Below are 57,671 nucleotides of genomic sequence, written 5' to 3'. Positions count from 1 at the left end.
AGCAAGGTCAGGATGCGGCGGCGCGAGCTGCCGTCGTCGTCCGCCGACGGCGCGGCGTCCGGGTCGTAAGGATAGTCGCCGCTGAACCAGTCGAAGCCGGCGATCTCGCATGTGGAAAAGTCGCGCGCGCGGTCGACCCCATGCGCCAGGTGCGGTCCGAACAGGGCCACCAGGCGGCCCGGTGGCAGCGCCGTGGCGCGATCGGCGCGCTCGGCGCGGCAGTCGCGCGCCACGGCGCGCAGCGCCGCTGGCGCCTTCGTGCCTTCGGGGACGTTGCCGTCGAGCCAGATGCGGTAGCCGCAGGCGTGCAGCTCGGCCAGTTGGCGCGCGGCGCTGCCGGCGTTCAGCGCGGCGGCCGCGATCACCAGGCCGACGCGATTGGCCGGCAGCAGGGCCAGCACCGGCACCGTCAGGGCGGCCGGGCTGTCCAGGTGCAGCAGGCAGTCGAGGGGTGCGATCGCGTCCAGGAGCTCGGAGCCGGCGAACATCACTTGCAGGCGTTGCGGCAGGTCGGCGCCCGGCGGCAGCCGCAAGCTGAGCGCCACCCACTCGTTCTGCGCATTGGCGACAGGGTCGATTGCTACCAGCGGATATTGTCCCTGCTCGGCCATAGGATGTTTCTCAGTAATATTCAGTCAATCTTATTGCACCGAATACTTTAAAGCAACAGCAATGTTTCCCAGTGGATACCGAGATGTCACTCTCAGTTGCTACCGGCGCGCTGCACCGCGAAACGGATCAGCTCGGCCTGGCCTTCGATGCCCAGTTTGCGCTTGATGTTCAGGCGGTGGGTCTCGACCGTGCGCACCGACAGATCGAGGTCGCGCGCGATCTGCTTGTTCGACTGGCCGGCGGCGATATGCTTGAGCACTTCCTGTTCGCGCGCGGTCAGCTGGTCGCTCGGCGCGGCCGGATTGGCCAGCTGGCGCGCCAGCGCGGCGCTGTAGTAGATGCCGCCTCCCATCACGGTTTCGATGGCCAGCACGATGTCCTTGCCCGGCGCATCCTTGAGCACATAGCCGCGCGCGCCGGCCGCCATGGCCTGGCTCACGTATTCGGGCTTGTCGTGCATCGACAACATCAGCACCGCGATGCCGGGATAGCGCGCGGTGAGCTGGAACGTGGCTTCGATGCCGCTGCCGCCGCGCATGTTCACGTCCATCAGCACCAGGTCGGGGTGGAATTCGCCGGCCCGCGCCAGCGCATCCTCGCCCGAGCCGGCTTCGGCCACCACGGTCAGGTGGGGCGCCGACTCGAGCCGCGCGCGCAGGCCGTCGCGCACCAGCGGATGGTCGTCCACCAACAGGATCTTCACTTCTCTTACTTCGTTCACGTCACCATTCATATCACCAATCACGGCCTTGCTCCTTCACATCGATGCTGGCCACCACCCGGGTGCCAGTGGAGGACGACACGATCGACAGGCGTCCGCCGATCGCCTCCATGCGCTCCATCATATTCCTTAGACCGATGCCGCGCTTCGGGTGCACAGCCACGCCATCCGTGTCGAAGCCCACGCCGTCGTCGGCGATGCACAGGCTGACCACGTCGCCCACCCGCTCGAGCACCATCTCGATATGGCGCGCCTGGGCGTGGCGCTCGACATTGGTCAGCGCTTCTTGGGCGATGCGGAACAGGACCGTGCCCACGATCTCGGGCAGCGCGTCGACCGCGCCCGCCGCGCGAAAGCGCACCGGGGCGCCCGCGTGTTCGCCGAATTCGCTGGCCAGGTGGTCCAGCGCCGGCGCCAGGCCCATATCGTCGAGCAGGGTCGGACGCAGGTCGTGCGAGATGCGGCGCACCTCGCCCAGCAGCGTCTTGACCTGCTCGACCGTGCGTTCCAGGCCGGCGCGGCCCTGCTCGCGGCGCGCGGCGTCGCCATCGATGCGGATGATGCCGGCTTCCAGCTGCAGCTTGACCGAGACCAGCGCCTGGCTGATCCCGTCGTGCAGGTCGCGCGACAGGCGCGCCCGTTCTTCTTCCTGCGATTCCACCACGCGCTGGGCCAGCGCCTTCAGCTTGGCGTCGGCGACTCTTCCCTCGCTGATGTTCAGGGCCAGGCCGCCGCCGGCCACGCCGACCGCCGCCACGGTGGCCAGCACCGCCATCCACAACAGCGTCTCTTCGATATTGCGCGACTGCTGGGCGTCGACCAGCGCCAGCGCCGACTCGACGTCGTCGAGGTAGATGCCGGTGCCCATCACCCAGTTCCAGTGCGCGATCGGCACCACGTAGCCCAGCTTGGGCGCCGGCCGGTTGCTCGACGGCTTGGCCCAGGTGTAGCGCAAGAAGCCCCCGCCCTGGCTGGCCAGCGCGATCAGGCGCTGGATGGTCGGCGCGCCGGTCGAGTCGCGCCATTCCCACATATCGGTGCCCACCAGCTCCGGCTGGCGCGGGTGCATCAGGTTCTTGCCGCGGTCGTCGTAGACGAAGAAGTAGCCGTCGTCGCCATAGCTCAGGCTCGACAGGATGCGGATCGCTTCCTGCTGGGTGGCCGCGCCGCTGTCGCCGGTGCGGGTCAGGTGCGCGATCGAGCGCGTCGCCAGCTCGACGTAGTGGCGCAGCTCGGCCTCCTTGCTCGCCAGGTAGGCGCGCTGGATGGTGGCGCGCTGCTCGGCCGCCAGGGTCACCGCCTGCTGGCGCACGTAGAGCGCGATCGCGCACAGCGCCACGATCAGCGGCACGACTGCCAGCACGATCACTTTTTGCCTCAGCCGCATATGCCTTCCGCATGGTTCGATTCGAAGGCCTGCATTCTACGTCCGATGAGAGAAAGACCGGGCTACGTAGGACTACGTAGGGACTGCGTAATCATGCGCTTGCGGTACTGACAATAGTGCAAGATACTCAACGGCATGCTGTAAATAATGGCGTCGGCACGTACTGGCGTAAAAAAAGCATCAATCCACTTCGGAGGAGTCACCCATGAAACGTCTCTCGAGCATGCTCGGATGGATCGCCTTGTCCATCCTGGGCGCGTTCTCGCTCGGCTACATCGCGCTCAAGCGCGGTGAAACCATCAACGCCATCTGGATCGTCGCGGCCGCCGGCTGCGTCTACCTGATCGCCTACCGCTTCTACTCGCTGTTCATCGCCACCAGGGTGATGGGGCTCGACCCCACACGCCAGACCCCGGCCTACAAGTTCAACGATGGCCTCGACTATGTGCCGACCAACAAGAACGTCCTGTTCGGCCACCACTTCGCCGCGATCGCCGGCGCCGGCCCGCTGGTCGGCCCCGTGCTGGCGGCGCAAATGGGCTACCTGCCCGGCATGATGTGGATCCTGGCCGGCGTCGTGTTTGCCGGCGCGGTGCAGGATTTCATGGTGCTGTTCATGTCCACCCGCCGCGACGGCCGTTCGCTGGGTGACTTGATCAAGTCCGAGATGGGTGAGATCCCCGGCCTGATCGCACTGCTCGGCACCTTCATGATCATGGTGATCATTCTCGCCGTGCTGGCGCTGATCGTCGTGAAGGCCCTCACCGGTTCGCCGTGGGGCACCTTCACCGTGATGGCAACCGTCCCGATCGCGCTGTTCATGGGGATTTACTCGCGCTATGTGCGCGTGGGCCGCATCGGCGAGATCTCGCTGATCGGCTTCGTCCTGCTGATGCTGGCCATCATCGGCGGCCAGTGGGTGCACGATTCGCCGACCTGGGGCCCGATGTTCACCTTCACCGGCACCGAACTGACCTGGATGCTGATCGGTTATGGTTTTGTCGCCGCGGTCATCCCCGTGTGGCTGCTGCTGGCGCCGCGCGACTACCTGTCCACCTTCCTCAAGATCGGCACCATCCTGGGCCTGGCGATCGGCATCATCGTGGTCGCCCCTGACCTCAAAATGCCGGCCATGACCAAGTTCATCGACGGCAGCGGCCCGGTTTGGTCCGGCAACATCTTCCCCTTCCTGTTCATCACGATCGCCTGCGGCGCGGTGTCGGGATTCCACGCGCTGATCTCGTCCGGCACCACCCCCAAGATGCTGGAAAACGAAACCCAGGCCCGCTTCATCGGCTACGGCGGCATGCTGATGGAAAGTTTTGTGGCCATCATGGCGCTGATCGCCGCGTCGACCATCGACCCGGGCATCTACTTCGCCATGAACAGCCCGGCCGCGCTGCTGGGCACCACCGCGCAGTCGGCGGCGCACGCAGTCTCGCAGATGGGCTTCGTGATCACCCCTGAAGCACTGGAGCAGATGGCACGTAACGTCGGCGAGCACACCATCATCTCGCGCGCCGGCGGCGCACCGACGCTGGCGGTCGGCATGGCCGAGATCCTGTCGAACCTGGTGGGCGGACCGGCCATGATGGCGTTCTGGTACCACTTCGCGATCCTGTTCGAGGCCTTGTTCATCCTGACCGCGGTCGATGCCGGTACCCGTGCGGGACGCTTCATGCTGCAAGACCTGCTGGGCGCCTTCAACCCATCGCTCAAGCGCACCGACTCGCTGCCGGCCAACCTGCTGGCCACCGGCCTGTGCGTCGCGGCCTGGGGTTACTTCCTGTACCAGGGCGTGGTCGATCCGCTGGGCGGCATCAATACCCTGTGGCCGCTGTTCGGCATCGCCAACCAGATGCTGGCCGGGATCGCGCTGATGCTGGGCACCTGCGTGCTGTTCAAGATGAAGCGCGCCAAGTATGCCTGGGTCACCATCATGCCGACCCTGTGGCTGCTGGCCTGCACCCTGACCGCCGGCTGGCAGAAGATCTTCCACAGCGATCCACGCATCGGCTTCGTCGCCCACGCCAACAAGTACCAGGCGGCGCACGACGCGGGCGAGATCCTGGCGCCGGCCAAGTCGATCCTCGACATGGAGCGCATCATCTTCAACGACTACGTCAACGCCAGCCTGGCCGGCTTCTTCATGTTCGTCGTGCTGGCGGTGCTGTACTACGGCATCCGCACGGTGATGGATGCGCGCAAGTCGACTGCGCCGACCGCCAAGGAGTCGCCGTACGTCGCCATGCCCGCCGCGCAGGTGCCGTGATGTTCGGCACCCTCAAACAGGCCGGCAACTACCTCGGGCAAAGCCTGCGGCTGATGGTCGGCCTGCCCGAGTACGACACCTACCTGGCGCATATGGAGCGTACGCACCCGGACCAGGCGCCGATGACGTACGAGGAATTCTTCCGCGAGCGCCAGGAGGCGCGGTATGGGGGAAGCCGGGCGTCGTGCTGCTGATGGGGGCATGATGGCTCGATCGAAGGGACGCCGCGGCGTCCCTTCTTTTTTGCGCCCGTCTGTGCTAATTGCGACATGGAATTGTTCCCTTTGCCACATTTGCGATGTCGCAAAGCTGCCCCCTCCCCTAGTGCGTATATTTTTTTCCTGCGGGATCTTGCCCGCTAGGAGGATCTGCACCGTTGCCGGATCCGCTGCGCTGTGCCGTTTGCGGGAACCGCGATGCAGAATTTCGAGCGCTCTAGCCTGAACCGGAAGCTGAACGTCATTTCGCTGCTGTCGACGGCGACCGCGCTGCTGTTCGTCTTCATCGCCTTCGCCGTCAGCTCGACTATCAGCCACCGCCAGGCCGAACACCTGCAACTGGCCGCCTTCGCGCGCGTGATTGGCGCCGCCAGCAGCGGCGACCTGATGCTGGTCGACAGGCGCCAGGCCAATACCACGCTGGCCGCGCTCGAGGCCCAGCAAGACATTTCAGCGGCCGTGCTGTACGACCGTTTCGGCCGCGCGCTGGCCGAGTACCGCGCGCCGTCGCGCCTGGGCGCCAAACTGGCGCCGCTGACCGATCTCGAACCGGATACCGTGGCCGCGGCCAACCGCGCCGGCCGCGCCCTGCTGTCGCGCCATATGCGGGTGGTGCACGAGGTGCGCCATGGCGCGCTGCCGGTCGGCGCGGTGATGATCGAGGCCGACCTGCTGCCGATGTGGGTCGACATCCTCGCGAGCCTGGTCGTGATCGGGCTGGCGATGGGGGCGGCCCTGCTGGTGTCGCTGGGGCTGGCCAAGTCCCTCAAGCGCAGCATCGCCGAGCCGATCGCCAAATTGATCCATGCCGCGCAAAAAGTCTCTGCCAGCCAGAACTACGCCTTGCGCGTTCAGCACACGCGCAGCGACGAGCTGGGCGTGCTGATCGACAGTTTCAACACCATGCTGGCCCAGATCGAGGACCGCGGCGCGGCCCTGCTGCACCACCGCGACGAGCTCGAACGCCAGGTCGGCGTGCGCACCGAACAGCTGGAGAAGGCCAAGAATGCGGCCGAAGCGGCCAGCCGCGCCAAGAGCGGTTTTCTCGCCACCATGAGCCACGAGATCCGCACGCCCATGAACGGGGTGCTGGGCATGACCGACATGCTGCTGGCCACCGAGCTCACCGAGGCCCAGCGCAACTACACGCAGCTGGTCAAGCGCTCGGGCGAGCACCTCCTGGTCATCATCAACGACATCCTGGATTTCTCGAAGATCGAGGCCGGCAAGCTCACCATCGAATACATCAACTTCAACCTGTGGGACCTGCTGGACGACATCCACAATGTGTACACCCCGCAGGCGGCGGCCAAGGGCCTGGGCTGCGACTTCGACATCGCCAACGACATCCCAGTAGCGATCTGCGGCGATCCGAACCGGCTGCGCCAGATCATGGCCAACCTGATCGGCAACGCGATCAAGTTCACCCTTGAAGGCCGCATCATGGCGCGAGTGCGGGTGGCCGGAGAAAACGCGCAGCGGGTGGCGCTGCGCTTCGAGGTGCACGACACCGGCATCGGCATCTCGCGCGACGCCCGGGCGCGCATCTTCAACGCCTTCTCGCAGGCCGACGATTCCACCACCCGCAAATATGGCGGCACCGGCCTTGGCCTTGCCATCTCGAAGCAGCTGGTGGAACTCATGAAGGGCACGATCGGCGTCGAGAACGCGCCCAGGCAGGGCTCGATCTTCTGGTTCACGGTCAGCTTCGACAAGCGCCGCGTCGACCCCGATGCGCCCGGCCACCGCCAGCACACGCTGGAGGGCCTGCGGGTGCTGGTGGTGGACGAGCAGGACGCCAGCCGCGCCGAGCTGGTGCAGCAGCTGGAAGCCTGGCGCGCCTCGTGCGAAGGCGTGGCCAGCGCGGCGGCCGCCTTCGAGCACCTGGTGAGCGCCGCGCGCGCCGGCCGCGCCTTCGATGCGGCGGTACTCGACATGGAGCTGACCCAGACCAGCGGCCTGGCGCTGGCGGCCTCGGTGCGCGCCGAGGCGGTGGCGCGGTCCACCCCGATTCATACCCATTTTGTATTGCTCAGTCCCGAGCGGCTGGCCGCCGATCCGGTGCAGCGGCGCGAGGCCGGCGTGGCCTACCAGCTGGTCAAGCCGGCGCGCGCGGCCGACCTGTTTGCCTGCCTGACGGCGCGCGCGGCGCGGCTACGCCATCCCGCCGCCGGTCCCGCCCCGGCGCACCCTTCGGCCCACCCTTCGGCGGCGCCGTTCGAAGCCCCCCGGTCGCGGCCGGCAGCGCGGCTGCACCCGGTACGGCGCGCGCGGCGCGTGCTGCTGGCCGAGGACAATCCGGTCAATGTCGAAGTGGCGCGGGCGATGCTGGAAAGCCTGGGCCTCGAGACCCATTGCGCCCGCAATGGCCAGGAGGCTTTGAACGCGGTGCAGGAAGGCGGCTGGGATGCAGTGCTGATGGATTGCCAGATGCCGGTGATGGACGGCTTCGCCGCCACCGGCGAGATCCGCCGCCACGAGCGCGAAATGGGCCGCGCGCGCACCTTGCCCGTGATCGCGATCACCGCCAATGCACTGCAGGGCGACCGCGAAGCCTGCCTCGCGGCCGGCATGGACGACTATCTGTCCAAGCCGTTCACCCAGCAGCAGCTGGCGGCCGTGATCGGACGCTGGGTCGCGCTGCCGCTGCTGGCCGAACGTCATCACGACGACGAGCCAGAAGACACGTTCGAGGCCGAGCTGGCGCCACCGCCCGCCGCGCCTGCGGCGCCGGTGCAGGCGCCGCCCCCGCCAGCGGCGCACGATCCGGTCAATCGCACCGCCCTCGAAAAGATCCGCGCGCTCAGCCGTGATGCCGGCGACGTGCTGGTGCAGAAGGTCATCAATGCCTATGTGGGCGACACCCCGCGCCACCTGCACGGGCTGCGCCAGGCGGTGAACGCGCGCGACGCCGAGAACCTGCGCCGCATCGCCCACGGCCTCAAGTCGGCCAGCGCCAATATCGGCGCGGCGCGCCTGGCCGTGCTGTGCCGCGACCTGGAACAGCTCGGCCGCAATGGCAGCGTCGACGGCGCCGCATCCCTGCTGGCCGACATGGAGCGCGAATTCCAGTCGGTGCGCCAGTCGCTCCACGCCCTGCTTGAAAAGGAATCCTGACATGCCAGCTTCTGCCTCCACCCAGCGCGGGACGGTGCTCGTCGCCGACGACGATCCCGTCATGCGCCTCCTGATGCTCGAGATGCTGGCCCAGGTCGGGCTGCAAGGCATCGAGGCCGGCGACGGCCTGGAAGCGGTCGGGCTGGCGCAGGAACGGGCGCCCGACCTGATCCTGATGGACGTCGACATGCCGCGCATGGACGGCTTCACGGCCTGCGGCGCGATCCGCGCCGCCGAGAAAAACGGCGCCTGCGTGCCGATCGTCATGGTCACCGGCAGCGACGACGTCGAAGCCGTGACCCAGGCCTACGAGGCCGGCGCCACCGATTTCGTCTCGAAGCCGATCAACTGGCCGATCCTCGGCCACCGCGTGCTGTACGTGCTGCGCGCCAGCGACGCCATCGCCCGCCTGCGCATTGCCGACGCCCAGAACCGCGCGGTGCTGGAAGCGATTCCCGACACCTTCTTTCGCCTGAATGCGGACGGCTTCTATCTCGACTATGAACCTGGGCATACGCGCGTGCGGCAGGAGCGCCCCGGCCAGCACTGTCCCGGCCGTCCCGCCAATGGTCCCTTCGCGGGCACGCCCTTCATCGGCAAGCACCTGGCCGACACGCTGCCACCCGAGATCGCGACGCGCATGCTGGAGCAGATGAAGACCGTGCTCGCCACCCAGCAGGTGCGCTCGGTCGAGTACGAGCTGGTCGAATGCGGCGACGTGCTGCATTTCGAGGCGCGCCTGGTGGCCACCAGCCCGTCCGAAGTGCTCGGCCTGGTGCGCGACATCAGCGAAAGGAAGCGCGCCGAAGAACAGATCCGGCGCCTGGCCTATTGCGACAGCCTGACCGGCATCCCGAACCGCCAGGCTTTTCTCGAGACGCTCGAACGCGAACTGCAACGCGCCAAGATGGGCAACAAGAAGTTCGCGGTGCTGTTCATGGACCTCGACGCCTTCAAGCGCATCAACGACACGCTGGGCCACAACGCCGGCGACCAGCTGCTCAAGATGGTATCGGAGCGCCTGCGCGAAACCACCCGTCCGAGCGACCTGGTCTCGCGCGGCGAAGGCAGCGAACCACGCGATGCCGGCGCGACCAACCTGGCGCGGCTGGGCGGCGACGAATTCACGATCCTGATCCCCGACCTGGAGCGGGTCGAGCATGCGCTGAACGTCGCCACCCGCGTCAAGGAAGCGATGCGGCGGCCCTTTATCATCGAGGGCAACGAGATCTTCGTCACCGCCAGCATCGGCATCTCGCTGTTTCCCGAAGACGGCGACGATTGCGGATCGCTGCTGAAATTCGCCGACACCGCGATGTACCACGCCAAGAACTGCGGCAAGAACAACGCCAAGTTGTACAGCTCCTCGCTGACCATGCAGATCATGAGCCACGTGAAGCTCGAAGTCGGCCTGCGCCGCGCGCTGCAGAACGACGAGCTATACCTGGTCTACCAGCCGCAGCGCGACGTGCGCACCTCGGAAATCGTGGGCGTCGAGGCGCTGGTGCGCTGGCGCCACCCCGAGCGCGGGCTGGTGCCGCCGACCGAGTTCATCCCGCTGGCCGAGGAGACCGGCCTGATCGTGCCGATCGGCGAATGGGTGCTGCGCACCGCCTGCCGCCAGGCGCGCACCTGGCAGCGCCTGACGCGGCGCCTGCTACGGATCGCGGTCAACCTGTCGGCCAAGCAGTTCAAGGACGAGAACCTGTCGCAGATCGTGCTGTCTGCCCTGAACGACACCGGGCTCGAGCCGCGCCTGCTGGAGCTGGAGCTGACCGAAGGCACCCTGATGGACGATGCGCGCGCCACCATGGTGACGCTGGAGCAGCTGCGCGGCATCGGCGTGCACCTGTCGATCGACGATTTCGGCACCGGCTACTCGTCGATGAATTATCTGAAACGCTTCGACGTGCGCGCGCTGAAGATCGACCGCAGCTTCATCGCCGGCCTGCCGCAGGACTCGGAAAATGCCGCCATCACGCGCGCCATCATCGCCATGGCCCACGGCCTCAAGATGGTGGTGGTGGCCGAGGGCGTCGAGACCAACGAACAGCTCCTGCTGCTCGAGGAGCTGGGCTGCGACATGGTGCAGGGCTACTACCTCGGCCATCCTTCGAGCGCCGAGAAGATCACCGGGATGCTGCACCATGCGCAGCAGGCCTTGCCGGCCAAATAACGGTCGGCTTCAGGGCACGGGTCAGGGTACGAACCGCAAGGTATGCTGCACCGGCCCCGGCAATAGTGGCGTCGGCTTGCCCTCGACCCAGGCCGCGTGATCGCGCAGGAAGAACGGCGACAGCGGATGCCCGCTCTGCCCGCCCGGCATGTTATACAGGCCCTCTTCTTCGCGGCCGGGCGACACCGTCAAGCGCTCCGACTGGCCGAAGTTCGGCCCCGCCACGCGCGGCATGTGGGCGTCGCCCGCCAGCGGCTCGCCCGGCGCCGCGAGCCACGGGCGCAGCGCGGGAACGGCCATGCTGATCGGATGCGCGATATCGGCCGTATTGCGCTGGCCCCAGGAGGCCTCGGCCAGCGGTATCCGCGCATCCTGCAGCGCCGCGATGGCGCGGTCGACCGCCGCCAGCTGCAGCGCGCGCCATGAGGCGTGGCCGGCCGGCAGCCAGGCCTGCGGCTGCTGGTCGAGCAGGCGCGCCGCCACGGCCTGCCAGCGGGTGCTGGCGGCAGCCGCGCTGGCCTTCGGGTCGATCTCCTTCAGGGCCGCGTTGACGCGGCCGTACAGCAGGTCGTGCACGGCCCACATGAAGTCGCGCGCCAGGCGGTAGCCGACCGACTCGACACTTGCCCTGCCGCTCCAGCTGCCCTCCAGCAGCCGGCGGAACTCGGCGCGCTGCGGGTGGCCCTCGAGCGCCTGGGCGTCGAGCACGCCCAGTGCGCGCTGGCGCCAATCGCCGACCAGGATGGCGCGGTCGTCGAGGGCTGCATCGAAGGCCTGGCGCACGTCGAGCCTGGCCCCCATGGCCAACAGACCCTCATGCAGCTGGCGGTTGCGCTGGCCCAGGTCGTAGCCGCCGTCACCCAGCAGCGCATGGCCGCCACCCATCAGCTGGCGGCTGTTGGCGGTCGTGATCTGGCCGTCGCCCGGGTTCACGATGCGCGGGTGGTCGGCATACGGCAGCACACCAGCCCAGGTCGATGCGGCGCTATCCGGCGCGAACGGAAAACTGGCTGCCGGCGTGGCGGCCTGCGGATCGCCGGCGCGGCGCGGCAGCAGGCCGGCGATCGTCCAGCCGATATTGCCGTGCACGTCGCCAGCGACGAAGTTCTGGGCCGGGATGCCGTCGCTGGCGGCAGCACGCAGCGCATCCTCGACATTGGCGACCGACTCCAGCTTCAGGTGGTTCATGTTCAGCGCGGCCGGATCGTGGGCGATCCAGCGCACCGCGTAGCTGCGCTGGGCCACCGTGCGGATCGGTCCGAGCGAAGTCTCCTGCACCACCATGCGCTCGGGCGCGGCGCCTTTCACGGCGATCGACTCGACGTGCTCGCGCGGCGTCTCCCAGCCGCCCGGCAGGCGCACCTGTCCGGGACGGGCCGGATCGCGCTGCAGCTCGACCAGGTCGAGCGAATCGGCATAGCTGTTGGTGAAGGCCCAGGCCACTTGCCCATTGCTGCCGACGATGACGGAGGGCGGCGCGCCGGGCAGGCTGACGCCGGCCAGGCGGCGCTGGCCGCCGGGCGCAGCCGGGTCGGGGAAGCGCAGCACCAGGCGGTACCAGATATTCGGCAGCCGCAGCCCCAGGTGCATGTCGTCGGCCACGATGGCGGCGCCGGTGCTGCTGCGGCTGCCGGCCAGCGCGTAGTTGTTGCTGCCGACCGAGTCGGTCACGTCGAGGCCGGCCAGCCTGACCGGGGCGCCGGGGACGGTGGGCGCTGCGCCCCACCAGGCCGGGGCCTGCGGCGGCAGCGGGCCAGAAGCCGGCGCCTTGCCCTTGTCGAGCGTTGCATCGAAAGCCGTCGCCTCGGGCAGCAGGAAGGCCAGTTGCGCGTCGTCGCTGTGTTCGCGCAGCCAGCCGCGCGCCAGCTCGCGCGCCTGCTGGGCGCCCTGCAGGTCGATATACATGGCCCAGACCACCAGCAGCGAATCGGGCGCCGTCCACGGCCGCGGCGCGGCGCCGGTCAGCGCATATTCGAAGGGACGCGCGCCGAGCGCCTCGATGCCATCGTTGACGCCTTGCGCATAGCGCTCGAGCAGCGCGCGCTCGTTGGCCGGCAGGCGCGCCAGGGTCGCCTCGGCGCGGGCGCGGAAGCGGTGCAGGCGGTTGCTGCGGTCGGGCGGCAAGGCCTTGGGCCCGAACAGCTCGGCCAATTCGCCGGCCGCCGTGCGGCGCAGCAAATCCATCTGGAAGAAGCGCTCCTGGCCGTGGACGAAGCCGGTCGCATAGGCCACGTCCTGCCGGCTGGCGCCGCTGATCACGGGCACGCCATCGGCGTCGCGCTCGACCCTGACCTCGGCCGACAAGCCATCCACCCGGCGCTCGCCATCGAGCTGGGCCAGGCTGGCGCGCAGGAACAGCCATGCGGCCAGGATTGCCAGCAGCACCAGCGCCAGCAGCGCCCCCACCCCGCGCAGGGTCCATGTCTTCCATCGGGACTTGCCCATTACCTAGCCTCCTTGTCAGGGGGCGTATTCTGCCAGAAAATTGCCATAAAAATCTCATCCAGGTGAGGCAGCTGGCAAAACCGGCGTGTTTGTTTGCTATCGCACGCGGAGGGACCGGCACTGGTGCTATGCTTGGGTCATCCTGCTCGAGCAGCGAAAGGAATCATCATGCAAGCCAACGTCAACCGCGCAAGAAGGCCTTCGCTCCTGCGCCTGTCCGCCGCCCTCGGCCTGGCCGTGCTGGCCAGCGCCTGCTCCACGCCGCAAGAAAAATCCGCGCGCGCGCAATCCGAAATGGCGCAACTCATGAGTATCTACGGCCCGGCGTGCAGCCAGCTCGGCTATACCGCGAACACCGATCCATGGCGCGAATGCGTGCTGCACCTGGGCACGCGCGAAGAATTGCAGCGCATGGGCACCGCCAACGGTCCGTATGGCTCGTGGCGCTACCGCGGGGGCGGCTACTGGGGTCCTTACTGGTAAAGCCTGGCGCGAACATACGATGGCGCGTCCTGCGCGCCGATCGGTGTTTTGCAACTCGGACTGTCCAGCGGCAGCAGATTGCAGTAATGCATCAGCAATTGGGCGAACACGGTCGCCCAATCGAATGACGATGCGGCCTTGCGGCGCGCATTGGCGCCGAGGGTCGCTAGGTCGCGGGCGCTTGCGCAGCTGATCGCCTCGGCCAGGCTGGCGGGGCAATTCGGTCGGGCGAGCATGCCCGTGTGTTCGTCGACCAGTTCGGCGACGGCGCCCGCCTCGGTCGCTACCACCGGCAGCCCGCACCCCATCGCTTCCAGCACGATCAAGCCGAAGGTTTCGCAATCGCCCGGATGCACCAGCAGGTCGCAGCTGGCCAGGATGCGCGCCAGCGCGCGCTGGTCGCGCTGGAACGGTATGCGGCTGATCCGCGCGCCGGGCGGGACGTCGAACGCGGCCTCAATCGGTCCGACCATCAGCAAGTGAAAAGCCGGGCCAAGCAACCCCATCGCCTTCAGCAGCACGTCGAGCTTCTTGTCGGCCGTAAAGCGGCCGGCGTAGACCAGCAGGCGCACATCGGGCGCCAATCCCAGCCGCTCGCGCAGCGCAGCGTCGCGGCGGCCGGGGTGAAAAATGCGGCAATCGACGCCGAGCGGCTGGTGCAGGGCGCCGTCGATCCCCATCGATTGCAATTGCCCGACCATCAGGCGGCTCGGCGCCAATACCAGGTCGAACTGGCCATAGAGCTGCGCCAGGTAGCGCCGGGTGAGCTGGGAGGCGTGCGCGCCGAAGCGGTTCGCTATCAGGCGCGGCAGGTCGGAATGGTAGAAGGCCACGGCCGGGATGCCCAGCCGGTCGCGCGCGCGCAGCGCGGCCCAGGCACAGTGGCCGGCGTCGCCCACCTCGACCAGGTCGGGCCGCAGCAGGCGCAAGTGGCGCGCGATGGCGGCCACCGACAGCGGCATGCGGTAGCCATGCAAGCCCGGCAGGGACAGGCCGGGAATGCGCTGCCGCGAGGACACTGCCCCGGCGCCAACGTTGGGACTGAGGATGGTATGGCGCGCCTGTGCCTGGCGCGCCAGCCACACCGACTTGGCGTTCAGGTAGGTGCTGACGCCGCCGCCCTCGGCGGCATAGAACATCGTGAGGTCGACGATATGCATGGCCGGTCCGTTGAAAAAATCACGATAGCAGCGGTTTGCCGGCCGGGTTTGCGCGCACGCAGGCCGTCCGGATTACAGTCAGGCGCTGCGGCGATCGAGCATCGCGCGTGCGATCGTGCCGGCGTCGACGTATTCGAGTTCGCCCCCCACCGGCACGCCGCGCGCCAGGCGGCTGACCTTCAGGCCGCGCGCCTTGAGCATCTCGCTGATGTAGTGGGCGGTGGCTTCGCCTTCATTGGTGAAATTGGTTGCGAGCACGACTTCGCCGACCGCGCCATCGGTGGCGCGGTTGACGAGCTTGTCCAGGGCCAGGTCGCGCGGACCGATGCCGTCCAGCGGCGACAGCCGGCCCATCAGCACGAAATACAGGCCGCGCCAGGTCAGGGTCTGTTCGATCATGATCTGGTCGGCCGGGGTCTCGACCACGCACAGCAGGGTGTGGTCGCGCTCCGGGTCGGCGCATAGCGCGCAGATCTCGATGTCCGAGAAGGTATTGCACTTGACGCAGTGATGCACCGTGTCGACCGCCTGATAGAGCGCGCGCGACAACTGCGCCGCACCTTCGCGGTCATGCTGCAGCAGGTGGAAGGCCATGCGCTGGGCCGACTTGGGGCCCACGCCCGGCAAGCGGCGCAGCGATTCGATGAGAAATTCGAGCGAGGTCGACATAGTGAGCGCCGCGCCGGCGATACGCCGGCGAAGCTGGCCTTGGTGGGTCTATGCGTGGATCAGAAAGGCATCTTGAAGCCAGGCGGCAGGCCTGGCATGCCGGCGGTCAGGCCGCTCATCTTTTCGGCGGCGGTCGCCTCGGCCTTGCGCACGGCGTCGTTGAACGCGGCCGCGACCAGGTCTTCCAGCATGTCGCGGTCGTCGCCCAGCAGCGATGGGTCGATGGTGACGCGCTTGACGTCGTTCTTGCAGGTCATGACGACCTTCACCAGGCCGGCACCCGACTGGCCTTCGACTTCGATCAGAGCCAGCTGCTCCTGCGCCTTCTTCATATTGTCCTGCATGGCTTGCGCCTGTTTCATCAAGCCTGCGAGCTGGTTTTTCATCATGGTGGGTTTCTCCAAAAGTCGGATGGTAAATGAAGGGCCGGTCAGGCGACCTTGACCGAGCCGGGCACGACGAACGCGTCGAAGCGTCGCTCGAGCTCTTGCACGAAGGGATCGGCCGCGACGATGGACTCGGCCAGGCGCTGGCGCTCCTCGCGCGCGGCTTTCTGCTCGGCGCCGGCGGTGTACCACACCGGGCCGATCTCGGACTCCACGCTCACGCGGAAGTCGGGGAAATGTTCTTGCAGCGCAGCCGCCAGTTTTTCGCTATTGCCGCTGGCACGCAGCGTATCGACCGGCACCCGCAGCTTGAAGGTGACGGCGCGCTCGTGGGCGACGCAAGAGACCAGTTCGGTCTGCAACGCCAGCTGCTGGGCCACGCCGCGCAGCGGCAGGCTGCCGGCCAGGGCCGGCCAGTTGCCGTCCCAGTCGATCTCTGGCACCGGCGTGACGACGTAGCTGTGCGGCGGCGCGGCCGGCGCGCGCACCTGGGGCGCGGGCGCGACCACGGCCGGCGCCTCCGCGGCGACGGCGGTGTCGTCCGAAAAATCGGTGACCCAGGACGGTACCTCGTCTTCCATCTGCTGCTGCGGCTGCGGCCGGGCCTGCATCGACGGTTGCGATTGGGCCGTGGCTTGGCCGCCGTCCCATGGCGGCGCCGCGGCCGGCGTGGCCTGGCGCGCTTGCGGCGCCGAAGGCATCGAGGCCGCCGGACCGGGGGCCGGTGGCGCCGCTGGCGGTGGCGGTGGCGGTGGCGGCGCCGCGGGTGTCGGCTCGCTTGGCGCGGCATCGGCGCCGGGGCGTTTCGGCGGCGCGCGCATGCCCGAGGCGGCGCGCGCGGCTTCGAGCGCGGCATTGATCGCGGCCCGTGCCGAGGTCATGGCCGGCGCACCAGGCGCGGCGGCGGCGGTCGGCGCGCCCGGCGCGGGCCGTGGCGGCGCAGCCGGCGCCGCTGCCTGCGGTGGCGGCGCGGCTGGACGCGGCGACACCGCGGCATGGCTGGCAGCCGCCGCCGCGGCGGCGCGCGCGGCCGGTGCGCCGTTCACGTGAGCCCCGGACGCGGCGGCAGGCGGCGCCGCGGATGCTTCTGCCCCACCCTGTCCGGGGCGAAAGGCGAGCATGCGCAGCAGGGTCATGGTGAAACCGGCGTATTCATCCGGCGCCAGGCCGATCTCGTTGCGGCCATGCACGGCGATCTGGTAATACAGCTGCACCTCTTGCGGCTCGAAGGCTTCGGCCAGGCGCATGATGTCGGCCAGCTCGGGCAGGTCTTGCGGCACGGCGCCGGGCACCGATTGCGCCAGCGCGATCCGGTGCAGCAAGGTGCCCAGGTCTTGCAGCGCGCCGTTATACGACAGGCTGCGGCTGGCCATCTCGTCGGCCACCGCCATCAGGTCGGCGCCGTCCTGCGCCACCAGGGCGTCGAGCAGGCGCACCAGGTAGGATTGGTCGAGCGCGCCGAGCATGCCCTGCACCGCGTCGAGCGTGACCTGGCCGGCCGCATAGGCGATCGCCTGGTCGGTGAGCGAGAGCGCATCGCGCATCGAACCGTGGGCGCCTTGCGCCAGCAGGCGCAGCGCCGGCTGTTCGAACGTCACTTGCTCCTGGCCCAGGATGTTCTCGAGATGGCCGACGATGTGACCCGGCGGCATCTGCTTGAGGTTGAACTGCAGGCAGCGCGACAGCACCGTGACTGGAATCTTTTGCGGGTCGGTGGTCGCCAGGATGAACTTGACGTGCGGCGGCGGTTCTTCGAGCGTCTTGAGCATCGAATTGAACGCGTGGTTGGTGAGCATGTGCACCTCGTCGATCATATAGACCTTGAAGCGCGCATTGCTCGGCGCGTAGACGGCCTGCTCCAGCAACTGGGCCATCTCGTCCACGCCGCGGTTGGACGCCGCGTCCATCTCGATATAGTCGACGAAGCGGCCGGCATCGATCGCGCGGCAGGCCTCGCACTGTCCGCACGGCTCGGCCGTGATCCCGCCCTGCCCGTCCGGGCCGGTGCAATTGAGCGACTTGGCCAGGATGCGCGACAAGGTGGTCTTGCCGACCCCGCGCGTACCCGTGAACAGATAGGCATGGTGCAGCCGCTCCGTACGCAAGGCATGGCTCAGCGCACGGACCACGTGCTCCTGGCCGACCAGCGTTTCGAAGTTCTTGGGACGGTATTTGCGGGCGAGGACTTGATAGGACATGCCACGATTTTACCGCAGATGGCGGTCATCGCGAACAATCCGCGGGCGGGCTCTTGCGAAACTGGAAAGAAAAACCGACGCGATGGACGTGCGAGCGCCAGCGACTGGCCGGAAGATAAAAAGGGAGTTACTACGGGGAAGAGATAAGAGGCGAGCCTGATCTGCGGCACTTGCGGTGAACGGCTTTGGCTGCTTCGTTCCCGACCTGACCAGGTAAACCATGCCACAATGCGCAGGGGCCCGCCAGCGCTCATTATACCCGACGACAGGCGTTTGGGGAAAGGCCGGCGGCGCGGCGCCGGCCATGGCCGATTAAATGCCCAACTGCTGCCAGATCGCGTCGACTTTTTCCTTCACCTCGGGCGCCATCACGATCGGGGTGCCCCACTCGCGATTGGTTTCACCTGGCCACTTATTAGTAGCATCGATCCCCATCTTGCTACCCAGGCCGCTGATTGGCGAAGCGAAGTCGAGGTAGTCGATCGGGGTGTTGTCGACCAGGACCGTATCGCGGGTCGGGTCGACCCGGGTCGTGATGGCCCAGATCACCTCTTTCCAGTCGCGCACATTGACGTCCTCGTCCACCACCACGATGAACTTGGTATACATGAACTGGCGCAGGAAGCTCCAGACGCCGAACATGACGCGCTTGGCGTGGCCCGCATACTGCTTTTTCATCTGCACCACCGCCATGCGGTAGCTGCAGCCTTCCGGCGGCAGATAGAAATCGGTGATTTCGGTGAACTGCTTCTGCAGCAGCGGAATGAAGACTTCGTTCAGCGCCACGCCCAGCACGGCCGGCTCATCCGGCGGTTTGCCGGTATAGGTCGAGTGGTAGATCGGGTCGCGCCGCATCGTGATGCGGTCGATGGTGAACACCGGGAAACTGTCCTGCTCATTATAGTAGCCGGTATGGTCGCCATACGGCCCTTCGAGCGCATGTTCGAAGCCGGACGGGTGGTTCTCGTCTGGATAGATATGACCTTCGAGCACGATCTCGGCCGACGCCGGCACCCGCAGCTCGCTGCCGATGGCCTTGGTGAGCGTGGTGCGGCTGCCGCGCAGCAGGCCGGCGAACTGGTATTCTGACAAGGTATCCGGCACCGGCGTCACGGCGCCCAGGATGGTGGCCGGATCGGCGCCCAGCGCCACCGCGATCGGATACGGCTGGCCCGGATTGGCCAGCGCGTGTTCGCGGAAATCGAGCGCGCCGCCGCGGTGCGCCAGCCAGCGCATGATGACCTTGTTCGGCCCCAGAACCTGCTGGCGGTAGATGCCCAGATTCTGGCGCTTCTTGTTCGGGCCCTTGGTGATCACCAGCCCCCAGGTAATCAATGGCGCGACGTCGCCCGGCCAGCAATGCTGGATCGGCAGCTTGCCCAGGTCGACATCCTTGCCCTCCCAGACGATTTCCTGGCACGGGGCACCTTTTACTTCTTTTGGCGCCATGTCCCACACCGCCTTGACGAGCGAGCCCATGCCCATGATGTCCTTGAAACCCTTGGGCGGCTCGGGCTCCTTCAGGCGCGCCAGCACGTGGCCGATCTGGCGCAGCTCGCTCAAGTCTTTGGCGCCCATGCCCAGCGCCACCCGTCTTGGGGTGCCGAACAGGTTGCCGAGAACGGGAATCGTGTGCCCGGTCGGCTTGTTGAACAGCAGCGCCGGTCCTTCGGCGCGCAGGGTTCGGTCGCACACTTCGGTCATTTCGAGGTGCGGCGATACCGGAATGTCAACACGTTTGAGGTCGCCCATGCGTTCAAGCTGGGCCATAAAATCTCGCAAGTCTGTATATTTCATCAAGTTTTGAGCATTTCTTCGATTGCAGAACGTAAGTGAGAGGGTCGTGCCAAGTGATTGATTCGTCAAGTGTTTCCATTTGGAAGGCGACCTCATCAGAACCAAAAGTAATAAGGATTGCGCGTGCTAGGGTTGACTTGATATAAGGTCCGCCCCTACAATCCGTCCTACTTGATGAGACGGCCTTACCTTTTTTGACACAATTTTAGCCGTTCTCATGCAATCTCGGGGTCGGGGCCCCATATGACATTTTAAGGAGTGTTTTCTCTTGGGCGTCTGCCCAATCCCCCCGAGACAGTTGTTGAGCCACTGGTCCCTGCCCTCCGGGTTAGCAGCCAGCTGAAGCAAAGCAATGACGGCGTTAGTCGGCCGCGTCGCGGCGACAAACGATTTTCTGATGCACGGCCAAAGTCCATCCAACGTTTCGCTTAGCGCGAGACGACGGGCAGCTTTTCGCCGCGACAAGGGGAAATTCGATGTTTCATCGTATGGTCACGAGCGCAAGGCTCGTGCAATCCATGGCCAGCCAGCCAATCACGTGGTCTTCCGTGAGCAAAACGGCAAGCGGACTCGTGAAAACCGCACGCACTACCCTGACCGTTTTCGGTCTGACCGCAGTTGCCATGCTGGCACTGTTGTACACCAATGACAGTTTCGCCAAGCGCGTTTCTGAAATGCTGCATCCGCAGCCAACCGTCATCGTCGCCGCAGAAACGGTGGCGCCTGTCGTCGCGCCAACGCCAAAGGCCGTGGCCGAAGCGGTTGCCGTCGAAACGACGCATCTGCGCGATTCGCATGCGCGGCTGGGCAATAGCAAGCAGCAGCAATACGTCACCAACTGGCTGTCCAAGCGTTATCGCGTGGCCGGCGACGCCGCCAATATGCTGGTCTCGACCGCCTACCTGACGGCGCACGAGCTCAAGCTCGATCCGCTGCTGATCCTGGCCGTGATGGCGATCGAATCGGGCCTGAACCCGTTCGCCGAAAGCCCGATGGGCGCCAAGGGCCTGATGCAAGTCATGGCCAAGGTCCATCACGACAAGTTCGAGGACGTGGGCGGCCCGCAGGCGGCCCTGAATCCGGTTGCCAACATCCGTGTCGGCGCCCTGATCCTGAAGGATTACGTCAAGCGCACCGGCTCGGTCGAGGGCGGCCTCAAGACCTATGTCGGCGCGGCCAACCTGGAAACCGATTCGGGCTATGGCAACAAGGTGCTCAACGAGTACCGCCTGCTCAAGAAAGTCTCGAGCGGCCAGAACGTTCCCGTGCGCACCCCGCGCGCAACGCCTGCGCCGGCGATCATCGTGGCCGCCAAGCAGACCGAGACCGACGCGGCCAAGCCTGAGGCGACACCGATGCAGGAGACCAAGACCGTCTCCAATGGCGGCGCGCAGGTGCCGAACGTGGAGCCGCTGGCCGGGCTGTAAGATCACGAGGGGTTGTTATCAGTGAGTCAAAACATGCTTAAAATTGATCAATCTTCTTCAATTTGAGTCGCTCTGAGAGTTGATTTCGCCATCGCGCCTCATCAACACCTAGGCCTATATGCGCACCGATGAAGTTGCGTGATCGTCAGTTCCGCGCAAGGCGAGAACAAAAATCGTCTTTTGCCGAGACAATTTGGGAACTATCTCTTGTTCTGGCCCCTCTTACAACCATCGGTAGCTGCATCTGGTTGCCGATAAAGATGTTGGCGGTGAGTTCCACCGTCCATGCCTGTGGAGGAGAAGGCGCTGGCTTGGCAGGTACATTGCCAGGTGAAACCGTCTCCAGTGAAGCAGGAATTCAAAAGGAAAGTTAACTTCGGTTAGCTTTGCGTAAGTTTGAAAGAACAGAATCCTTCGATGCCACCGCTGTGGCGGTGGCTTTTTTGCGCGCGCCTACATATATATAGACGCGGAAACTACCCAACAAAAAAGCCACCGGCTCGCGCACGGTGGCTTTTCTCGTCAACCTGGAAGCAGAACGATCAACGACGCTCGTTCGCCGCCACTTCTTCAGGACGCAGCTTCGACGCCAGCTTGTCCAGCACGCCATTGACGTACTTGTGCCCATCGATGCCGCCGAACGACTTGGTCAGTTCGACCGCCTCGTTGATGACGACGCGGTAGGGAATCTCGGGATGGTTCTTCAGCTCGTAGGCGCCCAGCAGCAGCACCGCGTGCTCGATCGGCGACAGCTCGGCGATCGCGCGGTCGATCAGCGGGGCGATGGATTCGCGCAGCTCGACCGAGGTGCCGATCGCGCCATTGAGCAGCGCGGAAAAGAATTCGCTGTCAGCCTTGTCGAAGCCATGTGCGCTGCGGATATTGGTCGAGACCACCCGCGCCGATTCATTATTCAGCAGCCATTGGTACAGGCCCTGCAGCGCGAACTCGCGCGCGCGGTGGCGCGGCGTGCGGTTCTTGCTGGGGTTGGCGTGCGTGCTCTTGTCAGTCATTGTTTTCTTGCCTTTACTGTTATTCGTCCTCTGGCACCAGCTCGTCCAGCGCCATCAGGAGGTTGGCCATCTCGACCGCGACGCGCGCTGCGTCGCCGCCTTTTTCGGCCATGCGGACCTCGGCCTGCTCGTCGGTCTCGGTGGTCAGGATCGCGTTGGCGATCGGGATGCCGTAGTCGAGGCCGATGCGGGTAATACCGGCGCCCGATTCGTTCGACACCAGCTCGAAGTGGTAGGTTTCGCCGCGAATCACCGCGCCCAGCGCGATCAGGGCGTCGAACTGCTCGGTCACGGCCATGCGCTGCAGTGCCAGCGGCACTTCGAGGGCGCCCGGCACGGTCACGTGCAGGATGTCTTCGTCGGCCACGCCCAGGCGCTTGAGTTCGGCCAGGCAGGACGACAGCAGGCCGTGGCCCACGTCGGCGTTGAAACGGGCCTGCACGATACCGATGCGCAGGTCTTCGCCCTGCAGATTGCTTTCAAAAGTTCCTACCGTCATGGCTGACCTCTTAGTCTTGTATGGTTGAATGGGTGTTTCAGGCTTCCGGACGCGGTACGTAGCCGGTCACTTCCAGGTCGAAACCAGTCATCGACGGCATCTTGCGCGGATTGGCCAGCAGCTGCATCTTGCCCACGCCGAGGGCGCGCAGGATCTGGGCGCCGATGCCATAGGTGCGCAAGTCCATCGACGCGGCGCGCGCGCCAGCGCGGTTCGCCTTGCCGTCTTGCGGCGCCAGTTGCGCAAACAATTGCTCGGCGCTTTCGCCGCAATTGAGCAGCACGATCACGCCGGCATCGCTGGCCTTGATGGTCTTCATGGCCGAGGCCATGTCCCAGGAATGCGTGGTGGCGCGGTTCTCGAGCAGGTCGAGGATCGACACCGGCTGGTGCACGCGCACCAGCGCCTCTTTCTCGGGCGACAGGTCGCCATGGACCAGGGCCAGGTGGGCCGAGCCGCTCGGGGCGTCGCGGAAGGCCACCAGCTGGAACTCGCCGGCCTCGGTCGACAGCGTGCGTTCGGCCACGCGCTCGACCAGGCATTCGTTCTGGCTGCGGTAATGGATCAGGTCGGCAATGGTGCCGATCTTGAGCTTGTGTTCCTTGGCGAACTCGATCAGGTCAGGCAGGCGCGCCATGGTGCCGTCTTCCTTGATGATCTCGCAGATCACCGAGGCCGGGGTCAGGCCCGCCATCTGCGTCAGGTCGCAACCCGCTTCGGTATGTCCGGCGCGCATCAGGACGCCGCCCTTCTGGGCGCGCAGCGGGAAGATATGGCCCGGCTGCACCAGGTCGTCCGGGGTCGTGCCCTTGTTCACCGCCACCTGGATGGTGCGCGCGCGGTCGGCCGCCGAGATACCGGTGGTGACGCCTTCGGCCGCTTCGATCGACACCGTGAAATTGGTGCCGAACGAGGTGCCATTGCGGGAAGTCATCATCGGCAGCGCCAGGCGGTCGCAGATTTCTTCGGACAAGGTCAGGCAGACCAGGCCCCGCGCATGGCGGATCATGAAGTTGATCGCCTCGGGCGTGACGAAGTCGGCCGCAAGCACGAGGTCGCCTTCGTTCTCGCGATCTTCTTCATCGACCAGGATGACCATGCGGCCGGCGCGAAGTTCGGCAACGATTTCCTCGGTGCTGGAAATAGACATACGGGATTCCTTGAAACGGGAGGGTTATGCGTAATCCGCTATTTTAAAGGATTTACAGGCGTTCAACCGCATTGTCGGCCCCGGCTGTCCCCAAATCGGCAGCACAGCGAAACTGCGGCGTCAATCGATGTTACCAATGAGCAACAACTAGTGATTTTGCGGCTTTAAATTGCTAAGCTCGATGTTTTACGTGCACCACCGTACCGTGATTGCGTCCAACTGTATTATGATTAAGACATCTCTGCCGTATTCGCCCACAGGGTGCGGCTGCATAATTTCGGAGTCGCCATGTCGGTAGTCTTCCCAGTCAGCCGCCCAGGTGCCGCCTCGTACGACAGGCGACGCTGATGGCCACGATCCTGATCGTCGACGACCGTCCGAGCAACCGCAGCTACCTGGCCGCCCTGCTCGGCTACACCGAGCACCGGGTCATCGAGGCAGAAGACGGCGCCCAGGCGCTGGCCGTCACGCGTGCCGACCGTCCCGAACTGATCATCACCGACATCCTGATGCCGACCATGGACGGCTACGAGTTCGTCCAGCAGCTGCGCGCCGATCCCGCCCTGCGCGCGACCCGCGTCATCTTTTTCTCGGCCGTCTATTCGGAACGCGAGACGATGGCGATGGCGGCGCGCTGTGGCGTGACCACCGTGCTGGGCAAGCCGGCCGAGCCGGACCGCATCCTGGCAGCCGTCGCCGCCGAGTTGGGGGTGGCGCGCGGGGCACCGGCGCCGGTGCTGCCGTCGGGCCAGGAACGCGACCGCGACCTGCCGTTCGACCTGTGCGCGCGCCTGTCCGAACTGGAACGCATGTGCATGATGCTGGTGGGCGAGCGCCGCGTCGAGGCCCTGGCCGGCGCCTTCGTCGATGCCGCGCGGCGCGTGCTCGATGCCGACTGTGTCGCCCTGTGCCTGCTGGCCAGCACCGAACGCTCGGTGCGCCACCTGAGCACATTCGGCGTCGAAGGCGGCCTGCTTGCCGACTATGCGCTCAACGAGCAAGACCTGCCGGGCATGCTGCTGCGCGCGCGCGCGCCGCTGCGACTTGGCGGCGATGACGCCCTGCTGGCCACCCTGCCCCAGCACCATCCCGAAGTCGGCCACCTGCTCGGCCTGCAGGTGCACGACCTGCAGCATCCGCTCGGCTGGCTGCACTGCACCCGGCGCGCCGGCGCGGCGGCGTTCTCGGACGAAGAAGAACGCTGGGCCACGGCGCTCGCGGCCCAGTTGGCGGTCGCCTATGAAAACCTGAACCTGTACGAGGTCGTGCAGCACCACGCGGCCCAGCTGCAGCTCGAAGCCATCGCGCGCGCCGACACCGACGCCGCCTTGCGCGACAGCGAGCACCGGCTGGAACTCGCGCGCCAGGTGTTCGACAGCACGCAGGAGGCAATCCTGATGACCGACGCCGAGGCCAGGATCGTGGCCGTCAATCCGGCCTTCGAGGAAATCACAGGCTATCTCGAAGCCGAGGTGCTGGGACGCAGCCCGTCGATGCTGCGCTCGGGGCGCCACGACCCGGCCTTCTACCGCGCGATGTGGGATTGCCTGGAACATGACGGCCAGTGGCGCGGCGAGGTCTGGAACCGCCGCAAGAATGGCGAGATCTACCCCGAACGCACCAGCCTGAGCGTGGTGCGCGACGACAGCGGCAAGATCACCGCCTATGTCTCGGTGTCGACCGACCTGTCGGCGTTGAAGGCGGCCCATCACCAGCTCGACTTCCTGTCGAACCACGATGCACTGACCCTGCTGCCGAACCGCTCGCTGTTCAACGACCGCGTGCAGCAGGCGCTGGCTGCGGCGCGCCAGGACGCCAGCCAGGTAGCGCTGCTGCTGTTTAACGTCGACCGCCTGTCGCGCATCAACGACAGCCTCGGCCACGCGGCCGGCGACGCCGTGCTGCGCGAAGTCGCGCGCCGCGCCGGCGAGGTGGCCGGCCCGACCGATACCGTGGCGCGCCTGTCGGGTGACGAATTCGTGCTGCTCCTGACCAGCTTCGACGACACCGACGACGTGATCTACTGCGCCCAGCGCCTGATCGACGCCGTATCGCAGCCGCTGCTGGTGGGCGAGCACGACGTGGTGGTGACCGGCAGCGTCGGCATCAGCGTCTATCCGCGCGACGGCGACGTCGCCGGCGACCTGCTCAAGGCGGCCGACGCCGCGCTGACCCATGTGAAGGACTCGGGACGCAACGGTTTCAGGTTCTTCAAGGGCGAGATGAATGCAGAGGCGCTGCGCTGGCTGGCGCTCGAAACGCGCCTGCGGCGCGCGATCGAACGCGACGAACTGTCGCTGCACTACCAGCCGCAGGTCTCGCGCCTGGATGGCCGCCTGGTCGGCATGGAAGCCCTGCTGCGCTGGCGCAGCGAAGAGATCGGCCCGGTATCGCCCGCCGACTTCATCCCGCTGGCCGAGGATACCGGCCTGATCCACCCGATCGGCGAATGGGTGATCCGCCAGGCCTGTTTCCAGAACAAGGCCTGGCAAGACGCCGGCCTGGCGCCGGTGCGGGTCGCGGTCAACGTCTCGGCCAACCAGTTCAAGGCCGGCACCGTGGCCCAGGTGGTGCGCACCGCCCTGCACGACAGCGGCCTCGAGGCGCGCTGGCTCGAGGTCGAGCTGACCGAATCCGTGATGCTGGGCGACAGCGCCGCGGCCGAGGCCCAGATGGCCGAGCTGCGCACGCTGGGGGTCTCGCTGTCGCTGGACGACTTCGGCACCGGCTACTCGTCGCTTGGCTACCTGTCGCGCTTCCCGCTCGACAAACTCAAGATCGACCAGACCTTCGTACGCAATATCGCCACCGAACAGCGCAGCGCCGCCATCGCCCAGGCCACGATCGCCCTGGCCCAGGGCCTGTCGCTGGCGGTGGTGGCCGAGGGCGTGGAGACGATCGGCCAGCGCGATTTTCTCGGTTCCCTCGGCTGTGACGTATTGCAGGGCTATCTGTACGGGCGGCCGGTGCCGGCCATCGAAATGGCCCGGCTGCTGGCCCAGGGGCGGGTGGTACTCTGAACTTTAGGGCAGCCTTAAGCCCAGCCGTGCCCGCCCTCCTGCCATGTAGAATGCAATCGACAAGTCATCCAACGACAATAAAATGAGCATCGAATGAGCAACAACTTCACGCGTGGCCTGCCGCTCCTGGCATTGGCCGCGGTCCTGGGCCTGTCCCCGCTGGCGCATGGCGCGCCGCAGGCAGGCCAGGCGCAGGCAACGCCGCAACACGCGGCGGCCCTGCAAATGGATGCGCCGATCCCGGTCGGCCCGCAGGTCAAGGTCGGCAAGCTCGAAAATGGCCTGACCTATTACATCCAGCGTAACGCGCGCCCCGAACACAAGCTCGAATTGCGCCTCGTGGTCAAGGCCGGCTCGATCCTGGAAGACGAAGACCAGCGCGGCCTGGCCCACTTCGTGGAGCACATGGCCTTCAACGGCACCACCAACTTCCGCAAGCACGAGCTGGTGTCCTATCTGCAGTCGATCGGGGTGGGCTTCGGCGCCGACCTGAATGCCTATACCTCGTTCGACGAGACCGTGTATATCCTCCCGATCCCGACCGACAAGCCGGACAACGTCACCAAGGCGTTCCAGGTGCTCGAGGACTGGGCCCACGGCGTGCGCTTCGACGCGGAAGCGATCGAGAAGGAGCGCGGCATCGTGCTGGAAGAGCTGCGCCTGGGTAAAGGCGCCTCGGACCGCATGGGCACGCAGATCTACCCGCGCCTGTTCAACGGTTCAAAATATGCCGAGCGGCTGCCGATCGGGCGCGAGGACGTGCTCAGGAATTTCAAGCCTGACTCCCTGAAGCGCTTCTACCGCGACTGGTACCGCCCCGACCTGATGGCGGTGGTGGTGGTCGGCGACGTCGATCCGGCGCACGCCGAGCGATTGGTCAAGCAACATTTTACGCGCCTGAAGAACCCGGCCAATCCGCGTCCGCGCGACTACGCGACCATCCCGGCGCGCGCCGCGACCGAGGCGCTGGTCGTGACCGACCCCGAAGCCAACGGCAATGCGGTGCTGATCCGCTATCCGGTGCAGCCGGTGCGCGAACTGGGCACCATCGGCGCCTACCGGGAAGAGCTGGTGCAGTCGCTGTTCGGGACCATGCTCAACCAGCGCCTGGCCGAACTGTCGCAGCTGCCCGACGCGCCCTACCTGGGCGCGAGCAGCTCGCTGGGTAAACTCACCCCGCGCTACCATTCCTATAACTCGTCGGCCGCCATCGGGCCGCGCGGCGCCCTGCCCGCGATCGCGGCCCTGGTCCAGGAAAACGAGCGCGCGCGCCAGCACGGCTTCGGCGAGCAGGAGCTCGATCGGGCCAAGAAAGGCCTGATGCGCAGCTACGAGCAGGCCTGGCTCGAGCGCGCCAAGAGCGACTCGGGCAGCTACGCCGCCGAATACATCCGCAACTTCCTGCAGGACGAAGCGATCCCCGGCATCGAGACCGAGTACCGCTATGTGCAGCAGCTGGTGCCGGGCATTTCGCTGGCCGAGATGAACGACTACGCACGGCGCACCATTCCGGCCGATTCGGGCAAGCTGGTGCTGTACACCGGCGTGAGCAAGCCGGATGCGCCGACCGGCGAGCAGTTGCTGGCGGCCGTCAGCGACGCCGCGCGGGCACCGGTGGACCGGCACGACGAAAAGCTGCTGGCGACGCGCCTGATGGAAAAGCCGGCCAGGCCGGGCAAGATCGTCGGCGAAGAACACGACAAGGCGCTGGGCCTGTCGCGCCTGACCCTGTCGAACGGGGTCAAGGTGATCCTGAAGCCGACCGACTTCCGCAACGACCAGGTGATGCTGAGCGCGGCCCGCCCCGGCGGCCAGAGCCTGTTCCCCGACGGCGACATCCTCAATGCGCGTTTCTCGAACGCGATCGTGGCCAGCATGGGCGTGAAGGATTTCAGCCCGCTCGACATGCGCAAGATCCTGGCCGGCAAGACGGCCGGCGTGACCGTGGGCCTGGGCAGCTATAGCGACGTGATCGCGGGCGCCTCGGGCGCCACCGACATCGAGACCATGCTGCAGCTCTTGTGGCTCAAGTTCGCCGAGGTGCGCCGCGACGAAGGGCTGTTCCACGCCTATATCGACAAGCAGGCCGAGATCGCACGCAACCAGCGCAGCCTGCCGGGGCGCTACTTTAACGACGCGCTGGTCGCGGCCCTGTACAACAACCATCCGCGCGCGCCGCGCACGCTCGAGGCCGAAGAATTTTCCAAGATCGACCTGGACCGCAGCATCGATATCTTCCGCCAGCGCTTCTCGAGCGCCAAGGACCTGACCTTCATCCTGGTCGGCAGCTTCGACGAACAAAAGATCCGGCCTCTGCTGGCGACCTATCTCGGCACCCTGCCGACGCCGGACATCCCGGTCGCCTACCGCGACGTGGGCCTGCGCCCGGCCACCGGCGTGGTCAAGCGCGAGGTGCGCAGCGGGACCGAGCCGAAAAGCACCGTCTCGCTGACCTTCACTGGTGCGGCCGAGTTCTCCGAAGCCGAGCAGCTGCGCCTGTCGGCCCTGATCGAAGTGACGAACCTGCGCATCATCGAGGTGCTGCGCGAGAAGATGGCGATGATCTACGGCGGCGGCGCCAGCGGCACCTTGAGCAAGATCCCGTACGGGAACTATGCGGTCGGCATCAGCCTGCCGACCGGCCCGGAACACGTGGACAAGGTAATCGCCGCGACCTTCGCCGAGATCGCGCGCCTGCAGCAGGAAGGCCCGGATGCGGCCGAACTGGACAAGGTCAAGACCGGCTGGATCCAGAACCACCGGCGCTCGCTGCGCGAGAACGGCTACTGGGTCGCGAACCTGCAGTCGGCGCTGACCGAGGGCCTTGACCCGGCCTCGATCCTCTCGGTGGAGCAGCAGGTGCAGGCCCTCACGGCCGACGACATCAAGGCGGCGGCGCGGCGTTACTTCGACACGAACAACTATGTGCAGGTGGTGCTCAATCCCGAAACGCAGGCTGCGTCCAAGGTGGCCAAGGCCGGCAAACCGGGCATGCCGGGCAGCTGACGCGACACCCCTCCGGCGCCGTCGACAGCCCGTGGCGATTTGACACCGACCATCGCCCTACTTGATAATGCTTCTCATTACCAAGTAGACTGGAGTCGTTCGTGCAGTCATCGCAGCCTTTGCCCACCAGCCGCCGTCCGCTCACGGCCCTCGTCCCCCTCGCCCTGCTGGCCACCTCATTCCAGGCGCAGGCCCAGTCCCAGCAGGCAGATAGCGAAGGCGCCGTCGTCGTCGTCGCAGCGTCCCGCTCGAATGTCGAAGTGGACAAGGCGCCGCAGACGGTGGTCGTGATCCGCAAGGAAGACATCGAGCGCCAGCTGACCATTTCGACCAACTCGTCCGACGTCCTCAGCAACATGCTGCCCTCGTACACGCCCAGCCGCGGCAAGATGAACGGTTCGGGCGAGACCCTGCGCGGGCGCGCGCCGCTGATCCTGGTCGACGGCGTGCCGCAATCGAATCCGGTGCGGCCCACCGGACGCGAGGCGCACACGATCGACTACGCGATGGTCGACCGCATCGAGATCGTGCAGGGCCCGAGCGCCATCAACGGCCTGGGCGCGACCGGCGGCACCATCAACATCATCACGCGCCGCCCGGCCGCGGGCAGCTTCAACCAGCACGTCGACGTGCAGGTGACGACGCCGACGTCGGACGTCAACGGCGACCTGCTCGGCTACAAGACGACCTACCGGCTCGATGGCCGCAGGGACAAGCTCGAATACCTGTTCTCGGTCGGCTATGAAGACCAGGGCCTGCACCTCGATGGCGCCGGGCGTTCGATCGGGGTCGACGTGACCCAGGGCGACCTGATGGATTCGCGCAGCTACGACGTGCTGGCCAAGATCGGCTACCGTCCCGACGATCGCCAGCGCCTGCAGTTCTCGCTCAACCGGTACCGGATCAAGTCGAAGGCCAGCTACCTCGGGGTGCCGGGCGACCGCACGCGCGGCATCCCGTCCACCTCGGTCGAGGGCACGCCGCCCGGCACGCCGGCCTGGAACGACGTCTGGACCTCGAGCGCCAGCTATACCCACACCAACCTGGCCGGCATGGAATTGTCGGCGATGGCGTACAGCCAGGAATTCGTCGGCCTGTTCGGCGCCGATAATTCGGCCACCTTCCAGGACGTGTCGATCGCGCCGCGCGGCACCCTGTACGACCAGTCGCGATCGGTCGCCTCGAAATACGGCAGCAAGGTCGGCCTGACGAAGGAAGGCATGCTGGACGGGCGCCTGAAGCTGACGGTCGGCTTCGACACGCTGGTCGACGAGGGCAAGCAGGATATGTACGGCACCAAGCGCACCTTCGTGCCCGAATCGAAGTACCGCAACCTTTCGCTGTTCACCCAGGGCGAATTCAAGCTGCTCGACACGCTGACCCTGCACGCCGGCGCGCGGCGCGAGAAGGCCGATTTCGAAGTGGGCAGCTACCGCACGCTGGCGGCCTACAACAACACCCATGTCGAAGGCGGCAAGATCAAGTTCAACGAGACGCTGCTCAATGCGGGTCTGGTGTTCGAGCCAATCAAGGACGTCACCCTGTACGCCAATTACTCGGAAGGCTTCGGCCTGCCGGACATCGGCCGCACGCTCCGTTCGATCAACGCGCCGGGCCAGAGCATCGGCAGCCTGCGCGCCCTGGAGCCGATCCTGACCGACGGCGTGGAGGCCGGCACCCGCGTGCGCAGGGGCGACTGGGAATTCGACGCCAGCTACTACCGCTCCGACTCAGATTTCGGCGCCCGTGTTGTCTCGGTCGGCGGCGTGTTCGCGATGGCGCGCGAAAAGACGCGGCTCGAAGGCGTCGAGGCCAAGATCGCGCACCGCTTCAATGCCACGCACCGCGCCAGCCTCTCGTATGCGCGCACCAAGGGCCGCTATGACAGCAATAACGATGGCAGCCTGGACGCGAAGCTCGACGGCCTGAACGTGGCACCGGACCGCGTGCTGGCCAGCTGGACCGCGAGCTGGACCGACCGCCTGTCGTCGCTGGTGCAGGCCCAGCATGCTTTCTCGCAGGACTTCGATGAGCCGGCCAAGCGCTTCTCGGGTTATACGCTGGTCGACGCCGCCCTGACCTACAAGCTGCGCAAGGGCGACCTGCGCCTGGGCTTCGCCAACCTGCTCGACAAGGACTACATCACGTATTACTCGCAGAGCGCGCTGGTCGAGCCAAGCCGCTACTTCGCGGGGCGCGGCCGCACCCTGACCGTGGGTTATGCGCTCGGCTTCTGAGCGCGGCCTGCGAACCGTCGGCGCGGTGGGCGGCGGCTACCTGCTGACCGCATTGACGGTGATCGCGGCCGGCGCCGTGCTGGCGCGCCTTGGCATGGCGCGCTCGGAAGCGGTGGCGCTGTCGTCGATGCTGGGCTTCGTGTTCTATCTCGTGCTGCTGGTCTGGGCCTTCGGCGTGCGCAGCGCCGCGCGGCTGTGGGGCGTGTTGGCGGCAGGGGCGCTGCTGATGGCCGCCCTCATCCAGCTGACGGGCTAGGAAGATAATATGGAAGACACCTTCCGCAAATCGATGGCCTGGCTCCATACCTGGGCCGGCGTCGTGCTGGGCAGCGTGCTGTTCGCCGTGTTCTGGATGGGCACCTTGAGCGTGTTCGACCGCGAGATCGATCGCTGGATGATGCCGGCCACTCGCATCTCGCCCACCATCGCCCCCGCCACCGCCCCGCTCTCGCTCGACAGCGTCGCGCGCGCCGTGCTGCCGGCGGTGCCGGCCGGCGCCAGCCAATGGCGGGTCGACCTGCCGACCGAACGCACGCCGGTGCTGCGCTTCACGTACAAGGCAGGCGGTGACGAGCCTGCATCGCGCCAGATGGACCCGCAGCAGCATACCTTCCTGCCTCCGCAAGGCACGCTGGGCGGCAGCGGCTTCTTCTTCCCCTTCCACTACGGCCTGCACCTGCAGTGGATGGAAATCGGCAAGTGGATCGTCGGCGTGGCCGCGATGGCCATGCTGCTGTTGCTGGTCTCGGGCGTGATCATCCACCGCAAGATCTTCGTCCAGTTCTTCACCTTCCGGCCGCGCAAGTCCCTGCAGCGCAGCAGCCTGGACCTGCACAACCTGGTCGGCGTGCTGGGCCTGCCCTTCCACTTCGTCATCACGCTCTCGGGCATGGTCATCTTCATGATGATCTACTTTCCACAGGCGTATTCGGGCGCCTATGGCGAAGGCAAGCAGGCCAAGGCCGAGTTCTTCGCCGATGCCTACGGCAAGTACAGCCGGCCGAAGGCGAACGCCCCGGGCGAGCTGGCCTCGCTCGATGCGATGGCCAACGTGGCGCGGCGCGAATGGGGCGGTACCGCGCCCTATTTCGTGCGCGTCTGGCATCCTGGCGATGCCAACAGCTATGTCGAACTGCGCCGCTCCTATGCGCGCGAGGTCACCATGAACGTCGACCAGATCTTCTTCGACGCGGCCAGCGGCGAGGTGCTGCACCGCTTCCAGGCGGCGCCCGTGATGTCGGCGCAGCGCTTCATCTCGGGCATCCACTTCATCCAGTTCGAGCATTGGACGCTGCGCTGGCTGTATTTCGTGGCGGGGCTGGCCGGCTGCATGCTGATCGCCACGGGGTTCCTGTTCTGGCTCGAGGCGCGCCGCGCGCGGCACACCGCCAGGGGGCTGGCGGGCGTGCGCGTGGTGGAAGGCTTGACCGTTGGCAGCGTCACCGGGATCGTCGTCGCCACGCTGGCCTTCCTGGCCGCCAACCGGCTGCTGCCGCCTGCGCACGGCCTGGCCGGCGAGGACCGCGCCGCGCTCGAAGCCTGGATGTTCTACCTGGCCTGGAGCGCCACCTTCGCCCACGCCTGGTGGCGCGGCGTGGCGGCCTGGCGCGAGCAGGCCTGGGCGGTGTGCGTGCTGGCAGCAAGCTGCGTGCTGCTCAATGCGCTCACCACGGGCGACCATCCGCTGCGGGCGCTGATGGATGGGAAGTGGGCGGTGGCCGGCGTCGACCTGATGCTGCTGGCGCTGGCCGTGATGGCGGCGTGGAGTGCGCGCAAGCTGGCGGCCAGGCCGGTCCGGGCCGGCGCGCTGCAGGCAGAGGTGCGGGCATGACGGCCGTGTTGCTGCTGGCGGCCTGCCTGGCCAGCTATGGCGGCTTCGCCTGCCTGGCGCTGGCGATGCCCGATCACTGGGATCAGGTGATTGGCGGTCCTGGGCGCGCCGCGGCGCCGCGCTGGCTGCGGCCCGCCGGCCTTTGCCTGCTGGGCCTGGCCTATACGCTGTGCGTCTGGCGCGATGGCGCCAGCTTTGGCAGCCTGCTGTGGGCGGTGCTGATCTCGGCGGCGGCCATCGCCGTCGCCTTCACCCTCAGCTGGCGCAACAGGGGCCGCTAGGCGTCAGCGCGCGGCCGACAGCATGCGCTCGACGTAGCGCGCGATCAGGTCGATTTCGAGATTGACCTTCGAGCCGGCCGCCAGGTGCTTGAGGGTGGTGACCTCGATCGTGTGCGGGATCAGGTTGATCGAGAAGCGGCAAACCTTGCTGCCATCGGCTTCCAGGTCCTCGACCCGGTTGACGGTGAGCGACACGCCGTTGACCACGACCGAGCCCTTATATGCCAAAAATTTGCCCAGCTCGTGGGGCGCGTCGATGACCAGCTCGAACGACTCGCCGACCGGCTCGAAGCTGTGCACCTTGCCCAGGCCATCGACATGGCCCGAGACCAGGTGGCCGCCCAAACGTTCGGCCAGGGTCAGCGCTTTCTCGAGATTGACTTCCCCCTGGGCTTCCAGGCCCACCGTCTTGTTCAGGCTCTCGCGCGAGACGTCGACCGTGAACGCCTTGTCGGTCTTCTCGACCACGGTCATGCAGGCGCCGTTGATGGCGATCGAGTCGCCCAGGCCAACATCGGCCAGCGGCAGCGGGCCGGCGTCGACGACCAGGCGCACGCCGGCCTCCAGGCCGCCCGCCAGTGGCGAGACGGAAGTGATGTTGCCGACGGCGGCGACGATTCCAGTAAACATGGGATTCCTTCGTGTTGGTGTCTAGTTCAGTGTCAGTTGGCCGGCTCGACGAAGCGGGCCAGGATGCGCAGGTCGTCGCCCACGCGCGCCACGTCGTGGAAACGCAGCTGGCGGCGCTCGGCCAGGCGTTCGAGCGCGGGCAGGTCGAACATGCCCTGCCCCGGCCCGATCAGGCTCGGCGCCAGGTAGGCGAGTAGTTCGTCGACGCAGCCTTCGCGCACCATCGAGGCGTTCAGCCTGGCGCCCGCTTCGACGTGCACCTCATTGATCTCGCGCCGGCCCAGCTCGCGCATCAGGGCCGGCAGGTCGACCTTGCCGTGCGCGTTCGGCAGCATGATCACCTCGTGGCCGGCGGCTTTCAATGCGGCGGCTTGTTCCGGGTTATCGATAGCTCCCACGATCCAGCAAGGCTCGCCTTGCAGGATGCGGGAATCGAGATCGATCTCGAGGCGGCTGTCGACGATTACGCGGCGCGGCTGCAGCGGCGTGTCGACGCCGCGCACCGTCAGTTGCGGATTGTCGGCCTTGACGGTGCCGATGCCGGTCACGATCGCGCTGGCGCGGGCGCGCCAGGCGTGGCCGTCGGCGCGCGCCTGTTCTCCCGTGATCCACTGGCTCTCGCCGCCCGCCAGCGCGGTGGCGCCGTCCAGGCTGGCCGCGACCTTCAGGCGTACCCACGGCAGGCCGCGCACCATGCGCGAGAAGAAGCCGATATTCAGTTCTTGCGCGGCTTCGGACAGGATGCCCGCCTTGACCTCGATGCCGGCACTTTCCAGCTGGGCCAGGCCGCGGCCGGCCACCAGCGGATTCGGGTCGACCATGGCTGCCACGACCCGCTTCAACCCGGCCTGCACCAGGGCGTCGGAGCATGGCGGCGTGCGCCCGTGGTGGCTGCACGGCTCCAGGGTGACGTAGGCGGTGGCGCCGCGCACGTCGTTGCCGCGTTGGGCGGCGTCGCGCAACGCCTGGATCTCGGCGTGCGCCTGGCCGGCCGGCTGGGTGTGGCCGGCGCCGATCACGATGCCGTCCTTGACGATCACGCAGCCGATGCGCGGGTTCGGCGCGGTGATGTACATGCCGCGCGCCGCCCAATCTAGGGCCAGGGCCATGCCGTCGGTGTCGTTCAGGATCAGTTCGCTGTAGTTCGTCGTGCTAGTCGTCATGCGGTCGTCACCTTGCTCTCGTTTCAGGGCGGCGCGGCGGCGCCGTCGCACCCGTCATCGCGGGCGGGGTCGCACAGGCGTGCCCGCCCGAGCATATTGATTTTAATACGGCGCACCCTGCCGCCATGGAATAGCGACAGCGTGCCGAGGCGCGATGCGGCGCTGTTCGTATCGCTGCAACTGCGTCCCGCGCCATTGTAGGCGATGTATTGCGGCGGCGCAGGGCTGGTGAAGGAATAGCTGACCTGCATGCCTTGCGGCAGCGGGGGATGCACGGCCAGGATCTCGTCGTCCCCGCCCGGTTGCCGATCGTTGTCGCGGTCGACGTAGACGGTCCAGCCGCGCGACCAGTCGCGGCCCGCCTCGTCGTTGGGCGTGAGCTTGACCCGCTCGTTGCGCGCGATCGCCTGCGAACGGGTCAGCTGGATCGCACCATGCAGGTCGCCCGATGCGGTGCGCAGTTGCTGGCCGCGCACCAAATCGTTCAGGTTGGGGGCGGCCACCGCCGCCGTTACCGCGACCACGCCCAGCACCACCACCAGCTCGGCCAGGGACAGGCCGGCGCAACGGCGCTGCCTGATTCGCGAACTCATTGCCAAGCTCACGGCCAGCAGCGTGGAGAAGAGCCGCTGGCCGTTTGCCGGCCCGTGCTGTCGATCGTCAGGGCGCCGCAGTCGGGATCGGCGAAAGCGGCATCCACATTGGCCGTCCCGGGCTGCGCGCGCAGCTCGATGCATTGCGAGATGTCCTGGCCCGGACAGGCATAGCCGTCCAGCTCATAGGCGCTGGCAGCGGCACTGTTGCCGCTCCAGGTCGGGAACTGTCCGGTGTCGGCATCGCTCGCGTCGATCGAGAAGGCGAGATAGGCGTGATGCAGCGCGCGGTATTGTTCCTGGCGCTGCATGGCGTCGAGCAGCGCCAACTGGGCTTCGAGGCGACGCGCCTTGACGATCTGTTGCGTGTACGAGGGATAGACGAGCGCGGCCAGGATACCCAGGATCGCCAGCACGGCCAGCAGCTCGATCAGCGTGAATCCATCACCGCGTCTCATGTGCTCCCTTTCCTGAGATGACAAAATCGGATGCGGCCGCCAGCTCGCTCCAGTTCCCCAGTTCGCGCCAACCGATGCGCCGGCCCGGCGCGCCGCCAGGCGGCTTGCGGTAATAAGCTTGCAGCGCAGCATGCGTCCCCGGCATGCTGCCCGCGCCGCGCGCCGTGATCCGGTACAGCTGGCCATCGGGCGAGGCCGGCATCAGCTCGATCAGGTAGCGTGGCGCCTCAAGCGGCAACGCGCCCTCGCCGCCCGGCATGCTGGCGCCGGTAAAGCTGCCGAACAACACCGCGGGGCCGTCGTCGTCGAGCAGCAGCTCGGCCAGCCGCACCGGATCGGTTTCGTGGATGCACAAGCCGTTGTAGGGTCTTGCGCCGCCACAGCCGGCGACGAAGGCATCGGCGCTGCCGCCGGCGATGGCGTTGGCGCGCGCCGAACCGGGCTCCGCGCCGCCTTCGATGTCCTGCTCGGCATCGTGCAGGGCAGCGCCGGCCATCTGCAGCGCCAGCATCCGATCCCGTTCATGCGCGGCGGCCCGGGCGCCCTGCAAGGCGCCGCGGGTGGAGGCGATGCCGGTCATGAGCACCGCCAGCATCAGCACCAGGGCGGTCAGCAGCGCGATGCCGCCTTCCCGCCGACGGGATGCAGTTGTATGAATGCCGCGCATGCGAAGCTTATTCCGGCGCCACGGGCAGCGCGACGGTCACGCCATAGACCTTGCGCATGCGCGCTTCGCGCCCCCCGTCGAGCGCTGCATCGAGCGCAGACGCGGCCAGCCGCGTCCCGGGATCGCCTGCGGAGTGCGTGGCGCCATGGTCCGGGCCGAACAGCTCGTACACCACCCTGGCGCCCGCGCCCGCATCGAGGCGCGGGCCGTGCAGCAGCAGGGCAACCCGCACCGTCGCGATCCGTTTCCAGTGCGTGCGTTTGCGAAGGTCGGCCGCCCTTCCCTCTGGCGTGGCGCCGACCAGCAACAGGGCGGCATCGAGCGCAGCCAGCTCGGTCGCATTGACATAGCGGTTCGGGACGCCGTCGCCGTCGGAATCGAAGCCATACAGCACCTGGAAGCTCTCGACCCGCCCCGCCACCGCGTCCGACGACCAGCTGCTCGCGCCGCGGTACTTGCAGCGCAATTCGGCATCACCCTGGGCATTGCGCGCCACATAGAAGATGCTCCAGCCCTCCTCGTCGCGGTGCACCGGGAAGCCGGCGCAGTCCAGGGTCGCGCCATCGCCGTCGGGCGGCGCACCGCTGCCGGGAAAGCGCAGTGCCAGCACGTCGCTACCATTGGCGGTGTCGGGCAAGGGCGACTCGATGCCGGGGCTGGTGCGCGAAAGCGAGCTGGCATCCAGTCCGGCCAGGCGTGCCGGTGCCGCCGGATCCGGCGTGGGATGCGCCGCCCAATCGACATGCGCCGCCAACCGTATCGCGCGCGCCAGCGCATCCATCGCATAGCGGGCGCTGTCGTCCATGTCGGACGCTTCCATGACGGCGGCATGCGCACGGACACTGGTGACCAGCAGCGAACCTGCCGCCAGCAGCACCGCCAGGCCGAGCGCCATCGCCACCATCAGCTCGGCGATCGTCAGGCCGGCCTGCCGCGCACGGCGATGACGGATGCTCATTGCGCCACCAGCAAGACGTAGCCCGGCGCATCGGCCGTGCCATGCCAGCCGACCTTGATCGCCACCGGCGCACCGGCCTCGCCCCCGCATTCCCACCGGTAGCGGCTGAGCGACTCATCCCATGGCGCCCCGTCGCGGCAGACCGCGATGCGCCCGGCGGGAAAGCCCCTGTGCACCGCCAGCCGCGTCTCGTGCAGGTCGAAGGCGGCCAGCGCCGATGGATCGCAGGCGCCCGAACCGAAACACGGGGAGCCAGCCGCGGGCGGGCCGTCGGCCAGCGCGTCGTAATCGAGCGAGAGATAGGGATTGGCGCCATCAGGCAGGCCGGCCACGTTCGCATTGGCCTGCATGCGCGCCGCCAGCGAGGCGGCCAGCAGCGCCGCTTCGGAGCTCAATGCCGCCTGCTGGCGCGTGCGCTGCGCCGCCAGTTGCGCCGCACCGGCGCCGACAACGCCGACCGCGAGCACGAACAAGGCCACCAGGACTTCGATCATGGTGAAGCCGCCGGGGATGCCAGGACGATGCGCCTGCATGACCACTCCTTCCGCTAACGATGTGCGAGCAGAGAAGTTATCAGGCAGGCTTCATGCGCCCATGCGTCGGCGCAAGCGTGCGCCGGGCAAAAAACGGAACTTGGAAACGCCGTTAATTGTCGAGCTTGCGCTGGTGACCGACTTCGGCCAGCGCCGCCTGGAAGGAATCCAGGTCCTCGAAATTCTTGTAGACGGAAGCGAAGCGGATATAGGCGATCTTGTCGAGCCGCTTGAGCTCTTCCATCACCAGCTCGCCGACATGCACGCTCTCGACTTCGCGCCGGCCGCTGGTCAGCAGCTTTTCCTCGATCGAGGCGACGGCGCGGTCGATCGCCTCGGCCGCCACCGGGCGCTTTCTCAGCGCCAGCATCAGGCTGCCGCGCAGCTTGGAGGAAGCGAACTCGGTGCGGCTGCCATTCTTCTTGACGATGATCGGCATCGACAGTTCAATACGCTCATAGGTCGTGAAGCGCTTGTCGCACTTGCCGCAGCGGCGCCGGCGCCGGATGGCATCCCCTTCCTCGGATACGCGGGTATCGAGGACTTGTGTTTCTTCATGCTGGCAAAAGGGACATTTCATGGCGCCGGGGCTGCAGGTACTACATGGATACTGACATCGGGCCGGCGAACCGGCCCGCGTACATCGCAAAGATCAGCGAGCGTAGACCGGGTACTTGTCGGTCAGCTTCTTGACTTCGCCCTTCACGCGCTCGATGGTCGCGGCGTCGTGCGGGTTGTCCAGCACGTCGGCGATCAGGTTGCCTACGGTGACCGCGTCTTCTTCCTTGAAGCCACGGGTGGTAAACGCCGGGCTACCCAGGCGGATGCCGGAGGTCACGAATGGCTTCTGCGGGTCGTTCGGGATACCGTTCTTGTTGCAGGTCATGTGAGCCTGGCCCAGGATCGCTTCCGCTTCCTTGCCGGTCAGGCCCTTGGCGCGCAGGTCGACCAGCATCACGTGCGATTCGGTACGGCCCGACACGATGCGCAGGCCGCGCGCGATCAGGGTTTCCGCCAGCGCTTTCGCGTTCTTGACGACCTGCTTCTGGTACTCCTTGAACTCCGGCGACAGCGCTTCCTTGAACGCGACGGCCTTACCGGCGATCACGTGCATCAGCGGACCGCCCTGGATGCCAGGGAAGATCGCCGAGTTGATGGCCTTTTCGTGCTCGGCCTTCATCAGGATGATGCCGCCGCGCGGGCCACGCAGCGATTTGTGGGTGGTCGAGGTCACGAAGTCGGCAAACGGCACCGGGTTCGGGTATTCGCCGGCGGCGATCAGGCCTGCGTAGTGGGCCATGTCGACCATGAAGTAGGCGCCGACGTCCTTGGCGACCTTGGCGATGCGCTCGAAATCGATGCGCAGGGCGAATGCCGATGCGCCGGCGATGATCATCTTCGGCTTGTGCTCGTGCGCCTGCTTCTCCAGCGCTTCGTAGTCGATGTCTTCTTCGGCGGTCAGGCCGTACGAGACGACGTTGAACCATTTGCCCGACATATTCAGTTGCATGCCGTGGGTCAGGTGGCCGCCTTCGGCCAGCGACATGCCCATGATGGTGTCGCCAGGCTTGAGCATGGCGAAGAACACGCCCTGGTTGGCTTGCGAGCCCGAGTTCGGCTGGACGTTGGCGGCTTCGGCGCCGAACAGTTCCTTGAGGCGGTCGATCGCCAGTTGCTCGGCGACGTCGACGTATTCGCAACCGCCGTAGTAGCGCTTGCCTGGATAGCCTTCGGCGTACTTGTTGGTCAGCTGCGAGCCCTGCGCTTCCATCACGGCCGGCGAGGTGTAGTTCTCGGAGGCGATCAGCTCGATGTGGTCTTGCTGGCGAACGTTTTCCTTCTGGATTGCATCCCACAGTTCCGGGTCGATATTGGCGAGCGTATGATCTTTGGCAAACATGTAAAACTCCAATCGATAGTATTCCAGGCAACAGGTCGTGCCGAATCGGGTGCGGGAGCCAGGGCGGGCCGTGTACGAATTGTAAACGGGCGCAGGCAGCCGCGATCCAACGCGTACCGGTTGATGGCTGCCCAGGCGAACGGCGTATGGCGTCTCACGTTCCCCGGTGGTTGCCCACCTTTGCCGCGTCGCGCATCCTGATGGTGCGCGCGCACGGTATTTCGCCAGTGTCGTGAGACGTAAGGACCCCAAATTGTACTGAACTCCCCATCGTAGGGCAAGGAAACCGCTGTGCCGGCGGCAAGCCGGACCCGAATGAGGGCGTCGCAGCGGACTCATGATCGTTTCGGCTACAATTTTACGGTTCGGCAGCGCATCTTGCCTCTCCCGCCTGCCATCCTGTCGCTTATCCAAGGAACCATCATGATCGTCTTCATCACCGGCGCATCGGCCGGCTTCGGCGCCGAAATGGCGCGTACCTTCGTTTCACACGGCCACCGCGTCGTCCTGGCGGCGCGGCGCGCCGACCGCATCGCGGAGCTGGCGGGCGAACTGGGCGACAGCGCCCTTGCCGTCACCCTGGACGTCACCAGCCGTGCCTCGATCGAGGCGGCCCTGGCCGGCCTGCCGCCCGAATGGCGGTCGATCGATGTGCTGGTCAACAATGCCGGCCTGGCCCTGAACACGGCGCCAGCCCATGAGGTGCCGCTGGAAGACTGGGAAACCATGATCGCGACCAATTGCCAGGGCCTGGTGACCATGACCCGCTCCGTGCTGCCCGATATGGTGGCGCGCGGCACCGGCCTGGTGATCAATATCGGCTCGGTGGCAGGCCACTACCCTTACCCGGGCGGCAATGTGTATGGCGCCACCAAGGCTTTCGTCGAGCAATTTACCCTGAACCTGCGCGCCGACCTCGTCGGCACCGGCGTGCGCGCGACCAATATCGCGCCAGGCTTGTGCGGCGGCACCGAATTCTCGAACGTGCGCTTCAAGGGCGACGATGCGGCCGCGGCCAAGGTCTATGAAAATACGCAGCCGCTGACCGCCAAGGACATCGCCGATACCGCCTACTGGATCGCGACCCTGCCGCCGCATGTGAACGTCAACAGCATCGAGCTGATGCCGACTTGCCAGGGCTTCTCGCCGTTCGCGGTCAAGCGCGGCTGAGATACGTGGGGCAAAAGGCAGGAGCCTCCGCCCCAGGTAGCGATAATCTGTTACCTACCAATCATTTGTGAGAAAGTGTTACAGTGATTGGTCTTTTAACTACGTTTCAAGTCTACTACTGCTCAAAAGCACGTCTTGGTGCTGTAAGCACGTAAAACTTTTCCGCTTTCAACGTACGTCAGCGTACATATTAAAGTGGAAAGTCGCGTAAAATATTTCCCGTTTTCATTAATATCGGCAGCAAAGATGCCTTCAGTATTTAACTGGCCAGTCAGGGTGTATTACGAGGATACCGACGCCGGCGGCATTGTCTTCTATGCCAACTACCTGAAGTTCTTCGAGCGGGCCCGTACCGAGTGGCTGCGCGCCCTTGGCGTGCAGCAGCAGGAACTGCTGGATACGGACCAGACCGCTTTCGTCGTCAAGAGCGTGAGCCTCGATTACCATGCGGCCGCCCGTCTCGACGATGAACTGACCATTGCCACCCGCGTGGAAAAACTGGGGCGTGCTTCAGTTCAGTTTCTCCAGGAAGCATGGCGCGGCGACGTGCTGCTCAATACGGCCAGCGTAAAAGTAGGCTGCGTCGATGTGAAAACCATGCGTCCCCGTTCCCTGCCCGATGACGTGGCTGCTAAAATGCGTGCCGCCTGAAAATCTTACCTATAAAGCCATGACCGCAACCCATGACCTTTCGTTTGTCTCGCTGATCGCCAACGCCCACGTGCTGGTGCAATTGATCATGGCCTTGCTGTTATTGCTGTCGATCGTGAGCTGGACCTATATTTTCCGCAAAATCTTTGCGATCCGCGCCGCCCGCGCGCAAACCGAGCAGTTCGAGCGCAGCTTCTGGGCCGGTGGCAACCTGCACACCCTGCACCAGAGCGCCAGCAGCCAGCGCGACCAGAGCGGCCCCCTGGCCCGCATCTTCGAAGCCGGCATGGGTGAATTCATCAAGGGCAAGCAGGCATCGCGCGAAGCCCTCGACATGAACTCGGTGCTCGACGGCGCGCGCCGCGCCATGCGCGCTTCGTTCCAGCGCGAACTCGATTCGCTCGACACCCACCTGAACTTCCTGGCCTCGGTCGGCTCGGTCTCGCCGTACATTGGCCTGCTCGGCACCGTGTGGGGCATCATGAACTCGTTCCGCGGCCTGGCCAGCGTCGAGCAAGCCACCCTGGCAGTCGTTGCGCCGGGCATCGCCGAAGCGCTGATCGCGACCGCGATCGGCCTGTTCGCCGCTATCCCTGCCGTGGTCGCGTACAACCGCTTCACCCACGACATCGATCGCCTGGCGAACCGCTTCGAGAGCTTCGTCGAAGAATTCTCGAACATCCTCCAGCGCCAGTCGCGCTGATCCGCTGACGATACCGGAGAACCAGGATGGCATTTTCCAGCAGCATGCGCGGTGGACGTCGCCGCAAGTTCAAGTCCGAGATCAACGTCGTGCCGTATATCGACGTGATGCTGGTGCTGCTCATTATTTTCATGGCAGTGCCCGCCAACGAGGCGCCCAGCGTCGTCAACCTGCCGCGCGCCGAGAAATCGGCGCTGCCGCCGGACACCTATATCCAGATTTCCATCGAACCGGGCAACAAGCTGTCGATCGGCGTGCATGGCAAGGTGAAGGTCGCCCAGGACGAAGTGGCCGACCGCTCCGCCCTGCTGCAGCGCCTGCAGGCGCTGCACGACGAGAATCCTGAGTTCCCGGTCCTGATTGCAGGCGACCGTGACAGTAAGTACGACGACGTGATCCAGCTGATTTCGGAAGCCAAGAAGATGGGCATCAACCGGGTCGGCCTGGCCACCCAGTGACGCCGACGATATGACCGCAACGAAGTCCGCCAACAACGGCACGCCCTACCACGTGCCGCCTGAACCGAAACCGCTGCCATCGTTCCTGCTGGCAGTGGCGGTGCATGCGGCGCTGCTGGCCTTCCTGGCGATCGGCGTGAGCTGGCAGAAGGTCAATCCGGTGTCGGTCGAGGCCGAGGTGTGGGATATGTCGGTGCAGACCGCCGCGGCGCCCGAGTTGCCGCCCGAACCGGCGCCGGAACCCGAGCCGGAACCGGAACCCGCGCCGGAACCGCCGCCACCGCCGCCACCGGAGCCGGTGGTGGAACGTCCTGCGCCGGCGCCGGATCCGGACATCGCGCTGCGCGAGGAAAAGAAGCGCAAGCAAGAAGAAGCGAAGAAAGCTGCTGCCGAAGAGCAAAAGCGCAAGGAAGCCGAGGAGAAGAAGCGCGAAGAGGCCGAGCAGAAGAAGCGCGACGAAGCCGAACAGAAGAAACGCGACGAGGCCGAGAAGAAGAAACTCGAGGAAGCCGAGCGCAAGAAGAATGAAGCGGCCGAGAAGAAAAAGGCCGACGCCGCTGCCGCTGAGAAGAAGAAAAAGGAAGCCGCTGCCGCCAAGGCCGAGGCCGCCAAGCTGGAGAAATTCCGTCAGGAAGAGCTCAAGCGCATGGCCGGCGCCATGGGCAGCACCGGCACCGCCGCGAAGTCCACTGGTCCGCGCAGCGATGGCGGCTACATCGCCGCGATCACGGCCGCGATCAAGAGCGCGACGGCGTACCCGGGCAACACCGACGTGGCAGGCAATCCGCGCGCCACGTTCCGGGTCGAGCAGCTGCCGACCGGCGAAATCATGTCGGTGCGCCTCGTGAAAAGCAGCGGTGTGCCAGAATTTGACAGAGCAGTGGAAAATGGTATCAAGAAAGCATCTCCGCTGCCCAAGAAGAAGGACGGGACCGTGGAGCGTACGCTTGACGTGAATTTCTCGATGAAAGACTACGATTGATTCGGTTTGAACCTGTTTTACTAGAGACACCATGAAAAAACTTCACATTTTGCTGTTCAGCGTTTCCCTCGCGATAGGGACAACAGCCAATGCGCAGATCCAGATCGAAATCGCCGGCGTCGGCAGCAACCAGATTCCGGTCGCCATCGCCGCCTTCGCCGACGAATCGGTCGCGCCCGATAAAGTCTCGGCCGTCATCCGCGCCGACCTGGAGCGCAGCGGCGTGTTCAAGGTGATCGACGCCGGCCAGGTGATCAGCGATGCAGACGTCGGCAAGGTCAACCTGGGCGCCTTCAAGGCCAGCGGCGCCGATGCGCTGGTGGTCGGCAGCGTGGCGCGCCAGCCGGACGGCCGCTTCGCCATCCGCTACAAGCTGCTCGACACGGTCAAGGGCGGCGAGATTTCGCAGCTGGGCGGCGAAGTGCAGCCCCGCTACACCCGCCTGCAGGCGCACCGCATCGCCGACGACGTCTATGAAAAGCTGACCGGCGTGCGCGGCATCTTCTCGACCCGCATCGCCTATGTGAAGGAAGACCGCGCGGCGAGCCGCTTTGCGCTGGCCGTGGCCGACGCCGACGGCGAGAACGAGATCATCGCCACCCAGGGCAAGGAACCGATCATCTCGCCGGCCTGGTCGCCGGACGGCCTGAAGGTCGCCTACGTGTCGATGGAAAACCGCAAGCCGGTGGTCTACCTGCAAGACCTGATGACCGGTCGCCGCAATGTGATCTCCAACCAGAAGGGCAACAACTCCGCGCCTTCCTGGTCGCCGGACGGCTCTACCCTGGCCGTCGCCCTGTCGCAGGACGGCAATACGGAAATCTATACCGTCAATTCGAGCGGCAGCGGCCATCGCCGCCTGACCAACAACCCCGGCATCGACACCGAGCCGCAATTCTCGGCCGACGGCCAGACCATTTACTTTACGAGCGACCGCAGCGGCGGCCCTCAGATCTACAAGATGAGCGCCTCGGGCGGCAATGCCACCCGCGTGACGTTCAATGGGAACTACAACATCAGCCCACGCGTGTCGTCCGACGGCAAGACGCTGGCCTGGATTTCGCAGCGCGGCGGCGCTTTCTCCTTATACGCGATGGACCTGGCCAGCGGCCGGGAACTTCGCCTGGCCGATGGGGCCACCGAACCGAGTTTTTCGCCTAACGGCAAGTACATCATGTACGCAACCAAGGGCGGCGGGCGTGTCTCGCTTGCAGTGGTGTCTGTGGATGGACGGGTCAAGCAACGCTTGACTACCAAAGCGGGAAACATTCGGGAGCCCAGCTGGGGTCCTTTCATGAAGTAACGAAGTAAAACCTTAACCAGAACAGGAGAAAATCCATGCGCAACTTCAAGAGTCTCGCTTTCATCGCTTCCGCTGCCGCCCTGCTGGCCGCTTGCTCGTCGCCAACCAAACTGGAAGAAACCCCAGTCGTTGAAAAGTCGCCAGAGCCAGCAGCACCAGTGGCCGACACCCGTGACATCCGCCCAGTGGAAACCGGCACCGTCGATCCGCTGAACGATCCAAAAGGCGTCCTGGCCAACCGTAGCGTCTACTTCGACTACGACAGCTTCGTGGTCCGCGCCGACGGCCAGCCAGTGGTCCAGAACCACTCGGGCTACCTGACCAAGAACACCTCGCGTAAAGTCCTGATCCAAGGCAACACCGACGAACGCGGCGGCACCGAGTACAACCTGGCCCTGGGCCAGAAGCGTGCCGAAGCCGTGCGTCGCTCGATGGCCTCGCTGGGCGTGTCGGAAGGCCAGATGGAAGCCGTCTCGCTGGGCGAAGAAAAGCCAAAAGCAACCGGCAGCAACGAAGAAGCGTGGGCTGAAAACCGCCGCGCTGACATCGTTTATCAGTAATCAATCCGGCTGGTCTAGCTGATCAGCGTTGATTGACAGGGGGCGGGACGCAGTGCAGACTGCTACCCGCCCCGTTTTATCTCAGCAACCGGTTTAGAAAGAGCAACGCTTATGATCAAACTGTCTCCGTCCCGCCTCGCCTGCCTCGTCCTGGCCCTGTGGATGCCGCTGCACGCCGTGGCCGGCCCGTTCGACGACGACGAAGCGCGCAAGGCCATCCTGGAACTGCGCACCAAGGTCGACAACATCACGCGCGACCTGACCGCGCGCATCGACGGCAAGTCGGACAAGACGGTCCAGATCGAGATGCTCAACCAGCACGAGCAGACCATGCGCGAGATCGCGCGCCTGCGCGGCCAGATCGAAGTCCTGCAGAACGAGCTGACCAAGGCCCAGGAAAGCCAGAAGCAGCTGTACGCCGACCTCGACGCGCGCATCAAGCGCTTCGAGCCGCGCCAGGAAATGATCGACGGCCAGGCCGCCGAGGTGATGCCGACCGAAAAGACCGCCTACGAGACCGCCACCGCCCTGTTCCAGTCGGGCGACTACAAGGGCGCGTCCGTCGCGCTGCAGGAATTCGTGAAACAGTATCCGCAGTCGGCCTATGCCTCGAATGCGCAATACTGGCTGGGCAACACCTATTACGCACTGGGCGATTACAAGAAGGCCATCGCGGCCCAGCAGGTCGTGACCACCACCTACGCCGACAGCGCCAAGGTGCCGGACGCGATGCTGAACATCGCCAGCAGCTACGCCCTGCTGAAGGACAACAAGAACGCGAAGAAGTCGCTGCAGACCCTGGTGTCCAAGTATCCGGACTCGAGCGCGGCGCAGACGGCGCGCGATCGCCTGGCGTCGCTGAAATAAGTCGCCGAGCTCGGCGCAATTCGGCGCGATTCGGCTCGGCAATTGACAGCTGCCTGGTCGCGCCCTATAATCTCGTTTCTTCGGGTCGTTAGCTCAGTTGGTAGAGCAGCGGACTTTTAATCCGTTGGTCGCGTGTTCGAGCCACGCACGGCCTACCAAAGATTCTCAGAAACGCCAGCCTTCGGGCTGGCGTTTTTGTTTTCAGCCCGCATATTTATTCTATTATTACCTCCCGCCCAAGGACGATCGCACCATGACTTACGAAGATTTTCTTGATGAAGTAACGACCCTGCTCACCGAGATCTACAACCTCGACGACGAAGCCGCCATCAAGCTGGTGGTGGATGCGCAGGACGCCGAGTACTTCGTTGCCCACGACGACAAGGAAGAACTGCGCACGGTCGCCCAGGCCAAGCTGGACGCCGTGGCGCTGTACGAAGCCAAGCAGAACCGCAACCAGACCCAGCGCAAGCAGCAGCAGCGCCAGGTGCAGAAGAAAAAAGCGCCCTGAGCCCGGCCTGAACAGGAGAACGTCCATGTCGATGGACTTCTCCGAGCGCATGACTGTCGATGGCATCGTCTAATCCATCGGCATCTTTGCGGTCGAGCCGCATCGCAAATCACTGTCTTCAGCACCTCGCTTCAAGCCCTGGCCCGGCTGCACCGCCTTCCGATGCTCGATACAGCGCGCATTCCAATGATCGCAGTGGCCCGTTGGTCAGCATGACGATCCGATGCGAGCGACTCGTCCATCAACACCCGCTTCAGCTTGATCGCCGGTACGCACGATACCGGCCGAATCCCACGCGAATCCCATACGGTCGATTGCCTTCGACACTCATCAGCCAACCAACGCAGCCTACATGCGGTCATGCCCGCGAAACTCAGGCATTGCGCTAGCACTTCGTGCAACGCGCCCACTTTGCAGCCTCATCGTTGAGCCTACGCAAGTTTCGTCCTTGCAAGTTAAATAATTATAGAAGCCTCCTTGGTCCCCGCATCAGCGGCAAGTTCCCGCCTGGCGACCAGGCGGATTTCACCGGACGCCACTTCGAGCATCTTGCATTCAACAATTCCCCGATCAATTGGTGAATAACGACGATGACTGCCCTGCACACACTGCCGGAAACCCACCAGAACAACCGCCTCTTGCGCTTATCGTTCCCCAAGAAGGACGGCCCTCAAGCCAGGTTGATGGTGAACCGATTCGAAGGCAAGGAGTACCTGTCGCGCGACTTCGAGTTCAAGCTGGAACTGTTGAGCGACGATGCCCGCATAGAGCTCGAGGCGATGCATGGCAAGCTGCTGTGCGTTTCGCTGGTTCAGGCGGACGGCAGCCTGCGTCCATTCACTGGTTATGTAGCTGGATTCAGGCTGGTCAAGACGGACGGCGGTCTGGCCTTCTATGAAGCCATCCTGAAGCCATGGTTGGCATACGCGCACCTGCGCCGAAATAACCGACTATTCCATGCGCAAAGCCTGTGCCAACAGACTGAAACGATCTTCGCCGGCTACGGCAGCCTGCCTGAGTGGGAGTGGAAAGTCGCTGGCGAACAACCGCAGCTCACGATGGCCGCGCAGTGGGACGAGACCGACCACAACTACCTATGCCGGCGCTGGGAAGCGGCCGGCTACAGCTATTGGTACGAGCATACCAACGAAGGTCACACGCTACAGGTCTGCAATGACACACGTTCTTCGGCGCCGATTGGCGGCGCATCGCCCTGCATTCGCTTTCAGCGTGCAGGCGGATCGGCAGAAGAAGACGCAATCGGAGAATGGAGTCCATGGCGCCGGTGGGCTTCCGGCAAAGCGGCGGTGAGCGGCTTCGACTTCAAGAGTCCGCGCCCGGTACATGCGGACCTTGTCACCGTCAACGAGCAAGGCGACGTTCCGCGGCTGGAGGTGCACAGTTACGAAGGTCATTACGGCTTCAAGCACCAGTCCGGCGCCGACCAGCTCGCACGCCTGCGGATGGAGGAAATCGAAGCCCGCGGAAAGATGGTCGAAGCGCAGGGCAACAACCGGCGGATCGCGGCGGGTCGATGGTTCAAGCTGCTCGACCATTTCAGCGAAAGCGCAGACAGCGAATTCCTGGTGCTGGAAGTGCATCACGAAGCCAGCAACAACTACCTGCAAGGAAAGGACGCGGTGTCGGAATACAAGAACCGCCTGGTCTGCCAGAGCAAGTCCCTGCCCTGGCGTCCGGGCCGCGGCTTCAACAGCACCGACACCAGGCTGCTGGCCCTGCAGACCGCCACCGTCGTCGGCCAGGAAGGCCAGGGAAGCCTGAACGTGGACCAGTACGGACGTATCCAGGTGAAGTTTCACTGGGACCGGGATGAAACCAGTAGCTGCTGGGTACGGGTAAGCAGTAACTGGGCAGGCGGCGAGAAGGGGTTGACCAGCCATCCGCGGGTTGGATCCGAAGTAATCGTGCAATGGCTCGATGGCAATCCTGACCATCCGATCGTGACTGGTTCCGTGTACAACCAGAGCTTTATGCCCCCATGGAAGCTACCCGAGCAGCGGGCACTGATGGGGCTCAGGAGCCGGGAGCTGACTGCCGAGGGCGGCAATACACCCGGCGGACGCAGCAATCACCTGGTACTGGATGACACACAGGGGAAGATCCAGGCCCAGCTCAAGAGCGACCATCTCGCCAGCCAGCTCAGCCTCGGCCATATCAACCGCCTCGAAGACAATGCGGGACGCAAGGATGCGCGCGGCCAGGGCTTCGAGCTGCGTACCGACGGCCACGGCGTGGTGCGCGCGCAGCAGGGCCTGTTGCTCAGTACCGAGGGACGGACAAATGCCCGTGCCCACATCACCGACATGGAGGAAACGGTGGCGCGCATGGCGCAGGGGAAGGAGTTGCACGACAGCCTGTCGCAGGCTGCGCAACAGGCGCAGGCGCACCAGTCGGGCGACCAGGACCAGGTCGTCGCGGCGCTGCAGGCACAGGTCGATGCCATCAAAGGCCAGGGCGGCACACCGGAGCAAGGGGAATTCCCGGAATTCCAGGCGCCTCACTTGATTCTGGCCAGCCCCGCCGGTATCGAATCCAGCACGCAGGGCTCAACCCACCTGATGAGCGTGGAGCACACTGCCCTGACCAGCGGCGGCCATGCCAGCCTGAGCGCGGGCAAGAGCCTGCTCGTCAGCGTGAAGGATGCGGTACGCATGTTTGCCTGCAAGGCTGGCATGAAACTGGTGGCAGCCGGCGCCGACATCGACATCACGGCGCTGAAGGACAGCGTCAATATCCTGGCCAAGCTCAACATCACCCATACCGCCAACCGGATCACGATCACGGCTAAGGAAGAAGTGGTGATCAATGGCGGCACCAGCTTCAGCCGCTGGAACGCGTCGGGAATCGTCCATGGCACTAGCGGCGACTGGCGCCAACATGCGTCACACCACAGCTTCGGCCCCGCCAAGAGCGAAGGAACGCCGAGCTTGCCTCAGCCCCTACAGCTCGCCCCCGGGCAGCTCGACCTGTATCACCAGTACGTGAACCCCGAAGGCGGCAAGAAGCAAGGCATCCAGCAAGGCGACTACACCGTCGTCGACGCCGAAGGTGGCATCCACCAAGGGACGCTCGATGGCAACGGCTTTGCCAGCGTATCCGGCCTGCCGATGGGAATGGCTACGGTCAGTTACGGCAAGGACCCACGCGACCCGTGGGATGAAGGCAGCTACTTCGGTGGGGGGACCGAGTGGCCGGCCGTGGCGCTGCCGGGTGCTCCCGAAGATGCGACAGCAGGGAGTCTCAACGGTGCGGCCAGCAAGCTCGGCGCGATTGCGCAAGCCGCTGAGCAAGCGGCCAGCGCGGTGCAGTCGCTGCAAAAAGGCGGCGCGCAAACACTGCTGGCGTCGGCCGGGCAGGCGGCGGTGGCCAGTATTGCAGGCAAGCTCCCTGGCGGTGCCAAGGCCCTGCATACCTACGGCGCTGAAGTACCGCCCTCGATTCCACAAAAATCAGACATGTAAGCGCCACCATGACCGAGACCACGCAGGCCCCGCCGAAGCCCGCCGCACGCGCGCCGGAAGTCGCAGTCGCCCCGCTCAACACCATCGACCAGCAAGACATCGGCGCTGGTGCTGCCGCGTTCGACAAATGGCTACGCAAGATCAGCGGCGACTACGTGACGCTGGAGCGCCTGAGCACCTTGGCCGGCAGCCTGCCCGTGATCGGCAACATCATGGCGCTGATCGACGCCATCATGGACATGGTGGGAGTAACCCAGAAATACATCGCCAAGAAGGAAGTCGATTTCCTGCAATGGGTGAGCCTTGGCATCAACCTGATCGGCGTTGTGCCGGTGCCGCCGGCGATGAGCGCAGCGCGTATGAGCTTACGGCCGGCACTGCACCTGACCCGGCAAAAGCTGGCGCTGGGCGCCAAGGATCTGGGCAGTGCGCTGATCGAGGTGCTGATCCTGCACCTCAACGCCAGGCTGGCAGGAGAAATCGAGACCTTTGTCGACAGCGCGATGGGCAAGCTGGCCGGCATCCTGGACGATTGCGCCAATACCGCCGACGGCATTGCCGACGATCTGATCAACATCCTCGAGCGCTGTATCGGCAAGGAACCACTATTCGAGTTGGCATCCCCTGCGGAAGTGGAAGATAAGTTATATGACCCCAAGATGGAAAGCAGTTGGCGCCGCATGCTTGGCGCCCTTGGCCGGCAGTACAAGAAGACCGCGAACTACGTTGCCGCAGCAGCGGCCAGCCACCTGCCGCAGAGCGCGCTGGAGGGTGTAACGAGCATCATCGGTCACCTGACGGAGTTCAAGCCGGCGTTTCGCGGCAAGCTCTCCGCCCTGGCCGACGAACAGGCGCAGATGAGCATCCAGTGGATACTGATGCGCCTGCGCGACGCGGTCATCAAGCACAAGAAGCGGCATTCGGCGCTGGTCCCATCAAGCAAGGGTGGGGACCACAAGAAGAACAATCCCGGCCACGAACTGGGCGCCGCCGGCCGGCAAAGCCCGGCCAAGGGCGACGCAAATGCCTGCAAGCTGTGTCCCGCAAAGGGCGGCACCGCGCACTCGATCAGCTTCGCCACCGGCGCTGAAACCATCACCCATACCGACTTCGTACTCGATGCGCCGCTCTCCATCACCTGGAGCCGCACCTACGGCAGCCAATTGAGCGCCTATGACCGCGGCAATCTCGGCGCGCGCTGGCTCACTCCGTACAGCACCCGCATCGACGTGGTCGGCCAACGCAAGCCCGCGGCCCTGCTCTATCACGCCGCCGACGGCCGCAGCCATCGCTACCCGTGGCTGTGCATAGGCCAGAGACATCACGATCCGGTGGAGCAGATCACGCTCACCCGCACGAGCGCCACCCTGCTCACGATCGACTTCGGCAAGCCACTGCCTGAAGGCGAACCCAGTCCCTGGCGCGAAACCTATGAGCTGGTCGACACCGTGCGCGCCAAGGCAGCCGATCTGGGCAAGGAGCATTTCCGGCTGATCGCGCTGCATTCACGCGACGGCGCCGCTCTCGGCCTGCGCTACGACCACGTCCTGGCCAAGGGTCCATACGCTGGCGAACATGTACTCAGCGACATCGTCAGCAAGCAGGGCAAGACCATCGTCGCCCATGTCGGAACCCAGATCGATATCGACAGCGGTTGCATCCGCGCTCTTTGGGAAATCCGGGACGGCAAGCTGGTGCGCCAGCTGGCCGCCTACGACTACGACGATCACGGCGATCTGATCCAAGCCCAGGATGAAAACGGCGCCGCCTGGCAGTACAAGTATGACCGCCACCTCGTCACCCGCTACACCGACCGCACCGGTCGCGGCATCAACCTCGCCTATGACACCAGCATCGACAGCGGGCTTCACGCCAAAGCGATCCGCGAGTGGGCCGACGACGGCAGCGACGATACCCGGCTCGAGTGGGACAAGAATATCCGCCTGACCTACGTCACCGATGGCCTTGGTCACGAGACACGCTACTACTACGACATCGCCGGCTACACCTATCGCATCGTGTATCCGGACGGGCTCGAAGAATGGCTCTTCCGCGACGACGCCAAGAATGTCGTCCGTCACATCCACACCGACGGCAGCAGCGAGCATCACCGTTACGATGCCCACGGCAACCTGCTCACGCATACCCGCGCCGATGGCAGCCAGGTGCACTTCGAGTATGACGCTCAGCACCGGGTCACCGGCATCCTCGATGCCGAAGGCGGCACCTGGAAGCGCGAATACAATGCCCAAGGCCACTTGGTCGAGGAAACAGACCCGCGCGGCAACAAGACCCAGTACGCGTACGACAAGGCAGGCCGTCCCGTCGAAGTCCTTGACGCCAAAGGCGGCGCCAGCAAGCTTGCCTACACCCCGGATGGCCAGCTCGCCAGCTACATCGACTGTTCCGGGCACAGCAGTCAGCGGGAATACGACGACCGCAAGCGCCTGGTCGAGAGCATCGACGCCGCTGGCAATGTCACGCGTTACCGCTACACGCCGGTCAACAGCGAAGCGCTGGCGCGCAGCGAAAGTGCCGACAGCGGCAACCATCCCGGCCAGCTCGAAGCCGTCATCCACCCCGACGGCAGCCAGGAGCAACTGCGCCACGACGCCGAAGGCCGGCTACTGACGCACACCGACCCGCTGCATCGCACCACCGCCTACCGCTACACCGCGGCAGGGCTGATCGCCAAGCGCACCGATGCCCTTGGACACAGCCTGCAGTACCGCTGGGACGCGCTCGGCCGCTTGTCCGCGCTGGAGAATGAAAACGGCAGCGTCTACCACTTCCGGTACGACCCGGTCGGCCGCCTGCTGCAGGAACAGGGTTTCGACGGCAAGACCACCGAATACCGCTACGACCAAGCCAGCGGCGTGCTGGCGGAGACCGTCGAAGCTGGCGTGACCACGCAGTTCGACTTCGATCCCATGGGCCGGCTCATGCAACGCAGGGCCGCCGCCCCCGGCCAGGCGGAACAAATCGAGACCTTCGCCTACAACGCCAACGGCCAGTTGGCCGAAGCGCAGAACGAACATGCCAGGCTGCAGTGGTTCTACGACGCCGCGGGCAATCTGGCGCGCGAGCACCAGCACTACCAGGGACCATTCCATCCCGACAAACGCACCGCGGTCTGGCGCCACCACCACGACGAACTCAACCAGCGCATCGGTACCACCCGTCCCGACGGCCACCGCATCGAATGGCTGACCTACGGCGCCGGCCACGTGCATGGTTTGCTGCTCGACGGGCAGGAGCTCGTCTCTTTCGAGCGCAACGCGCTGTACCAGGAAACCGGCCGCACCCAGGCCAATGGCCTGCTGCAAACGATGAAATACGACCCGGCCGGCCGCCTGATCGAACAGCAGCTTGGCACTATCGCGCAGGCCAGCCAGAGGGACCGGAATATATACCCGGACACGTACCGTCCCGACGTCCAGGTCGGCATGCAAGCCGCAATCCTGCGGCGCTATCGCTACGACCCATCTGGCCAGCTGACTAGCCTCGAAGACAACCGGCGCGGCCGGGTCGAATACCGCTACGACCCGGTCGGACGGCTGCTGGCGGCAAGCAGCGTACTGGGTCGCGAAACCTTCGCCTTTGACCCGGCCGGCAATATCCAGGCCGCCGATACTGCGCAGCAGGAGCCAATTACCCGTCGCACTCCGCTGCCGAAACTGCTGGACAATCTGCTCAAGGAATATGCCGGAGTCCGCTACCAGTACGACGACCGCGGCAACCTTGTGGAACGTATCCAGGACGGCCTTCGATCCAAGTATGAATGGGATGCGTTCAATCGAATGGCCCGTGCCACGACTTGGCATGGCGTCACCACTTTTGCCTATGATCCGCTGGGGCGGCGCATTGCCAAGCACAGTGGAACGATGGAGGGAACTGCGTTTAGGGTGATGACCCGAACCATTTATGGCTGGGACGGCGACACGCTGGCATTGGAAAGCAGCGTGCACCGGGGCTACGCACCGGGCGACCGGACGGTGCACTATGTGTACGAGCGCAACAGCTTCGTGCCGCTGGTGCAGGCCGCGCGAAGCGAAGCGCTTCGACTGGTGTCTACCACCGATGTCAAGGCGCTAATGGCGAGCAATGGTGGCAAGTACGACATTGCGCTCGATCCGTTATGGAGCGGCGAGTGCGAGCGGGAACCCAAGCCGTTCGGTACGGATGAAATGGCATTTTATCAGTGCGACCATCTGGGCACGCCGCAGGAATTGACCGATGATGAAGGCAAGGTTGCTTGGTCGGCACAGTACAAGGCATGGGGGCAAGCGAAGGAAGCGATCAGCGCGGCGGCGCGCAAGGCCAGGATGCAGAACCCAATACGCTTCCAAGGGCAGTACTTTGACGAAGAGACGGGACTGCATTACAACCGGCATCGGTATTACGATCCCGACACGGGGCGCTACCTCACGCAGGACCCGATTGGTCTACTTGGCGGCATCAATACTTATGCATACACTCCAAACCCTGTTGGCTGGCTAGATCCACTCGGACTATCTGGCAATTCACGAGAGAGAAGAACGTCTCGTCGTAATGCAGAAGAGAATGATCCGTGCGCTTTAGAGAGAGAGGCTGCAAAAGCATCAGGTTGGAAAAAGCCCGATGGTAATTGGTGGTATCCGCCTAATGATGGGTTCCACGGGCCATCAACTAAAGGAACGTTAGTTGTTGGGACCAAGCTTGATCGTTTTGGTGAAGAACGCGGACGATTTCTTGCACCAAATGGTGCTTCCTATGAAGGACGTGCATTACCACCAGGGACAGATAAACTAGCCCCCTATCATCAATATGAAGTTATCAAAGAAATTGCAGTGGAATCTGGTCCAGCAACACCATGGTTCAATGAGATTGGCAAAGGAATCCAGTACAAGACGGGGAAATCTGTAGAACAGTTAATCGATTTGAAATGCCTAAGGAGAGTTTTATGATCATCAATTTACCGGAATTTGACTTCGAAAGACCTGACCCGATTACAATGGCAATCGCGCCCTTGCTTAATAAAGTTCGAGAATTTCTTGACACAAAGGAAGTCAAACGGAATGGATACAGCCTCGGCAGCGAGCTCACGGCCGGATTTGGCGAGCTAGTTATCAAGGAAAAAAATGGCTTTTGGCTAGTGTACACAACAGAACGCGGGACGAATTTTGACGTGGCGATATTTTCAAACGAGTTTCATGCAGTTAACTACTTTATATTTCGGCTAACAGGTGAGACAGAAACTATCGATTGGTCGGCCATCTGATCTACCCCGGTGACGGAACGAAATATACGTCGCAGCAAAAGATCATGCTAGCATGGATAGAACTAGTTTTGATCTGGCCATAGTTCTATATTATTCCACGGGGTTATTCGAAACGGGACAAAAAATCGTGCTTACGTCATGAATGCAGACGGAAGCGTTCATTATGAAATAAACAAGCCAAGCGACTTAACCACTTCATCATTTTTCCGATGTTTATTATATTTCCGGCGAGCTATGCTTCTTCTTATCAGGATCATTGGCTGACTTTCGATTATCATAAGTAAAATTAACGGCACGATTTCCAAAATTAATCCGAGCCGATAATCGCGAAATCAGGGTCAGATCTGACTTCTGGATACAACCTCAACTGTGTCACTGAGGACCATTGCAGTGGCCGTGTCTAAATGTCAGACCTGACCCCGCCTACAATAAGTGAAATTGACGGCACGATATCCAAAATTAATCCGAGCCGATAATCGCGGAATCAGGGTCAGATCTGACTTCTGGACACAACCTCAACTGTGTCACTGAGGACCATTGCAGAGACCGTGTCTAAACGTCAGACCTGACCCCGCCTACACGTATTTCCGGCGAGCTATGTGTTCAGTATCGTGCGATCATGTTCCTCGCCGTAGCTGGCCTTTGTTCCGTGCAAAAGCTATGCTGGGCGACTTGATTGCTGGATTCAGCAGTCCCAGTATTCAATCGCACCCGGAG

The 57,671-nt window shown here is 65.0% G+C and carries 46 protein-coding genes, 1 tRNA gene, 1 other RNA gene and 1 riboswitch (1 of these 49 running past the window's edge); of the genes, 26 read left to right on the top strand and 22 right to left on the bottom strand.

The window, feature by feature from the left end:
* The 3 genes from E8M83_RS12005 to E8M83_RS11995 all read right to left on the bottom strand — a co-directional run.
* A protein-coding gene (locus tag E8M83_RS12005) for an HDOD domain-containing protein (protein ID WP_137173597.1) crosses the window boundary here: on the bottom strand, positions 1 to 611 show its 5' portion. The gene continues 574 nt to the left of window position 1, outside the view; only the first 611 of its 1,185 coding nucleotides appear in the window; it begins with the start codon at positions 609 to 611; its stop codon lies off the left edge, out of view.
* 92 nt (positions 612 to 703) lie between these two features.
* Positions 704 to 1,345, bottom strand: a complete 642-nt coding sequence (locus E8M83_RS12000) for a response regulator transcription factor (RefSeq protein ID WP_137173601.1) — start codon at positions 1,343 to 1,345, stop codon at positions 704 to 706.
* 1 nt (position 1,346) lies between these two features.
* Complete coding sequence (locus E8M83_RS11995) at positions 1,347 to 2,720, bottom strand: cache domain-containing protein (RefSeq protein WP_137173596.1); 1,374 nt, start codon at positions 2,718 to 2,720, stop codon at positions 1,347 to 1,349.
* 205 nt (positions 2,721 to 2,925) lie between these two features.
* Here E8M83_RS11995 and E8M83_RS11990 point away from each other — a divergent pair, with 205 nt between their 5' ends.
* From E8M83_RS11990 to E8M83_RS11975, 4 genes are all read left to right on the top strand, one after another.
* A complete protein-coding gene (locus tag E8M83_RS11990) occupies positions 2,926 to 4,992 on the top strand; it encodes a carbon starvation CstA family protein (RefSeq protein ID WP_137173595.1) in 2,067 nt (688 codons plus the stop codon).
* The gene (locus E8M83_RS11985; protein WP_137173594.1) at positions 4,992 to 5,186 is read left to right on the top strand and encodes a YbdD/YjiX family protein; all 195 of its coding nucleotides are present in this window, start codon (positions 4,992 to 4,994) and stop codon (positions 5,184 to 5,186) included. The genes E8M83_RS11990 and E8M83_RS11985 overlap by 1 nt, the downstream gene beginning before the upstream one ends.
* A gap of 222 nt (positions 5,187 to 5,408) precedes the next feature.
* On the top strand, positions 5,409 to 8,327 hold the full coding sequence (locus tag E8M83_RS11980; protein WP_137173593.1) for a response regulator: 2,919 nt from the start codon (positions 5,409 to 5,411) through the stop codon (positions 8,325 to 8,327).
* A 1-nt stretch (position 8,328) separates the two neighbouring features.
* Positions 8,329 to 10,503 carry a bifunctional diguanylate cyclase/phosphodiesterase gene (locus E8M83_RS11975; RefSeq protein ID WP_137173592.1) on the top strand — a complete coding sequence of 725 codons (2,175 nt, stop codon included), beginning with the start codon at positions 8,329 to 8,331 and terminating at the stop codon, positions 10,501 to 10,503.
* 21 nt (positions 10,504 to 10,524) lie between these two features.
* Here the strand turns inward: E8M83_RS11975 and E8M83_RS11970 are convergent, their stop codons facing one another.
* Positions 10,525 to 12,948 (bottom strand): penicillin acylase family protein, encoded by a 2,424-nt coding sequence (locus E8M83_RS11970; RefSeq protein ID WP_137173591.1) that lies wholly within the window; start codon positions 12,946 to 12,948, stop codon positions 10,525 to 10,527.
* 168 nt (positions 12,949 to 13,116) lie between these two features.
* Here E8M83_RS11970 and E8M83_RS11965 point away from each other — a divergent pair, with 168 nt between their 5' ends.
* Complete coding sequence (locus E8M83_RS11965; RefSeq protein ID WP_137173590.1) at positions 13,117 to 13,431, top strand: hypothetical protein; 315 nt, start codon at positions 13,117 to 13,119, stop codon at positions 13,429 to 13,431.
* Here the strand turns inward: E8M83_RS11965 and E8M83_RS11960 are convergent.
* From E8M83_RS11960 to ubiD, 6 genes are all read right to left on the bottom strand, one after another.
* Positions 13,422 to 14,591, bottom strand: coding sequence for a glycosyltransferase (locus E8M83_RS11960; protein WP_137173589.1), 1,170 nt, complete (start codon positions 14,589 to 14,591; stop codon positions 13,422 to 13,424). The genes E8M83_RS11965 and E8M83_RS11960 overlap by 10 nt on opposite strands.
* Positions 14,592 to 14,669: 78 nt before the next feature.
* Positions 14,670 to 15,260: a recombination mediator RecR gene (gene recR / locus E8M83_RS11955; RefSeq protein ID WP_137173588.1), complete on the bottom strand. Its 591-nt coding sequence runs from the start codon at positions 15,258 to 15,260 to the stop codon at positions 14,670 to 14,672.
* Positions 15,261 to 15,319: 59 nt separating this feature from the next.
* Positions 15,320 to 15,649: a YbaB/EbfC family nucleoid-associated protein gene (locus tag E8M83_RS11950; RefSeq protein WP_137173587.1), complete on the bottom strand. Its 330-nt coding sequence runs from the start codon at positions 15,647 to 15,649 to the stop codon at positions 15,320 to 15,322.
* Positions 15,650 to 15,690: 41 nt separating this feature from the next.
* Entirely contained in the window at positions 15,691 to 17,844 is a 2,154-nt protein-coding gene (locus E8M83_RS11945; RefSeq protein WP_137173586.1) for a DNA polymerase III subunit gamma/tau, read from the bottom strand.
* A gap of 146 nt (positions 17,845 to 17,990) precedes the next feature.
* Positions 17,991 to 18,089, bottom strand: an RNA gene (gene ffs, locus E8M83_RS11940) — signal recognition particle sRNA small type.
* 67 nt (positions 18,090 to 18,156) lie between these two features.
* Positions 18,157 to 19,641: a 4-hydroxy-3-polyprenylbenzoate decarboxylase gene (ubiD, locus tag E8M83_RS11935; protein ID WP_137173585.1), complete on the bottom strand. Its 1,485-nt coding sequence runs from the start codon at positions 19,639 to 19,641 to the stop codon at positions 18,157 to 18,159.
* Positions 19,642 to 20,159: 518 nt separating this feature from the next.
* Here ubiD and E8M83_RS11930 point away from each other — a divergent pair.
* Both E8M83_RS11930 and E8M83_RS11925 read left to right on the top strand, forming a co-directional pair.
* The gene (locus E8M83_RS11930; protein ID WP_137173584.1) at positions 20,160 to 21,068 is read left to right on the top strand and encodes a transglycosylase SLT domain-containing protein; all 909 of its coding nucleotides are present in this window, start codon (positions 20,160 to 20,162) and stop codon (positions 21,066 to 21,068) included.
* A gap of 128 nt (positions 21,069 to 21,196) precedes the next feature.
* Positions 21,197 to 21,442, top strand: coding sequence for a hypothetical protein (locus E8M83_RS11925; RefSeq protein ID WP_137173583.1), 246 nt, complete (start codon positions 21,197 to 21,199; stop codon positions 21,440 to 21,442).
* Between the two features lie 168 nt (positions 21,443 to 21,610).
* Here E8M83_RS11925 and nusB read toward each other — a convergent pair whose 3' ends face one another.
* Genes nusB through ribBA form a run of 3 tightly spaced genes read right to left on the bottom strand, consistent with a single transcriptional unit; the run spans position 21,611 to position 23,730 of the window.
* Positions 21,611 to 22,081 carry a transcription antitermination factor NusB gene (gene nusB, locus E8M83_RS11920; RefSeq protein ID WP_137173582.1) on the bottom strand — a complete coding sequence of 157 codons (471 nt, stop codon included), beginning with the start codon at positions 22,079 to 22,081 and terminating at the stop codon, positions 21,611 to 21,613.
* Positions 22,082 to 22,100: 19 nt separating this feature from the next.
* Positions 22,101 to 22,580 carry a 6,7-dimethyl-8-ribityllumazine synthase gene (gene ribH, locus E8M83_RS11915; RefSeq protein ID WP_005671273.1) on the bottom strand — a complete coding sequence of 160 codons (480 nt, stop codon included), beginning with the start codon at positions 22,578 to 22,580 and terminating at the stop codon, positions 22,101 to 22,103.
* A 37-nt stretch (positions 22,581 to 22,617) separates the two neighbouring features.
* Positions 22,618 to 23,730: a bifunctional 3,4-dihydroxy-2-butanone-4-phosphate synthase/GTP cyclohydrolase II gene (ribBA, locus tag E8M83_RS11910; protein WP_137173581.1), complete on the bottom strand. Its 1,113-nt coding sequence runs from the start codon at positions 23,728 to 23,730 to the stop codon at positions 22,618 to 22,620.
* A gap of 347 nt (positions 23,731 to 24,077) precedes the next feature.
* Between ribBA and E8M83_RS11905 the strand changes: the two genes are divergently transcribed.
* From E8M83_RS11905 to E8M83_RS11880, 6 genes are all read left to right on the top strand, one after another.
* On the top strand, positions 24,078 to 26,750 hold the full coding sequence (locus E8M83_RS11905) for an EAL domain-containing protein (RefSeq protein ID WP_137173580.1): 2,673 nt from the start codon (positions 24,078 to 24,080) through the stop codon (positions 26,748 to 26,750).
* A 93-nt stretch (positions 26,751 to 26,843) separates the two neighbouring features.
* Positions 26,844 to 29,756 carry a pitrilysin family protein gene (locus tag E8M83_RS11900; protein WP_137173579.1) on the top strand — a complete coding sequence of 971 codons (2,913 nt, stop codon included), beginning with the start codon at positions 26,844 to 26,846 and terminating at the stop codon, positions 29,754 to 29,756.
* 101 nt (positions 29,757 to 29,857) lie between these two features.
* Positions 29,858 to 31,993 carry a TonB-dependent receptor gene (locus E8M83_RS11895; protein WP_137173578.1) on the top strand — a complete coding sequence of 712 codons (2,136 nt, stop codon included), beginning with the start codon at positions 29,858 to 29,860 and terminating at the stop codon, positions 31,991 to 31,993.
* Positions 31,977 to 32,249 (top strand): iron transporter, encoded by a 273-nt coding sequence (locus tag E8M83_RS11890; RefSeq protein WP_137173577.1) that lies wholly within the window; start codon positions 31,977 to 31,979, stop codon positions 32,247 to 32,249. Before E8M83_RS11895 ends, E8M83_RS11890 begins: the two co-directional genes overlap by 17 nt.
* 9 nt (positions 32,250 to 32,258) lie before the next feature.
* Positions 32,259 to 33,824, top strand: coding sequence for a PepSY domain-containing protein (locus E8M83_RS11885; RefSeq protein ID WP_137173576.1), 1,566 nt, complete (start codon positions 32,259 to 32,261; stop codon positions 33,822 to 33,824).
* The gene (locus E8M83_RS11880; protein WP_137173575.1) at positions 33,821 to 34,105 is read left to right on the top strand and encodes a DUF3325 domain-containing protein; all 285 of its coding nucleotides are present in this window, start codon (positions 33,821 to 33,823) and stop codon (positions 34,103 to 34,105) included. Before E8M83_RS11885 ends, E8M83_RS11880 begins: the two co-directional genes overlap by 4 nt.
* A gap of 3 nt (positions 34,106 to 34,108) precedes the next feature.
* Here the strand turns inward: E8M83_RS11880 and E8M83_RS11875 are convergent, their stop codons facing one another.
* From E8M83_RS11875 to glyA, 9 genes are all read right to left on the bottom strand, one after another.
* A complete protein-coding gene (locus E8M83_RS11875) occupies positions 34,109 to 34,735 on the bottom strand; it encodes a riboflavin synthase (protein WP_137173574.1) in 627 nt (208 codons plus the stop codon).
* 32 nt (positions 34,736 to 34,767) lie between these two features.
* Positions 34,768 to 35,898, bottom strand: a complete 1,131-nt coding sequence (ribD, locus tag E8M83_RS11870; RefSeq protein WP_229491497.1) for a bifunctional diaminohydroxyphosphoribosylaminopyrimidine deaminase/5-amino-6-(5-phosphoribosylamino)uracil reductase RibD — start codon at positions 35,896 to 35,898, stop codon at positions 34,768 to 34,770.
* A gap of 23 nt (positions 35,899 to 35,921) precedes the next feature.
* Positions 35,922 to 36,491, bottom strand: a complete 570-nt coding sequence (locus E8M83_RS11865) for a GspH/FimT family protein (protein WP_170976776.1) — start codon at positions 36,489 to 36,491, stop codon at positions 35,922 to 35,924.
* Positions 36,492 to 36,499: 8 nt separating this feature from the next.
* Complete coding sequence (locus tag E8M83_RS11860) at positions 36,500 to 36,949, bottom strand: type IV pilin protein (protein WP_137173572.1); 450 nt, start codon at positions 36,947 to 36,949, stop codon at positions 36,500 to 36,502.
* Complete coding sequence (locus E8M83_RS11855; protein WP_229491496.1) at positions 36,936 to 37,616, bottom strand: hypothetical protein; 681 nt, start codon at positions 37,614 to 37,616, stop codon at positions 36,936 to 36,938. The genes E8M83_RS11860 and E8M83_RS11855 overlap by 14 nt, the downstream gene beginning before the upstream one ends.
* 7 nt (positions 37,617 to 37,623) lie before the next feature.
* The gene (locus E8M83_RS11850) at positions 37,624 to 38,574 is read right to left on the bottom strand and encodes a PilW family protein (protein ID WP_137173571.1); all 951 of its coding nucleotides are present in this window, start codon (positions 38,572 to 38,574) and stop codon (positions 37,624 to 37,626) included.
* Positions 38,571 to 39,107 carry a type IV pilus modification protein PilV gene (gene pilV, locus E8M83_RS11845; protein WP_137173570.1) on the bottom strand — a complete coding sequence of 179 codons (537 nt, stop codon included), beginning with the start codon at positions 39,105 to 39,107 and terminating at the stop codon, positions 38,571 to 38,573. The genes E8M83_RS11850 and pilV overlap by 4 nt, the downstream gene beginning before the upstream one ends.
* 112 nt (positions 39,108 to 39,219) lie before the next feature.
* Positions 39,220 to 39,687 (bottom strand): transcriptional regulator NrdR, encoded by a 468-nt coding sequence (nrdR, locus tag E8M83_RS11840; protein ID WP_137173569.1) that lies wholly within the window; start codon positions 39,685 to 39,687, stop codon positions 39,220 to 39,222.
* Positions 39,688 to 39,759: 72 nt separating this feature from the next.
* A complete protein-coding gene (gene glyA, locus E8M83_RS11835) occupies positions 39,760 to 41,007 on the bottom strand; it encodes a serine hydroxymethyltransferase (protein WP_137173568.1) in 1,248 nt (415 codons plus the stop codon).
* A gap of 122 nt (positions 41,008 to 41,129) precedes the next feature.
* Positions 41,130 to 41,249, bottom strand: a riboswitch (ZMP/ZTP riboswitch).
* A 181-nt stretch (positions 41,250 to 41,430) separates the two neighbouring features.
* Between glyA and E8M83_RS11830 the strand changes: the two genes are divergently transcribed.
* From E8M83_RS11830 to E8M83_RS11770, 13 genes are all read left to right on the top strand, one after another.
* Entirely contained in the window at positions 41,431 to 42,177 is a 747-nt protein-coding gene (locus E8M83_RS11830) for an SDR family oxidoreductase (protein ID WP_137173567.1), read from the top strand.
* A gap of 246 nt (positions 42,178 to 42,423) precedes the next feature.
* Positions 42,424 to 42,828 (top strand): tol-pal system-associated acyl-CoA thioesterase, encoded by a 405-nt coding sequence (gene ybgC, locus E8M83_RS11825; protein WP_137173566.1) that lies wholly within the window; start codon positions 42,424 to 42,426, stop codon positions 42,826 to 42,828.
* A 19-nt stretch (positions 42,829 to 42,847) separates the two neighbouring features.
* Positions 42,848 to 43,531, top strand: coding sequence for a protein TolQ (tolQ, locus tag E8M83_RS11820; protein ID WP_137173565.1), 684 nt, complete (start codon positions 42,848 to 42,850; stop codon positions 43,529 to 43,531).
* Positions 43,532 to 43,557: 26 nt separating this feature from the next.
* Positions 43,558 to 43,989, top strand: coding sequence for a biopolymer transporter ExbD (locus tag E8M83_RS11815; protein ID WP_137173564.1), 432 nt, complete (start codon positions 43,558 to 43,560; stop codon positions 43,987 to 43,989).
* A 10-nt stretch (positions 43,990 to 43,999) separates the two neighbouring features.
* Entirely contained in the window at positions 44,000 to 44,971 is a 972-nt protein-coding gene (gene tolA / locus E8M83_RS11810; protein WP_137173563.1) for a cell envelope integrity protein TolA, read from the top strand.
* 31 nt (positions 44,972 to 45,002) lie between these two features.
* A complete protein-coding gene (gene tolB / locus E8M83_RS11805) occupies positions 45,003 to 46,274 on the top strand; it encodes a Tol-Pal system beta propeller repeat protein TolB (protein WP_137173562.1) in 1,272 nt (423 codons plus the stop codon).
* A 35-nt stretch (positions 46,275 to 46,309) separates the two neighbouring features.
* Positions 46,310 to 46,834, top strand: coding sequence for a peptidoglycan-associated lipoprotein Pal (pal, locus tag E8M83_RS11800; RefSeq protein ID WP_137173561.1), 525 nt, complete (start codon positions 46,310 to 46,312; stop codon positions 46,832 to 46,834).
* 111 nt (positions 46,835 to 46,945) lie between these two features.
* Positions 46,946 to 47,701: a tol-pal system protein YbgF gene (ybgF, locus tag E8M83_RS11795; RefSeq protein ID WP_137173560.1), complete on the top strand. Its 756-nt coding sequence runs from the start codon at positions 46,946 to 46,948 to the stop codon at positions 47,699 to 47,701.
* An 82-nt stretch (positions 47,702 to 47,783) separates the two neighbouring features.
* Positions 47,784 to 47,859 (top strand) — tRNA-Lys (locus E8M83_RS11790).
* 95 nt (positions 47,860 to 47,954) lie between these two features.
* A complete protein-coding gene (locus tag E8M83_RS11785) occupies positions 47,955 to 48,212 on the top strand; it encodes a hypothetical protein (protein ID WP_123068712.1) in 258 nt (85 codons plus the stop codon).
* A gap of 590 nt (positions 48,213 to 48,802) precedes the next feature.
* Positions 48,803 to 51,694, top strand: coding sequence for a type VI secretion system Vgr family protein (locus tag E8M83_RS11780; protein ID WP_137173559.1), 2,892 nt, complete (start codon positions 48,803 to 48,805; stop codon positions 51,692 to 51,694).
* A gap of 8 nt (positions 51,695 to 51,702) precedes the next feature.
* Positions 51,703 to 56,640, top strand: a complete 4,938-nt coding sequence (locus tag E8M83_RS11775; protein WP_137173558.1) for a glycohydrolase toxin TNT-related protein — start codon at positions 51,703 to 51,705, stop codon at positions 56,638 to 56,640.
* Positions 56,637 to 56,954 (top strand): hypothetical protein, encoded by a 318-nt coding sequence (locus E8M83_RS11770; protein WP_137173557.1) that lies wholly within the window; start codon positions 56,637 to 56,639, stop codon positions 56,952 to 56,954. The genes E8M83_RS11775 and E8M83_RS11770 overlap by 4 nt, the downstream gene beginning before the upstream one ends.
* Positions 56,955 to 57,671 lie beyond the last annotated feature (717 nt).

It is taken from the genome of Massilia sp. HP4 (genome assembly GCF_005222695.1).
Lineage (GTDB): Bacteria > Pseudomonadota > Gammaproteobacteria > Burkholderiales > Burkholderiaceae_D > Telluria.
The sequence above is the reverse complement of the archived record's forward strand: the minus strand, read 5'-3'. Positions and strand labels throughout refer to the sequence as shown.

Excerpts from the sequence above, each read along its gene's own strand:
- recR (WP_137173588.1), bottom strand. The coding sequence starts at position 15,260 with ATGTCGACCTCGCTCGAATTTCTCATCGAATCGCTGCGCCGCTTGCCG.
- E8M83_RS11995 (WP_137173596.1), bottom strand. The coding sequence starts at position 2,720 with ATGCGGCTGAGGCAAAAAGTGATCGTGCTGGCAGTCGTGCCGCTGATC.
- E8M83_RS11930 (WP_137173584.1), top strand. The coding sequence starts at position 20,160 with ATGGCCAGCCAGCCAATCACGTGGTCTTCCGTGAGCAAAACGGCAAGC.
- E8M83_RS11885 (WP_137173576.1), top strand. The coding sequence starts at position 32,259 with ATGGAAGACACCTTCCGCAAATCGATGGCCTGGCTCCATACCTGGGCC.
- pilV (WP_137173570.1), bottom strand. The coding sequence starts at position 39,107 with ATGCAGGCGCATCGTCCTGGCATCCCCGGCGGCTTCACCATGATCGAA.
- ribD (WP_229491497.1), bottom strand. The coding sequence starts at position 35,898 with ATGACGACTAGCACGACGAACTACAGCGAACTGATCCTGAACGACACC.
- E8M83_RS11950 (WP_137173587.1), bottom strand. The coding sequence starts at position 15,649 with ATGATGAAAAACCAGCTCGCAGGCTTGATGAAACAGGCGCAAGCCATG.
- tolQ (WP_137173565.1), top strand. The coding sequence starts at position 42,848 with ATGACCGCAACCCATGACCTTTCGTTTGTCTCGCTGATCGCCAACGCC.
- E8M83_RS11905 (WP_137173580.1), top strand. The coding sequence starts at position 24,078 with ATGGCCACGATCCTGATCGTCGACGACCGTCCGAGCAACCGCAGCTAC.
- E8M83_RS11860 (WP_137173572.1), bottom strand. The coding sequence starts at position 36,949 with ATGAGACGCGGTGATGGATTCACGCTGATCGAGCTGCTGGCCGTGCTG.
- E8M83_RS12000 (WP_137173601.1), bottom strand. The coding sequence starts at position 1,345 with ATGAATGGTGACGTGAACGAAGTAAGAGAAGTGAAGATCCTGTTGGTG.
- E8M83_RS11850 (WP_137173571.1), bottom strand. The coding sequence starts at position 38,574 with ATGAGCATCCGTCATCGCCGTGCGCGGCAGGCCGGCCTGACGATCGCC.
- glyA (WP_137173568.1), bottom strand. The coding sequence starts at position 41,007 with ATGTTTGCCAAAGATCATACGCTCGCCAATATCGACCCGGAACTGTGG.
- E8M83_RS11775 (WP_137173558.1), top strand. The coding sequence starts at position 51,703 with ATGACCGAGACCACGCAGGCCCCGCCGAAGCCCGCCGCACGCGCGCCG.
- E8M83_RS11855 (WP_229491496.1), bottom strand. The coding sequence starts at position 37,616 with ATGCGCGGCATTCATACAACTGCATCCCGTCGGCGGGAAGGCGGCATC.
- ribH (WP_005671273.1), bottom strand. The coding sequence starts at position 22,580 with ATGACGGTAGGAACTTTTGAAAGCAATCTGCAGGGCGAAGACCTGCGC.
- E8M83_RS11900 (WP_137173579.1), top strand. The coding sequence starts at position 26,844 with ATGAGCAACAACTTCACGCGTGGCCTGCCGCTCCTGGCATTGGCCGCG.
- E8M83_RS11945 (WP_137173586.1), bottom strand. The coding sequence starts at position 17,844 with ATGTCCTATCAAGTCCTCGCCCGCAAATACCGTCCCAAGAACTTCGAA.
- E8M83_RS11990 (WP_137173595.1), top strand. The coding sequence starts at position 2,926 with ATGAAACGTCTCTCGAGCATGCTCGGATGGATCGCCTTGTCCATCCTG.
- E8M83_RS11785 (WP_123068712.1), top strand. The coding sequence starts at position 47,955 with ATGACTTACGAAGATTTTCTTGATGAAGTAACGACCCTGCTCACCGAG.
- E8M83_RS11875 (WP_137173574.1), bottom strand. The coding sequence starts at position 34,735 with ATGTTTACTGGAATCGTCGCCGCCGTCGGCAACATCACTTCCGTCTCG.
- ubiD (WP_137173585.1), bottom strand. The coding sequence starts at position 19,641 with ATGAAATATACAGACTTGCGAGATTTTATGGCCCAGCTTGAACGCATG.
- tolA (WP_137173563.1), top strand. The coding sequence starts at position 44,000 with ATGACCGCAACGAAGTCCGCCAACAACGGCACGCCCTACCACGTGCCG.
- nrdR (WP_137173569.1), bottom strand. The coding sequence starts at position 39,687 with ATGAAATGTCCCTTTTGCCAGCATGAAGAAACACAAGTCCTCGATACC.
- tolB (WP_137173562.1), top strand. The coding sequence starts at position 45,003 with ATGAAAAAACTTCACATTTTGCTGTTCAGCGTTTCCCTCGCGATAGGG.
- E8M83_RS11830 (WP_137173567.1), top strand. The coding sequence starts at position 41,431 with ATGATCGTCTTCATCACCGGCGCATCGGCCGGCTTCGGCGCCGAAATG.
- ybgC (WP_137173566.1), top strand. The coding sequence starts at position 42,424 with ATGCCTTCAGTATTTAACTGGCCAGTCAGGGTGTATTACGAGGATACC.
- pal (WP_137173561.1), top strand. The coding sequence starts at position 46,310 with ATGCGCAACTTCAAGAGTCTCGCTTTCATCGCTTCCGCTGCCGCCCTG.
- E8M83_RS11865 (WP_170976776.1), bottom strand. The coding sequence starts at position 36,491 with ATGAGTTCGCGAATCAGGCAGCGCCGTTGCGCCGGCCTGTCCCTGGCC.
- E8M83_RS11975 (WP_137173592.1), top strand. The coding sequence starts at position 8,329 with ATGCCAGCTTCTGCCTCCACCCAGCGCGGGACGGTGCTCGTCGCCGAC.
- E8M83_RS11960 (WP_137173589.1), bottom strand. The coding sequence starts at position 14,591 with ATGCATATCGTCGACCTCACGATGTTCTATGCCGCCGAGGGCGGCGGC.
- ybgF (WP_137173560.1), top strand. The coding sequence starts at position 46,946 with ATGATCAAACTGTCTCCGTCCCGCCTCGCCTGCCTCGTCCTGGCCCTG.
- E8M83_RS11970 (WP_137173591.1), bottom strand. The coding sequence starts at position 12,948 with ATGGGCAAGTCCCGATGGAAGACATGGACCCTGCGCGGGGTGGGGGCG.
- nusB (WP_137173582.1), bottom strand. The coding sequence starts at position 22,081 with ATGACTGACAAGAGCACGCACGCCAACCCCAGCAAGAACCGCACGCCG.
- E8M83_RS11925 (WP_137173583.1), top strand. The coding sequence starts at position 21,197 with ATGAAGTTGCGTGATCGTCAGTTCCGCGCAAGGCGAGAACAAAAATCG.
- E8M83_RS11985 (WP_137173594.1), top strand. The coding sequence starts at position 4,992 with ATGTTCGGCACCCTCAAACAGGCCGGCAACTACCTCGGGCAAAGCCTG.
- E8M83_RS11880 (WP_137173575.1), top strand. The coding sequence starts at position 33,821 with ATGACGGCCGTGTTGCTGCTGGCGGCCTGCCTGGCCAGCTATGGCGGC.
- ribBA (WP_137173581.1), bottom strand. The coding sequence starts at position 23,730 with ATGTCTATTTCCAGCACCGAGGAAATCGTTGCCGAACTTCGCGCCGGC.
- E8M83_RS11965 (WP_137173590.1), top strand. The coding sequence starts at position 13,117 with ATGCAAGCCAACGTCAACCGCGCAAGAAGGCCTTCGCTCCTGCGCCTG.
- E8M83_RS11980 (WP_137173593.1), top strand. The coding sequence starts at position 5,409 with ATGCAGAATTTCGAGCGCTCTAGCCTGAACCGGAAGCTGAACGTCATT.
- E8M83_RS11770 (WP_137173557.1), top strand. The coding sequence starts at position 56,637 with ATGATCATCAATTTACCGGAATTTGACTTCGAAAGACCTGACCCGATT.
- E8M83_RS11890 (WP_137173577.1), top strand. The coding sequence starts at position 31,977 with ATGCGCTCGGCTTCTGAGCGCGGCCTGCGAACCGTCGGCGCGGTGGGC.
- E8M83_RS11780 (WP_137173559.1), top strand. The coding sequence starts at position 48,803 with ATGACTGCCCTGCACACACTGCCGGAAACCCACCAGAACAACCGCCTC.
- E8M83_RS11815 (WP_137173564.1), top strand. The coding sequence starts at position 43,558 with ATGGCATTTTCCAGCAGCATGCGCGGTGGACGTCGCCGCAAGTTCAAG.